We start from the raw sequence: 57,671 nt of genomic DNA, 5'->3' as shown, positions 1-57,671 counted from the left end.
CCTGATCCCGGTATATTCACCGGGCGCACGCCCAAAGTGACTTTCAGCCCGACACCGCCAATCCGTTCGTGCGGCGTGACGACAGTTCTTCGGCCCCCGCAAGTTCGTCGATGGTGATCTCACGCGGTTCGAAACCATCAGAAAAGGCATGCTTGTCCTCGAGAGACCGCTCGTCTCGAAAGCTCTCGTTGATTTATAGATTGGCTGCTCTTCAATCGGGGCCGATACACCAACGTCGAGCTCAGAGGTCTTTCTAGCCGAGAACCTTACGTCTCATATTCTTTTCGAGGATGCGAGCCAGCATCAGGTAGGCGATTACTTCGAAACCACCAAATATCATTACCTCAACCAGACCACGACCGTAGCCTGTCCAGAGATACGTAGAGACGTCCATCATTTCATCGCTCGGTGTATCAACTCAATTGCTCTCGGAACGCACGAGGGCCACGCGTCGGCATGCTCAGGTCGGCCAAGGAGCCTATCCCATCCGGACGCAGTTAAAAAACGCCTCACCGTGCTGGTTTCGGCTCGGTCTGCTTTCAGCTCTTCAAGACCGATCGTAACATAACCGGAAGTGACATTGGGATTAGGCTGCGAGGGCAGACAAGGGCTTGCTGCGCTTTGCAAACAGCTGGACGACAGGCCGACACTCGGTCTGCAATTCTTCCGCCAGGCGACGGAAACGCGCTTCGATAATGTCGTTGGTCCGGTCTGTAGTTTTGAACTTAAGGGTCATGTCGGTAACTCGTGATCTGTTTGTGTCAGCGTGTGTGGCAATGAGCATCGGATTGGATCTGGACCAAAAAGAGGCAGGCCCCGGTGAAACTCGAGGAATCTGTCACGTGGAAGAGTGAACTAGATCTCATTCAGCCAAGTATGCGGCGAAAATCATGAAAGATCGAAGACCCATCCACAGAGTGTGACGGGTAAAGCAGACGAGAATGTCGCCCTAAGCCCATAAGAAATCGGCGCCTCGGATCGACCTCGGGAAAGAGCCGATCCAAGACGCCGTTGCTTCGGACCAGTGGGAGCATTCGGTCCAGAATTCGTCGGTGAGGCCCAAATACACACACGCGGGCATCAACTCGTTACGACACACACAATATCAACTCGTCACGCAAATTACATTAGCAGACCTAATGGCGCATAAGTGTGATGCACTTCACGTTCACGGATGATTTCCGAACTGGATCGCAGAACAGACTGTTTCCGTCTTGCCGAATGATTGGCATCGCCCGACCAGGTTTGGCGGCAATCTTGCGATTTGAACCGAGATGCATCTGGCTCGGAAACGTAGGACTCGGTGATTGAGCGGGTGACCGCTCCGGGCTGATTGTGTTGAAAAACTCGGTGTCCCGTCTCGGAAGGTCGGATTGGCAGAACATCTTCCCGCGAATTTTCCTAATGGCAAACCAAGTTTTCTATGAGGATATATGCGAGAACAGAGTTCCAGATTCTCAACGCGAATTTCGAGTTGCAGAGTTTTTAAACACAATCAGCCCGGAGCGAACACACTTTTGCAAATTTGCTACTGGCTGTCTGTCGCCATTTGGAGGCAGCGTTGAGAGATGCACACGTGGGCGAAAGTTACATCCTTAACGTCCAACTCCCATTCCCAAAGCTAAGACTATCCCCAAATATAAATAAGGGCGAGTGTTATAGAAAATATGAAAATAATTCGCGATATCTTTGCAAATCTTATTGCCCGCATCTCCGACCGCCTCGCAGAAAGAACTGACATAAGAACAAGTGAAAAAATAGAGGCAGAGGCTAGAGTGCTTTGCCAAAGCCAAGGATGAACAGGCGCTCCTGGTCTTGAAACCGACCAGAGCTTTGTAGCAAAGTATAAATATATTGAAATCCCAAGAAAAATGCCGCCACCAATTATGCCCACAAGCCAAAGATTGCGTAGCATCTGTCTTTCTTTGCGTGGTGAATTTCTCATAAACGGTTGAGCTCCCTATTGGCGATGATGCATTTCTCATAGCTTCTGGACAAAGCGATTTAATACCTACGTATGGCACATGCCGCAGGCAGAGGTTTCTGGATATGCGCTAAGTCAAATCATACCTCGGGGACAGAGGCTGGTCGGCATAGCGGTCATTCAACGCCGCCCCAAGTGGCGCTCTGCAGCAAACGGCCGCCTCGTCCGCACTCCATACATCAGCCCAATCTCGGACCGTGTCCGCTTTGCGGCGCTTAGCAGTCGTTTATCCGTATGGGCCTACGGCAGCACAACCAGTCGTTCGCGGTCAGAATCCGTCAGCTGTCACCCAAATTGTTACCCAAGGCACTAGGTGACCCCCAGGCACAAAGCTAGAGTTGATCTATATATCTGACATCATTGGGAAATCTTGGTAGCGGAGGAGGGACTTGAACCCCCGACACGCGGATTATGATTTAGCCCGGGTTTCCCCACACTCCGCCACATATCGCCACGAACCGCCACAACAACTCTTTGGCCACGTTGGGAATTTGGCGTGCAACTCGCCACATGCCGCCACATACGACCACTCTCAACCACACGGGTGTCTGTCACCCATATGCTACCCAAACCCAGAAGCGGACATTCGTCACAACCGCAGCGAACGACGGTTCCGAGTCCGAAGCAGACGGCCCAAACAGAAATCAAGCCCTGTCTTCTTCCATGGCACGCTCGGAGACGGTTTCTGCTTTTGACCGAAGCCACTTCACAAATGTTCTGACCTCGGGGCGTAGATGTCCTGCTGGCGTTTCGATGTGGTACACACCGAACAGCGGCTCGGAAAACAGTTCGACAACTTGGTTCGACGCGAGGTCCTCGACGAAGAAGGCGCGGGCCGTGTACGTGATTCCGGCACCACGCCGAACTGCTGACATGATTAGATTTCCCGGCATGTGGTTCACGGTAAGCGGATGTTCCGGAACAACACCGTGATACGTGAACCACTCAGCGGCTTCGTTTGTACCGAGTTCCTGTAGCCATGGGAGGTCGATCAACGATGCGGGATCTGAAAGATCACGGTCGCCAACAAGTGACGGAGCGGCAATCACCACCATGTCCGTGATTAGCACTGCGTCGACATCCGGTTTTGAACGACGTCTATCACGATAGCGGATGGCCACATCTATGCCGCCTGGCTTCATCTCCACAAGTTCCGAGGTCGGATTGAGCATCAAGGTGATTTCCGGATGATCGCGCTGGAACTCGGCCACTCTTGGAAGCAGCCATTCTACGGCGAATGCAGGTGACATGGTAATCTGAACCGGGCGATTGACCGCTTGCTCTGTCAGGCGTTCAACACCTCGACCGATTATGTCGAAGCCGATGGCAAGTTCACGGGCTAAGTCTTTTCCTTGGGACGTTAGATCGATCCCGCGACCCAGCCTTTCCACGAGAGCAACGCCCAAGCGTTCTTCCAGAGCCTTGACCTGCTGGCTAACGGCCGCCTGTGTCACGTTCAACCGCTCGGCAGCAGACCTATAGCTTCCGGCGTCAGCGACAGCTGCAAAGGCTCGCAAGCTGTTCAGTGGAGGCAACCCAAGCCAATCCATGTGATAGTTTTTCTAAAGTTTACTCACGATAATTGAGTCGCATCTTTTGGTGGGTTTGACAATATTTGAGTGCAAATGATGAGCAAGTTGCCGCTGGAGCGGCAACGCCGAACGAAAGAACATCTTATCGGAGCTTGAGAGCCAATGAAGAAACTAAACGGTGGTTGCTACTGCGGCGCCGTCCGCTTTCAGATCCTCGGGCCCCCTGTTTGGTCAGGGCATTGCCATTGCCGCTCTTGCCAACTCGCATTGGGTGGAGCCTTCGTCACATGGGCAAAGGTTGCCGCAAGCGATTTTGCCATAACCAAGGGCAAATTGAAGACGATCGAAAAATCTCCGGGCATCCGTCGCGGGTTCTGTGGGGATTGCGGGACGACGCTGACTTACTCAGCGCAAGGTGAAGTGGATGGGCAGGACTGGAGCGCCGACGCCTGGTTTTCTGCTGTGGCCCTCGATGACCCGTCAATCGTAGAGCCGTCAACCCATGTCTACGTCTCCCACCAGCAGCCCTGGATCAAGCTCGCGGATGGACTGCCCGTATTTCAGGAGTTCTGAAACGCCAATCAATGAACTCCAACCAGAAAGGAAACTGCGATGAGCGCCGCCTTTACGTACGCGTGTTGTGATTGTGAGGGGATGGAATCTTGCCCCGGGAAGGTCACAGCGGCAACCGAGGATGAAGTCTGGAAGCTGATGGAACTACACGCAGTAGTAGCGCATGGTGAGGACCCCAGTTCTTGGGACAACGATACAAGGGAATACCTCGGGACGCTGATCCGGCAAGAATAACCCCGATACTTGCGACCTACATTGTCGGCGGACTGTCATATTGGCAGACATCTTGGACTTACCGGCCTGACGTGGCACTGCCATCTTTCCGCTTCTCAAAAAGGCTGAATTGAAAGCGCTGCTCAGATCCCCAAGGCGTCACATGGATGTCAAAGCGATACTCCAAAAGCTTGTACGCCTCACCAAGCGTCACAGAAAGACTTTCGGGACTGTAGCGCTCTACCGGTAAACCGCTGCACTTCTCAGGTCCGTCCGGGACGAAAGTTGCAATTATCGCGTGCCCGCCGGCTTTCACGGCTTTGTTGAGACAATCCAGATAGGCCGCACGGTCCTTTTCTTTGACAAGGAAGTGAAAGACGGCACGATCGTGCCACAGATCGTATTGCCTCTCTGACTTCCAGGTTGTGATGTCGGCTACCAGCCATGTCACATCCTTGCCGCGTAGGCCGAGGCGACTTCGGTTTGCGTCGAGCGCGCTTCGGGAAAGGTCGAGGACGGAAACGTCTCTAACCCCTCTATCGATCAGACACTCTGCAAAGCGTGACGTTCCGCCCCCGATGTCGATCACCACTGAAGCTGAGTTGATCCCAGCGTGCTCGGCCAGTTCGAGAGAAGCGGACGGTACCTCTTCATACCCGCTTAGGTGGAAGTCGCTCTTGTCGACGTAAACTTTCTCCCAATGATCCCTGCGATCGTTTTCGTTCATTCGGGCCACCTCCGGTGATCATGCATAACACCAGAGCATGCATTTGGACGACCGTTCAGTCCGCTTCTCGGACATCGAGCGCAATCTGAGGAAGGTCCGTTGTCGGCAGAAGCTGTCGTTCCCACCCGAAACCGCGTTTCAACGGCCGCGGATGACCGGTCAGCGCGGCATAGCAGTCACCTGACAAAATGACTCAGATGACGGCAACGAGCCCGTAGCGGACTCTTAGCAACTGTATTTCTCAGGCGACTTGATTGGTCCATTTCAGACGAGATTTGCAGAGCGCGTTTGCGATCGTGACGAGCTTGCGCGCGACTGCCGTGATGACAACCTTGTGTGGCTTTCCCTCGGCTCGCAGGCGGCCAGCGAAGGTTTTCAGAATCGGGTTTTGATGGCTGTCGACGAGGGCCGCCTGGAACATGACGTGTCGCAGCTGACGCCTCCTTCCGCCAATGGCGCGCTTGCCGCGCATGGCGCCACTATCATGTGCGATCGGAGCTATGCCCGCGAGCGCGGCGGCCTGTTCGCCCGAGAGTTGGCCGAGCTCTGGCATTTCGGCGATCAGCATGGAGCTGGCGACTGGACCGATCCCGGGAACGGAACGCAAGATACCGGCAATCGTAGCCAGGTCATCATCCGAGGCCATGGTCTGCTCGATCCGCACCTCCAGCTCTGCAATCTGGCGATCGAGAAGGCCTTTCAACTCGGCGTCCATGGCGTCAAACATATCCGCCGATCCCAGCTTCCCGTGCGCCTTGATCTGCGCCAGGAGCCGTTTGCGGGTCTCGACCACCTGCCCACGCTTTGAGGTCAAAGCCCTCAGAAGGCGCAGCTTTTCATGTGGCAACACGCGTCCTGCATCCGGTCGAAACAGCATGAACCGCGCGATGAGTTCCGCGTCGATCCGATCCGTCTTGGCCCGTGTGCCTCGGCTCGCGGCGAATGCTTTGATCTGCGCAGGTGGCAATTGCCGGGTCGCAATCCCGGCACCGTCGAGGGTGGACCACGACCGCCATTCCTGCCCGCCAGTAGCCTCGAAGCAAACCAGCGCGCCCAGTTCAAGAGCGAGTTGAGCGACCTGCTCGTGACCTTCAAGCTTGTTCGCCAGTCGCGCGCGCTTGCCTTCTGGCAGACAGTGAATATCCAACCAATCGCGGCTGACATCTATCCCGATGATCCTTGTCTGTGATATTTTACCCATGCTCTCTTCCTTCTGCTCCGCGGTCCAGATCGGCCGCATTCAACTGTTCGAGACGATGAAGAGAGACGGTGCTGGCTCGCTAACAAACGTGGTCAACGTCACAAGGCTCAGACGCCAAACACCGTCCCGTCACCGGCCTCGGCTAAGGTCGGTGAAGGGGTCAGATTAGCAAACCGGAGATACAGAAGGCTCAGGATGCATTGATTGTCACTGCTCGGCGTGATTCACGGCTCGCAAAATGGAGCGGTGACATGAACGACCTTTACTGGCTGACCGACGAGCAGATGGCCAAGCTTGCCCCCTTCTTCCCGAAGTCGCACGGCAAGCTTCGGGTCAATGACAGGTGGGAGCTGAGTGGGATAATCTTCATCAACCGCAATGGGTTGCGCTGGTGGGACGCGCCGGAAGCCTACGGACCGCATAAGACGCTCTACAGTCGGTGTAAACGGTGGAGCGAGAAAGGCATCTTCGCACGGATGATGGTCGGCCTGGCTGCCGAACACGGCGAGGAAAAGACCGTGATGATCGATGCAACCTACCTGAAGGCACACCGCACCGCGACCAGCATGGCCGCGAAAAAAGGGGGCGCGGTCGTCTGATTGGTCGAACCAAAGGCGGGATGAACACCAAACTCCATGCTATCTGCGATAGCCAGGGGCGGCCGCTCGACCTGTTTGTCACCGCCGGTCAGGTCAGCGACTACATCGGCGCTCGGGCATTGCTCGGCAGCCTGCCGGATTTCGATTGGCTACTCGGAGACCGCGGCTATGACGCCGACTGGTTCAGGGAAGCATTGAAAGACCAAGGGATCCGGGCCTGTATCCCTGGCCGCAAGCAACGCAAGACCGCTGTGCGCTATGACAAGCGTCGATACAAGCGGCGCAAGCGGATCGAGATCATGTTCGGCAGGCTCAAGGACTGGCGGCGTGTCGCGACACGGTATGATCGGTGCCCAAAGGTCTTCCTCTCGGCAGTCGCACTCGCCGCAACCGTCATCTATTGGCTATGAGCCCTGACCCTAAGGCGACACAGATCCCCGCCCGTCGCGCGTCAGTCTTTGAAGCGCCACTCGGCGGCTGGTTTGCTGCCGTTCAGCCGATACGCAATGGCCTGAAGGATCACACCGTTCGTGTTCACGTCACTATACGCCTGATCCGCATTTCCGGTAACAAAGAAAACTCCGGGGCTAACCCCCAGCGAACTCGCCATCGCTTTGGCTCGCACCTCGGCGAGGAGAAGATCGCTGTAGTCGCACGGTCGGCAAACGGACCAGAGGAAAGCAGCCTTGCTGTTGAGCATGTCGATGGCCCGGAGAAAGCCCCTCGTCTTGAATCGCGGCGATGGGTCGAGCGTCTCAGCGGTCCAGCTCCCTCCGTCTTCCTCGATCTGGTAACCTTGGTACACGAACCATGGCTCGCGGGCGATGGGCCCTTCAGAAACGCAGGCCAGTCTGCCACTGGCCAGATACTCTTCGATTTGTGCTGCGAAGAGCGCTTCCGACGCGGCCTCTGCAAGCCCGGACGCCCCCAGTTCTACTGTCTCGAGGAGGTGAGGCTCCGTACCGATAGGGCCGAAATCAGCAACTTCTTGAAGGACATGGACGCCTCGGTCGAAGGCTGACCCGGGCTCAGGTTCCGTGTAGGGTGGCCTGACTGGATAGCCCCAGAGGGCAAATGCCCTCGCAATGTATCCTGCATAGTTCGACCGATAGGAAGACACGAGGCTGCTGCCGCTCGCGGTCAAGGGTACGCCGTCCTTGATTGTCTCTATCAGATCCCAGCCGTCGAGGATCTTGCGGATACCGAGGTCCTGCTGAGTGTAGCTTTGGAGCAGATGCAGCGATACCAGAAGTCTTCCCGTATCGCTGGCATTGTATTTGTCATCACCAGCGGCCCTTCGGGTGGTGGAGGAAAGCCCCTTCGGAAGACGCAATCCATTTAAGACTCCCGTCGCTAGCCCGCCAAGAACTGCGCCTATCCGCGCGGAAAATGTGTCATCAGTCAGCAGGCCAATGCTGTGAGCGCTAATGATCGCAAGGATTAGCGAGCCGGTGTCCCACATTGTGCTGAAATCATATGTCTCGAGCTTGTCGCCTTCGATCCAAGCCGTTGCAGGCACCAGCCCGGTATCGGAGTCCGTCAGTTGCTCGAAATACGACCATGCAACTCTGGCATCATTCAAAAGGCGGTCGCGTTCTGCGGCGGGAATGTCGCGCGCTGTTTGTCGCGCGGGCCATCGCTGCGCTACCCGCAGGAGCCTCGCCGGCTCACTATGGACGGAAACCGCCTCGAGATACTCGTCGATGCTCCGCAAGCTGAACCGATCGGATGCCCCAAACCGATAAAGCGTCTCTGTCAGCGAGTCTGCTTCCTCTGCCGCACGGAAGTCGTTCTGTTTGATAAGAAGCACGACGTCCTCATTGGGTGCGGCGGTTTCTTCGATGCGCTGCAGGAGCCTGTCTGCCGTCAAGTCCGACTGGGGTCCGTCCAGTGTAAGTGTCGCGTTCAGGCGTAGCGCACCGTGCGCATCGAAGCCCGAAAACCGCGCACTGCCGTCCGACATGGTAATGAGGACGTCGAACCCGGCGTGCCGGCCATTGGTGGTGTCAGTGGGGACTTCCACGCCGGAGACAGCGCATTTTGTGGCATTAATCGATTTACGGTCGCCCTTCGGTAGGACGCCTCCGAAGGCGTGCCGCCGCGCGTCTTCCCAAGTCTGACCGTCGGCACCTGACACCAGAATGCACTTTTCCGGCGCAACTGTGCTGGATCCTGTGTCCGATGCAACACCTGCTACGCTCGACGCACCAGTGATTTCGGTGAAGGGCACGCTGGCGGCAGTCATCTTCTCGGCGAGCGGATAAGGTGCGGCACCCGATCCGTCGAATTGAAGGCACAGTACGACGTTGCGTGAGAAGACAGCACCAGACCTGATCCTCAGCTCCGATGGCAGGATGAGGTAGTTGCGGCTTGCGGACAGATTGCGCCGAAACCCGTCGCCGATGACGGTACCCCGGTTGAACAAAGCGTCCGTGCCAAGCGCAGGATCGTCCGGGAAGCGGGCCACGAAAACGACCGGGCTGTCGCGGGAAGTCGCCTCGGAAAGTGCTTGGGTGATGTCTTCTGCCGTTGGGGACGTCGGCAATCGCCACCCCCCGTTGATCTGTTGGGTGCCATCTTCGTTTCGCCAGATGTCGGGAGACGCTCCCTTCGCCGGCAAGAGGATGGTGGTAAGGATCCCCGCCGATCGTACTCCGCGGAGCACCGGGGTATCGCCTTTAGGAAGCGCCGCAGTGATCGTTTCAGGCACCGCATGTAGCGCATCGTGGCCTGCGGCCGCCACCATTGCTTGCTTGAACCGGTTTCGCGCCACGCTCGCGGCCCGCATCCGCAGGTAAGGCCGTAGAGAGGCAAGCTCCGGGATCTCGAGGGCCAGATCGATCAAGCCAGGATAATCGGCGGTGAGCGTGGACAAGAGCCCCATTAGTTCCGGGTTCGGTTGTCGTTTGTTCCATTCCGCAGGGTCGGACCTAATCGTGAGGCCGACGGGAATATTCTGCGAGACGATCGGGTCCAGGAATGAAAAGAGCCCGCCCGCCGGGGTGTCCAGCGTCACTCCCTCAATCAGCAGAATGGCGGGAAACGAACTGGCTGCCTCGGCCGACCGCCAGGCGGGAGAGACCGACACCGCGCCGCTCAGGACAGCGTGAGAAAGAAATGTCCGGCGATCCATCGCTTCCCTCTATTTGATCAGCTTGGGTGCACAATTGCAGGCTTGTTCGCTGCCGCCAAGATCACATTGTGTCACCGTCTTGCAGATGCGACAGAATATTCGTTTTGTCGAAACCCGGCCTGTGCCACGGTACAGAAAATACGGAGCGGTACGGGTACACCAATTTGAAAAACCCACGAAAGACCGAAGGCAAGTCGTCGACCTGGCAGGTTTTTTACGACCCTACATCCCACCGTCTCGTCTATTTCACTATTTTTTCAATTCTTTTCATTGTCCTCGCGGTGGCGTGGCTAGTCTTCTTCATTGCGCATCTATATAATTCTCACCTTCCGCCGCATGCTGCGGGAGAAACCTCAGTAGGCACTGGAAACGGTTCCATTACCGCGCCCCGCTATCCTTCGGGCCGCGAATTCGACCCAACGATTTTCGCCCCCGCGGCACCAGAGACAAGCAAACGAAAGAAACGGACAGATGCCGGTCTTCCGGCAGCGCCGCCAAGTGGTGTTCCGAAACCCGCCGTCCACGCCTTTATTCCCCACTGGTCCTTGGCAGGATCGGTCGAAGCGCGAGCGAAAATCGCGACGATTGACGTACTTATGCCTGAGTGGTTCTCAGTCGGTCGCGAAACCGGTGAAATCGTCGACCTTCGGGCCACCGGGCGTGACGATCTTTTAGAGCTATGGTTCCAGAATCGTCAGCGTGTCAGACTGCTTCCCGTCGCAAGGACAGGGCTCAATGACCGCAAGACTGGCGCTGAATGGCTGGCCTCTGCGAGCAAACGCGCGGAGCTTGCAAGGCAAGCCTCCTCGATTGTGGTGGACAAGAACCTCGACGGCCTATGCTTCGACGTCTCGCGCGCGCCTACCGCATCGGCCGATGCCATCGCCGCCTTTGCCCAGGCGCTGAAGAGCGAATTCGTCCAGGCCGCAAAGGAAAGCTGCATTATCGTTGCAATCGACGATCCGCTCACCCGGCGTCCGGATGCGGCCGATCTCGCTGACCGGCTCATCGTGTTGGCCTTTCAGGAGCCCGGACCGTACAGCGGGCCCGCGCCGCTTGCCGCGCAGCGCTGGTACGAAGATCAACTCCTTTCACTCCTGAACCGACTGCCGGCCGAAGAGCTTGTCGTCGCCTTTGGCAACTTTGGCATGGACTGGATAAGCGGAGAGCCCAATCCCGACTATCTGAATTTCTTCGACATCACCGAGGCCGTCTCTCGCCATGGCGGTGAGATCGTAATGGACAGCCAAAGCCTGAACGCAACGGCGTCATTCACTGACAGCCAAAAGAGGAGGCATCGAGTCTGGTTTCTGGAGGCGCTGAGCGCGCATAATCAACTGGTGCAGTTGCCGCTCGACCGACTTGGCGGGGTGGCGATATGGCCGGTGTCGGGGGGAGATCCCGGAGTGTGGGATATTCTGTCTCCGGGCTTTCAAATCCCAATATCCGCCCCGTTCCTCCTACAGGATATTCATCCTCCCTCTCAAATCAGATACATAGGGAAGGGCCCGCTGCTTACAGTGCGGAACTCGGCCGCACCTGGTCAGCGGATATTGTCGACAGACCCGGAAAGTGGCTTGATCACTGACGCGCATTACGTCGCTTTGCCACGCGAGTTTACCGTCGCACTTAGCGGCACTCTACCCGACAACTCGGTCATTCTGACCTTTGATGACGGACCAAGCCGGACGTATACGCCGAAGATTCTGGACATTTTGAAAGATTACAGGGTTCCCGCGGTATTTTTCGTAGTTGGATCGCGCGTCCAGAACTCCCCTGACATTGCGCGCCGAATCGTCGAGGAAGGCCATGAACTCGGCGTACATACCTATTCGCATCCCAATATTGCGGGCGTTTCTGATCTGCGTTTGACGCTGGAGCTTCATGCTACCCAGGAGCTCATCGAAAGCGTTTCCGGGCAAAGTACCAATCTTTTCCGTGCTCCTTACGGCTTCGACGAAAATCCGAAAACGCCGGAAGAGGCGCGGGTGCTCAGTCTACTTTCGAAGGAACGCTATGTTGTAGTGGGCATCGAGATTGACTCGAGTGACTGGATGCGTCCCGGCACCAACAAGATCGTTGAGACGGTTACGACTCTGGTCGAGGCGAAGCAAGGCAATGTGATCCTATTCCACGATGCAGGCGGCAATCGGGAGCAGACCGTTCAGGCTCTGCCTAAAATTATTGAAGCACTACAAGACATGGGCGTTTCCATCGTCCCGCTCTCCAGCATCACCGGGCCGCACACCCTTATCGCGCCAGCTGGCGTGACGGATAATCCGGATCAGATCAGTAAACTTTCCTTCTGGCTGATCCGCACCCTGAAGACAGCCATCACGGTGATCTTCGTTTTCGTGATCACCGTCGGCATCGTTCGTTCGCTAACTATTTTGGCGCTCGCGCTCATCAAGGAACGGCGCGTTCACAAAAGTGGCGACGCAGCACTACCAGTGACGGTGATCATTCCGGCCTACTGTGAGGAAACCGTTATAGCAAAGTCGGTGAAATCGGTGCTGCAGTCGACCTATCCGGTCGATCAAGTCGTCGTTGTCGATGACGGGTCCACCGACGGGACGGCGCATGTAGTAAGCGAGACTTTCGCATCGGACCCGCGCGTCCGCCTTGTCCGGCAGGACAACAAAGGCAAGTCCGAGGCGTTGAACCACGCGATCGGGCTGGTCGAAACGCCGATCGTAGTCGCCATTGACGCCGATACGATCATATCGCCCGATGCAATTGGCCTTCTGGTCCGTCATTTCAACGACGAGAGGGTCGGCGCCGTCGCCGGGAACGTCAAAGTCGGGAACCGAGTGAACCTGCTCACGCGGCTTCAGGCGATTGAGTATATCACGGCCCAAAATCTGGACCGCCGCGCCTTTGAGGTGCTTAACGGCATTATGGTCGTCCCCGGCTCGATCGGCGGCTGGCGGACCGAGGCGATAATTAGCGCCGGTGGATATAGTTCGGAAACCATTGTGGAGGACGCCGATCTGACAGTTTCGATCATGCGCGAGGACTACAAGGTCGTCTACGAACCCGCCGCGCATGCCTTCACGGAAGCTCCACAGACAATCCGGCAATGGATGCGGCAGCGGCTGCGCTGGCACTTCGGGATGCTTCAGATCGCATGGAAGCACAAATCCGCCGCTCTGGAGCGGCGCGCCGTCGGTTTGGTTTCGATTCCTGACTTGGTCCTTTTCGGCGCTGTTTTCTCGCTATTCGCGCCGATCGCGGATCTCGTGATGTTCATCAATCTGTTCAAGCTTGCAGCTCAGCTCACAGACCCGCCGATCCTGTTTCTGGAGAACACTTCTTTTCTCGTCGCAATCGCCTACGCCGCATACCTGATGTCTGATCTCGTTCTGGCGACCATCGCCTTCGGCCTTGAGCCCGATGAAGACAAGCGGCTCTTGCCGTGGGTGCTGACCCAGAGATTCTTCTATCGCCAGATCTACTGGATGGTGGCGCTGCGCTCGATCGCGCGGGCGGTGACCGGTCAGTTTACTGGCTGGCGCAAGATTACCCGGATGTCGTCGATCGACCCAGCGCACACGCTCGGTCGGTCACGAGCTCACGGGCGGACCGTGTCGACCGGCAAGATTGCGCAGCCGGGGTGCAATCTAGCGTGGCGGGCGAGATCCCGAGCCCCTTGACTCATTAGCTGCAGACCTGGAACTTAACCATTCCCGAACCGGACCCGAAGCGCTCCATGGTGTATTTCTCAATATCGATTAGATAGCCGTCACCGCCGAGATTGTTCGTGCAGCAGCCATTGCAGTCGGAGTCTGCGCAGAGATCGAGCACCTTGACGAAGATCTCGCGATCGCTCTGGCGCAGCCGCAGGGTTTTTCCGCCGTAGCGGCGCCAGTGCTTCTGATGAACTGCCGCGATATTGTTACGTGCGACCCATTTCTCGGACTTCTTGCCCTGTACGCCATAGAACTGGCCGGACCACTTACAGCCATTGTATTTTACGCATTCCACGCTGCCGGGGTTGGGGTAGCTTTCGTAATTGGTCAGTGCCGCGCTCTGCCAATCACCCTTGCAGATCATCTTAGCCGATGCCGTCTGCGCAATAAACACGAGTACCAGGGTTAGAAACGTCTTAGAAGCCCGATACATCATCATGTCGATTTCCTTTGCTCACACAAGACTAGGGCTTGCCGCAGCTCTGTTGCAGTCTCCGCAAAATCGGGTGATCCCACTCGGGGACCTCCGCCGATGCCAAGTAGACAATGCATCGCGTAACATGCGGATGGGATTTGTCGATACTGTGTTCAAATTAAGAATTCCATATGGAATTGCTGGATGAGCGAATACCTGCCTCAATCGGTTGCTCCGCTTCAATCTTGGCGCATGACTGGGCTGCCCTCTGAAAAGTGGACATCCCAGACATGAAGCTCTCGCACCAGACGGAGGATGAAGGATTGCCGGCAGAGAAGCATTAGCCGGAAGAGATCGTCGCGAAGCTCGGTTAACTGGACGTCGTGGTCCCTCAGGCCAGCCTATTTCCGCAAAGGTTCGTTTGGTCTGCGAGACACGATCACCTAATGTCGTCGGCGCAAGGAGCACGGCTCCGCAACCGAGCTCTGCACTTTATCATTAACTTTCCGAAAGGATGTCGTTCCCTAGGCGGGTGCTCTAGCGGCTGCGGCCGTTTTGCTCACATACACTTTTCCCGCGGACAGATGGTGCCCCTCAGACCATAAAGGCGCATTCTGAGGAAGCCGCAGAAATAGAGTCCAGTATCTTCAGGCTGAATGCCTGTTTCTCTGACAACGGACCCATTCTGGCGGAGGCCTGCTAACCTTGTAGACGGACGCTCCAACTCGAAACCGTTTTTCAGCGGCAGCGAACGACTGGTTATGGCAGGCAAACAACCGCCAGGCGGAAAAACTCGGTGCTGTTTCTTATCTAGCGAAGAGGGCTTAGTAGATCACACCATAGCCAGACAAGCGTCCTGCCTAGCTCAAGTAAGGCGTAATCTGACAGTCCCTCGAGTAGATCTGACACAGGTCTCTCGCCGCCTGCCTAATCGAGTACAGTCGCGCGCAGATTGTCGATCGCACAATTCGCTCCTTCTCATTCCGTTCATTATCGAGAATCCGCTTCAACGCATCTGACATCGCAATGACGTCGTGTTTCTCGATTAACTCCCCCGCCAAACCCTTTGGAAACTTCTCAAAGATACCGGGCAGCGCCCCCACTGAATACGCGACTACTGGAGCTCCACAGGCCAGTGCTTCGACCGCTACGAGGCCAAAAGCCTCATTGATGGAGGGCATGCAGACAACCGAAGCTTCGTTGTAGAGTGCAGCCAGTTTGGCGCGGTCAGCAACGAACCCCCTGAATGAAACTGCTGCTCCCATCTGATCAGCAAAATACTCGACTTCAGATCTGAGCGCGCCATCCCCGCATATAATAAGATGCGCGTTACGGGTTTCTTGGACCAGAGTGAAGGCCTCGAGTAAATCGAGCACCCCCTTTTCCGGGGTGAGACGACCTACAAATAGGCACGACTTTACGGTGCGAGCCCCGGTGTTTGCACGGACCTGGTGGAAGAAATTCGATAGGTTGACTCCTCCATAAAGAATCTCCGCACGCTTTCTGGCTCCAACTAACTCGAGAATTTGGTTAACTTCAGTTTTTTGTTCTTCGGAAGCACACAGCACCTTGGTAGATGCACGAAGCCCATCTCCAATTTTGGATATTATCTCAGTTTTCCAGTCTTTTGCTGAGGCGAACTGTGCGAGCGTTTCAATTTCTGTTCCGTGAAAGTGGACGATGAAGGGTATTCCAAACTCATCGAGAATTCGTTTTGCGACGATTACGCCAATCCACCCATGATGAACATGAAGGAGACTGACGCCATTACTTACCACGACCTTCTTCGTCAATTCCGCAAGTTCATCGACAAGGCTCTCCAAAGTGTGCCGATCACAGTCAACAAACCTGACCCCCGAACTTGACTTAGGGTGGCTCTGAAAGACGAGGATGTCTTCACGAATTAACGTTCCATGCATAGCGGAAGACGTCTTTGGTTCTTCAGTGTCTATGAAGATGTTCGCGGTCCGGTAACCCTGGCCTTCGAGTTCCGGCACAAGATCTGCTATCAACGAAGCGCTGCCATTACCTCGTTGTGGGAAGAGCGTAAGCATCAGGATGGTCTGATTTGGACGCCGCCCGATAGCTGATGAAGCAATTGGTTCCAGAATCGTATGCTCTGAACGTCTAATACTCTCGCACTCCTCTGCAGAAACCTGCCCAATCTGAGACGGTCCGGCCTTGTCTTCCCGGTATTTCGAATTCTTACCGTTTTCCGCTGGCATTGCGTCTTGGCCGTCTCTTCTTAGGTACCTCCGGTTGTTGTGATTCTGGTCAATGTGCCGTTTTACGCCAGTGTTTGAGGTGACATGGATCAAATACGCGGCGAATTCTTCATCCAACGCGGGCCGCCACGGCTCTTCGGATCCGATACCCATATTCGGAGCAATGGGGCTTGGGGCGCTTAACGAAATGATCGAGTCTTCTGCTGTGCTGGACAGAGCCTAAGAGGAGCCATCAGGTCGGGTTGAGCTTAGCTGCGATGCTGGCAATCGCACCACCAGCGCGGCCGCTTCAGAAGTCCAAAAAGTCCAGCCAATCCGCCCTGTGAGGTTTGCTGCACGCGGCGGGAAGAATCTCTAGGGTCAGGATGCATTGATTGTCACTGCTCGGCGTGATTCACGGCTCGCAAAATGGAGCGGTGACATGAACGACCTTTACTGGCTGACCGACGAGCAGATGGCGAAGCTTGCCCCCTTCTTCCCGAAGTCGCACGGTAAGCCTCGGGTCGATGACAGGCGGGAGCTGAGTGGGATAATCTTCATCAACCGCAATGGGTTGCGCTGGCGGGACGCGCCGGAAGCCTACGGACCGCATAAGACGCTCTACAGCCGGTGTAAACGGTGGAGCGAGAAAGGCATCTTCGCACGGATGATGGTTGGCCTGGCTGCCCGAGAGGTAGGCTGCAGTGAGCGGCTGAAGAGGGTTTATGACTTGATCATCTGGATCGTCGAACGTCTGGCTCAAGCCGTAAGCCATTCATCCGACGAAAAGACTCAGATGACCGCGTTGAGCCCGGAGCGGAAGCTTGAATCCCTGGGGAAAAGAACCAAGCCGAGCCGTGGCAAGGGACAACGAGAAACGGGCGTCTCGTGGGCTACCGCCAGTGCGTATCAGGATTGGGGTTCACTCCGGCCAACTAATTGTCGGAGACATCGGGTCACCCGACCGGATTAACTACACGGTGATCGGCGATGTCGTGAACACGGCCCAGCGACTAGAGGGACTTGGCAAGACGGTCGATGGCGATGCCGAGTCGATCGTATTGGTCAGCCGTGCGGTTAAAGACAGCGTGGGCGAGCAGTTTCAGTTGCAGCGGATTGGGCCAATGAACCTCAAGGGCAAGAGCGATGCGATTGACGTCTACCGATTGATCGAAAAGAGATAGGTCGAAAGGCTCGCCTCAAACGGATTTTCAAGCTGACCGACGTGAGATGCAGAACGGCCGCTCCGTCCCGCAACTCGGTCACTCAACTGCGCTGCAGCGAATGTCCGCTTCCGGGGTTCGTGAGGCAACTTGGAAACGCCAAAAAGTCCAGCCAACTCTCCCTACAGGCTTCTCTGTAGGCGCTAAGAGGAACTCCACCATCTGAGAATCGAGGCAATGAGCTGATCTTGCAGAGGCCTTCCTTCGGAGTGTCTGCGCTCTATCTCTCCGGACATGCCGATTGTCATTCTCACACTTGCCACCGGGATCATCTTCCTCGTCGCCGACGCGATCATGCTCTCCAGGGTCATGGGACCGCTCTTCCGCGAGCATCTTGGCGACAGTCTGCTGGAAGGAATCCGAATGCCGGCCGCACTTGGCTTCTACCTGGTCTATCTGTTCGGGATGGTTTGGTTCGCCGGTTTGCCGGGGCTGCGGGAAGGTGTCGGCGTCGCCGCCCTGAACGGTGCGATCCTCGGCCTCGTCGCCTACGGAACCTACGAGCTCACGTCTTGGGCGGTGATGCGCGATTGGCACCCGTCGATGGTCGCGGCTGATATGATCTGGGGTGCTACGGTCACTGCGGTGTCCGTGACGGTTGGAGTGCTCATTGCTCGCGCGCTGACCTGAGGTGTCAGCGACTGCCCGCCGGTTCTGGCGTCCTCGAGTTTCCGGGAAAAGCATCGGGCCTGTTTCGCGCGCTCGATGTCGAACGGCATCCGAAAACACAGGCCTGCGCCGTCGACCTCAGGGAACGTAAGACTCCGGTCGGGGAGATTGTATGGCCTCAAGATACTCCACCAGCGCAACGAGACGCGCGGGGACAGGCGTCACGATTCCATTACCGGTGTCGAAATCTATCATCCTTCCGCCAGAGAGTTCAGGAATGACCGGCATGTCCTCGCGTGGATTGAACTGCTTCGTGTAGCCATCAATGATCGACATCACTTCAAGCATCGGCCAAACGCCACCTCGGCGGGCGGCTATTCGCGTCAAATCCGTAGGCTTGGTTTCCAGAGATCGCGCCGCCCTGCCTTCGCCTTTTGCATCGTCGCCGTGGCAGACGGCACAGTACTGACCAAACAGTTTCTTGCCTTCTGCGATCGTCACGTCCGCCGCACTTCCGTTTGCACTGATCAGCACGCACATGGCCGTCACGAGGGATAGACATCTCATGGCTCGCCAACTCCTTGTCAGCCCAAGCCCATGATGGGCACCGTGCACACCTTCCAGGGGGTCCCTCCGTTATCCGGCGCTGCTCGCTCGGGCGCCTTGATCGAAATCAGGGCCGACGAAGGTGACGGCTTCGGAAATGCTGATTGGCCGGCACGATCCAATACCGGAAGGAATGGGCGCCCTGCCTTGAAGAGGCGCTGGTGGCTTGGCGGAATTCGTGTGCTGCCAGCGAAAAGGGAAAAACGAAAACGCAACTCACCTTCGAACGCCTCGGGGATGAGGAGGGCTGGCAGCACAACCGTGACGGTACTTACCCTACATAAACTGCGCAACAGGAATGTGCGTTGCCCTGCCGGCCGGAGAACGCGGATATCGAGGGGCGCCCGCGCTTTCCGGCCCTCGCTATGCTCCTATCGTCGGGCGCTTAGTCGTAAATCTGACCATTGGCTACTTGGACGATACTTTGATCTTTCGGCTGGGATCCTGGGGCTCAGTCTTTGGCATGCTGATACGCAAGACACCTTTGTCGAACTCGGCCGTGATCTTCTCGATATCGACCGTATCAGGCAGCGACATCGTCCGAGCGAAGCTGCCATAGCTTCGTTCGCTGACCCGTAGATCACCCGTGTCATCATGCGTGACGTTCTTTTGACCGCGAAGAGTTAAGCGACGATCCCTAAGTTCGATCTCGACGTCGTCTTCGCTGAGCCCTGGCAGTTCCGCCGTCAGTTCGATTGCCGTGTCAGTCTCATTTATATCGATCGCAGGAGATATCGCTCCCGTCATGTCAAGCGAGGGGAAACCTGTTCGTTGCGCCGCTGTTTCCATTGGCATGAATGACGAGGCGCCCCCGAAGAAGCGCGACATCATGGATTCCATCTCGCGTCGAAAATGATCAGAAAGCGGATTTGCTCCGGTGATCAGCTGCGGCGTCTTCTTGTCTTCGAGCATCTTCGGAACCTCCTCCATTTATGTGCTCAGGCTGCACCGAGCAGTTTGCAAACAACGGGCTTTGTAGGCTTTGATCTTACTCAAACCGGAGACGATCTGACCAGCCGTAGACGGATGGGATGTCCAACGAATTGTCGCAGGGCTCATGCTTCAAAAAGCAATATTGCAAGCCTAAATCGCCATTGCTGGGATTTCAAAAGGAGGAGGATCATGAAGGCTTGCCGTTTTGTTTTGGCTATCGCCCTCTTCTTGGTTTCGTTCGGCTCGTTCGCGGAAGAAAGGGTGCCGACTAGCAGGCAAAAGATAACGTTGTCCTTCGCGTCAGTGGTCAGGGAGACTGCACCGGCGGTCGTGAATATCTACGCAACGCGGGTGCTGGCCGAGCGGATCAGTCCATTTGCGGGTGACCCGTTCTTTTCGCAATTCTTTCGTGGGTTCGACCGAGCTGTCCCAAGGGTCCAGAACTCACTCGGCTCCGGCGTTATTCTCGATGAGACAGGGATCGTGGTATCGAACTATCACGTGGTTGGTGAAGCTTCAGACATTCGCGTAGTCCTGAATGATCGGAGGGAATTCAACGGTCGTGTACTACTCGCGGACCAGGAAGCGGACATCGCCATCATAGGCCTTGAAGACGCCGCGGATTTACCGGCTCTCCAACTTGGCAATTCCGATGCCGTCGAAGTTGGCGATCTCGTACTCGCGATCGGAAACCCGTTTGGCGTCGGTCAAACGGTTTCCAGTGGGATCGTTTCTGGACTGGCCCGTAGCGGAGGAAATCTTGGCGCGAGGGCAGGTTACTATCTGCAGACGGACGCGCCCATCAACCCAGGAAACTCCGGCGGAGCCCTGGTGGACATGGATGGCAGGCTTATTGGAGTCAACACCTCGATCCTGACGCGCTCTGGTGGATCAAATGGTATCGGGTTTGCAATCCCGTCGAACCTGGTACGCCAATACATTGAACAAGCATTGGAAGGCAGAGATCAGTTTGCGAAGCCTTGGTCTGGTGTTCGGGTCCAGGAGATCGACAGCTCCCTAGCCTTGGCGCTTGGAATGACCGTTCCCTCAGGCGTTCTGATCACAGAGCTTCACCCCTCAAGCCCTTTTGCGGCGATCGGTGTACAATCCGGTGACGTGCTCTTGGAGATCGACGGTTTGCCTGTGAACGCGCCGGCCGAACTAGATTATCGGCTAGCGACGCGTGGGCTAGCCTCTCATGTGAGTGTCACGTTCAAGGGCAAAAGCGAGATTCAGACTGCTGGGATAGACCTTTCCGAAGCGCCGAATGACCCACCTGCAAACCCTAAAACCGTGGAGAGCGCCTCTCCCCTGAACGGGCTGGTAGTCTCAAACGTTAATCCGCTCGTGATCGAGGAGATGGGGCTACCCTTCGACGCGGACGGTGTTGTTGTGCGTGCCGCCCAAGGGTACTCGGCGCGAGTTGGGTTGAGACCTGGCGATATGCTTATCGCAATCAATGGATCGAGGGTGCTCGACACAGGTGATGTCCTACAATTCGCGACTGCCCAAACCCGAAACTGGAACATCGAGCTAGTTCGCGACGGTCGGCGGTTCAGTCTGCGCTTTGCAATTTGATATCATCCGAATTGCCGAGCCTACATGTGCAGGCACCTTTGAAGCAGGGTCCTCCTACAGCACTCGTTTTATTGCTGAAGTTAACCGCCAAACGAACGCTGTTCTGTAAGCCTGTAAAGTACTTCGGGCTGGAAGGGTTTGGACGCAGGTGAAATGGCTCAAACCACCATCGCCAGTCGGTGATTGATGCACTTTGCGCGTCTGGCTAGTCTGTCACAACGGCAAAGGAGGCGCACATGGACGACCCAGAATACCCCCGCGCCGAGATTGTGGACGATGATCGTCTCGAGGCCCGCGAAGCGCTCAGCGACAGGCTTGGAAGTCTTTGGTGGTCGTTTTTCCTTCGTGGGCTCTTTGCCGCGGGCCTCGGCATTGCTGCCCTGTTTTGGCCGACGGGGAGCATATCGATGCTGTTGCGGCTCGTGGGCGTCCTTCTCATTCTCGACGGAGGACTGACGCTGGTTGGTTTTGGGCGGAGAGGTGCTGCCGGTGGTATGGGCGTAGGCGCCATCGTGATCGGCCTGATATTGCTGATTTGGCCCGAAGGAACCGCTCGCTTCACCTTTTTCCTCTTAGGGGCATTTGGCCTGATCACCGGGATAGGCGCGTTACTGACTTGGCGCCAAATGCCGGCGTGGGATCCAGAGCGCTCGACCGCACGCAATGCTGGCTTCGCAGCTTTGTTCATCGCCTTGCTTCTTATCTTTTGGCCCGGCTCCGGCTTGGTCGCACTGGGATGGGCGATCGCTTTCGTGGCGCTTGCAGTATCTGCGATCATGTTCCTGCTCGCGTCTCGCTTTAAGAGCGCCAATGCCCGCCTCAAGACCCGTGTGATCAACCCGCGTTAAACCGGACCAACCGAGAAATTTTTCTCGTCACCCTTAGGTTCGCTGTGGCTTTCGCGCGATGAAGCACGCCCACGTAATGTGCCTGCCCGCCAACGCCGTTCGCCACCGCTGGATGCTGGCCTTCAGCGTTTCAACTGTGTCGTCGCTGAGACCGGCTGGAGGCGTTTCGAGCTGCTCTGCCAGCTTTGCGTAGTGCGTCTTGATATCTCCGGGTCGTTCCTCAGCGTGTTCAATCTCAAAACCCGCTTCCTCGGCCATACGCCTGTAGTCAGCCGGTGTAGCCCCACCTTGAACCCCCAGCCTTTCGAAGGCGGCATTTACCAAGGCCAGATCTGCGTTCTCAGCAGTCAGGATGTCTGAAAACGCAAACACTCCGCCTGACTTCAGGACGCGAAGCACCTCGGCAAAAACTCTCGGACGGTTCGTCGAATGGATAATTGATTCCTGGCACACGCAAGCGTCATAGACCGCATCAGGACTTTGGATATCGTGGAAATCTCCAACTTCCACCGAGACCTTTTTGCTTAGGCCAGCCTCGTCATTGGCACGGCGCGCCTCATCCACACAGACCTGCGAGATGTCGATGCCACTGGCGTTGCACCCGAGCCGGGCAAGTTCCCTCAAGGTGCCGCCGTACCCGCAAGCGATGTCGAGCACGCGATCCCTCTCGCGCAGCTTGGCAAGAGACAGCAGATAGCGCGTCATGGCTAACGAGGCTTCGGCAACCGTTTCACAGCCTGTGTCATAGCGACCAATGTGAATGTCAGCCCCACCCCAGCAGAGCCGGTAGAATGCCGCAACTTCGTCGGCATCGTAGTAAGCTGCGGCCTCTGATGCGTTGGTTGCAGACTGGGTCACTTGAGGTGCTTTCTTTCTATAATGCGCACTGAGCGTTCCTGGCCAACTCCGCAACGGCAAGTACTTCCTACAGCTTAGCCATACGATGACCCAACTGGGGCAGGATAAAGCCCTCCGTGCTTATTCCTCTGCTCCATCTCAAGCATCGGGGTTTACGGTTTTGCGTTACGAATCAAGTAGCGGGCAGAAGTGAGTAGGACGCATCGAAAACCTACATCTGATCTCGACAAACCGCCACATCCCGCCACGAAGCGCCACATCTGGCCTGCAGACAAGCTTCTGTTTTCTTGAGATAATTCCGTCTGTCACCCATGAGATCAGCCGACTGTCAGATTATATATCTTGTATGAAAAAGAAGCTTACATCCCGCTACATCGATACCGTGACTGCGCCTGGTCCAAAACGCCTCGATGTCTACGATCAGGCTCTCACTGGGTTCGGTGTTCGCGTTTCAACATCTGGTCGTAAAACGTGGTTTTGCTCGACTCGCGTGAACGGCCGCATGAAGCGCATGAAGATCGGCACCTACCCTGCCCTCTCCTTGGCCGATGCCCGTGAGCATGCAAAAGCAACACTTCGCGACATCCAGCTGGGGGTCGAACCGACGGCGACAACGCCGGCGCTTGGTGATGTCGTTCCTCAGTTCATCGAACTCTATGCGCGCCCTAGAAACCGCGGTTGGCGCGAACAGCAACGCTTGCTTGAACAGAAATGGTGCGGGTTGTTCACGACCCCGATAGATCAAATTCAACGCGGAGCCGTTGTGCGTATTCTGGACCAGATGATCGCCGACGGTGCTCCTGGACGCGCAAACAATGCCCTCGCGACGCTCAAGAAGCTCCTGAACTGGTGCTTGGATCGCGGCATGATCGACATCAACCCGATCGCCGGACTGAAGCCTCCGACCAAGCCTAAGGCACGAGATCGCGTGCTCACCGATCCTGAGATTTCACGGTTTCTTCTGGCAGCCGAAGACGAAGGATACCCGTTCGGAACACTGGCAAAGCTGCTTCTCCTGACGGGGCAGCGACGCGGCGAAGTGAGCGAAATGCGCTGGTCGCAAGTCGATTTCGAAACCGCGACATGGACCATTCCGTCCGAGCGCGCGAAGAACGGCATCGCGCATGACGTACCGCTGTCACAGCCGGTGATCGACATTCTTCAGGGGCTCCCCCGTTTCGCCGGTTCTGACTTCGTGTTTACGACGACGGGGAAGACACCGGTGTCGGGCTTCGGGCGAGCGAAGGATCGACTAAATGATGCGATGGGCGCCAGCGATTGGCGTTTACATGACCTGCGCCGGACAGCTGCATCCGGCATGGCGCGGATCGGCGTCGCACCTCACATCATCGAGAAAGTGCTCAATCATAAATCAGGGGTCATATCTGGCGTCGCTGCCGTCTATAATCGCTACTCGTATGCAGACGAGAAGTGCGAGGCACTCCGACTATGGTCGAAAGAGATTCAAGCGTTGACCTGTTCAATGTCGAAAGGATGCGGGAGATCGCTCGGATCCTTAACATCGAACGAGACATCGATCGAGTCATTGGGCTTCACGCGGATCTCATCAGGTTAGGGTTAAGGTGGCGGCATACCATCACAAACTCTCCAGTCGATTTCCCGATCTCTTCTATACGACCTGCACCGTCAAAACGGATTCGCTGGCTCGAAAACAAAGTCGAAAAGATCGCCAAAGAGCTACTCAAGAACCTGGATGAGGAGCACGATCCCTACTTTTCGATTTGGGGCACACTAGATCCCGACCTTGTCGCTTTCGACCGAGAACCCGCACGACGCGCGCTGACAGAGCTCCTTGAACATCTCGATCATTTAATCGGAGATCTCTACGCACTGCAAAACGAGAAGGCGCCACACACCGGCGAGATGCGCATTGATCTCGTTTGCGACCTCGTTGAACTCTTCAAGGTGCACTGTCCGGACTTGGGTACTACGCGCGGTACATATGATTCACAAACAAAACGTTGGATCGGGCATCTGCCCGAGTTCGTCGAGGCCGCATTTTCTGAAATTACCGGTGGCGCGGTGATGCCAGGCAAGAAACTCGACAACCTCATTAGCCTTGCTTTGAAAGACTAATTTCTGGGTCTGCCAGATGCTGGCAGAGATCTACAACCGATCCCCTTTGAACAACTGAGAAGCCGCGCAATTATTCCTGCATGGCAATCACGCCATTCAATCGAAAGGAAGAAAGTACAATGCCTCTCAAACAACCAAGTTCGACAACTGTCGACCCTCCTGACATTCTTTTTGCACCGACAGTAGCGCTCAATATACCCATTCTCATTGGCTTCGATCAGCTGGTTGAGCTCGGCGTCACATACAGTCGCGAGCATCTTCGCCGCATGGAGGCAGCGGGACAATTCCCCGGCCGCGTGCGTTTGAGCCCGGCGCGGGTCGCCTGGATGTCCAGCGAAGTAATCGCATGGCTCAATGAGCGTGCTGAAGAACGGCCTATCGCCTAGAGCCGTCTAATATCGAGCTCAGCGCTCGAGAACTCAACGAAATCTTAAAGGAGAACTACCATGCAAGATTGCATGCACGATGAAGCTCGTCCTGAAGACTGGATTGAAGCGTCCATAGATTTTTTACAGACGCTTTGGGAGGCGCACGAAAGCCAGGGCTACGTCTTTTTAGGCACGAAATCTGTGAAGGATACTCGCTGGAGCGATCACTCGTTTGAACTACCTGTATTCGACCAAGAACTTCGAGACTTTTTCGAAGAACACCCGCGCGAGAAATACGACATATATTTCTGCGCAAACGCGTTCGCGACGACACGTCGTTTGAAGTCCACGGCGCTACCTACACGCTTCGCTTGTGTTGACGTGGATGAGGCGCCACTCCATGAGTTCCGGCCTGAGCCGACTCTCGCGTGGAGGACATCCCCAGGACGAACTCAGGGGATTTGGGTCTTCAAGGATAGCCTTCCGGTTAGGCACGCGGAACAGATCGCCCGCAACCTAGCGTACAACTATGGTGCCGATCGTGGCGGATGGAGCGTCACAAAGTATTTGCGCCTGCCCTACACCTACAACCACAAACCCGCATATGACCGACCCGAAGTTGAGATTTGCTACTTCTGTGACGATCCATTGGGATATGCAAACATTGCTCCCATTTTTGTTCCTGAAGATCGGAGGAAATCTCCAATCAATAAGAGGCGCAGTGGCAAACGGAGGAATTATTCTGGCCGAAAGCTTCCTACCGGCCGAAAGCATGCTAAGAGAATTCTCGCCAAGTATGGACACCAGTTACCGCTCATGCCGCGCTCTTTCCTCGGCCATGATGCTCTCCTCTTCCCGGATCGAAGCAAGGCCATCTATTCCATAGTGGCAGGTCTTTATCAGGTCGGCGCAAAGCGGCGACATATAGAGATAGCCACCTGGAACAGCGTCTACTTCCAGCACAAGTACGGTCTTGATCGCAAAGCTCTCGATGCAGAAGTGACCCGGATTATTGAAAAGCTGGAGGGGGGTTCCAATGCCTCGTGAATTCACCCTTCTAAGCAACGTGGAACGGAAAGAAGTTGAGTGGCTCTGGGAGCCACTCATACCACGCGGCATGATGACTATTCTTGAAGGCGATCCTGACGTCGGAAAATCCTATTTGGCCATGCATATCGCCAGTGTTGTGTCTCAAGGCGGCACGCTGCCGAACGGAGCGAAGCTGAAACCTGGCAAGGTTTTGTACTTCAGCCAAGAGGACGACCCGGCTTATACGATCCGACCGCGCGTCGAAGACATGGGCGGCGACCTCAAGCGTGTCAAAGTGCACACCGGAGACTCCATATTCGATGAAGCCGGTATTTCAGTTCTGAGGCGTGAGGTACGGCGTTGGAACCCAGACCTTATCATTGTAGACCCGCTTGTGGCCTATATCGACGCTTCGACGGATTTCTATAAGTCCAACGAAGTACGGCCCATCTTGCGCGCACTGACGCAAATAGCAGAGCAAGGAAACTGTGCGCTTTTGCCGATCCGACATTTGGTAAAGACGAAAACGACGAAGGCCCTTTACCAGGGCGGGGGGTCGATGGACTTTATTGCCTTCGTGCGGTCGGCGTTGAGAGTTGCACAACACCCCGACGATCTCGACCGGCGTGTCCTCGCGCACTTTAAGCACAATCTCTCACAGCGTGGCGAAAGTCTTATGTATGAGATTGTCAAACAGGGTCCAGGGAAGCGTCCGCGTGTCGAATGGAAAGGCACCACCGGCATTTCGATCGAAGATTTGCACGATGGACCTGGCAAGCAACCCAGTGAACTGGATCGCGCCATGTCATTCCTTCGCCAATACCTGGCTAACGGGCCCGTGGCGGCAAAAGACGTTGAGCTGCAAGCGGAAGCGAAGAGTTTGTCCAAGCGTACACTCGATCGCGCAAAAGAAGCTCTTTCCGTGAAGTCCGAAAAGAAGAAGAACGCATGGTTCTGGTCTTTGGACGAAGCCAGTCACGAATGAACGCCAGAGTTGCATACGGGAAATGATGGCTGTCTTGGCGTTCTTCATGTGAAGTTCGCCAAGATTGCCATTTTTTTTCGATATCGTTTTTGGCAAACGAAAAGATGGCATTCGGCGAATTGACGCCAATTGCACCATTTAGATATGAAGGCGATTTTCTTAATATCCCTTCGAAATCCTTCTGTGACCACAAGCCAGGGATATGCAGGACATGGCTATGCCGGCGCACATACCGACCGACGAGCAACGACACATTGTCGAAGTGCTGGTCGCGGGCGGCACTCCGAAAACGACGATCGCAAAAGCCATGGGCATTGGAATGAATACGCTGCGACGGCATTACAAGAACGAGCTGGAAAGCGGTCTCGAGCTCGCCAACGCCAAAGTGGTGCGCCGGTTGTTTCGATTGATTGAACAGGGGTCGACACCGGCGACGATCTTCTGGCTGAAGACACGCGCAGGTTGGAAGGAGGGACAGACGGTGGAGATCGAACAGAAACAAGACCAACAGCCGTATGACTTCTCGAAGCTGTCAGACCAGGAACGCGCAGACCTACGCATCAAGCTAGAAACTGTCGTCGGACGGAGGCACTGACATGATGGCACATCCTCCAATCAGTAGTTACGACATGAAGCTTCAGTGCTATGTCCGCGAGATCAGCTATTGCTCCGAAACAGGCACCGGCATGCTCGTGACATATGCAGATACCTGCCCTGATATGTCCGCCTGTATCCAGATGTTCGAAGAGCTGATGCCCACAGTAGCGGAGATTTGGGTCTCTCACTGGATTTCTGGCGTAACCGTGATGAACACAGTGTATCGGCGCCTTGACGGCAAGTGGCGGGTATTCGTGCCGAAGTTTCGCTCCGGGAAGCGACGCTAGACGCGCTGAGATCGCCTGTGAGGGCCCTTTCAGCGATTTCGCGATACGACCCTCATCAAAACGCATTTCTGGCGATCCTGCCGCGCCTCATGGCCATCGCAATTGCACTCCAGCTGCAGACGTTTGACCGCGACATTGGGACAAATGGTCCGCGTGTCATGATCCAGACTCGCAGAAAATCAGTCACTTGCTAAGTATTGCCCGAAGCGACACGCGAACCTCATATCAGTCCGTCGTCACCCAAGGCGCGGGTGATCTCTGAGTCTGACCAAGCAGTTATGCGCAGGTCGAAGGTCTCAGGGTAACGGGCTGGGTTGGATATGGGTGACACTCTCCGAACTTCGTCCGAATGGGTCATTCGCGAAGACTGCCACGGCTGCGGGTGAGAGAGCCCAAGAGGAGCCAACAGGCCGGGTTGAGCTTAGCTGCGATGCTGGCATTCGCGCCACCGGCGCGGCCGCTTCAGAAGTCCAAAAAGTCCAGCCGGATCTCCCCGCGAGGTCTTCCACAGGCGCCGGGAGGAATTTCCAAAATTTGAGATTCGGGTCTGCACCCATTCAACCGATCGATGCGACCATACGACCAATGCAATGTTTCACAGGCAAAGGTCGAAGCCTCACCTCCTCTACGACCAGGAGTCTCTGAAGTGACCTTTGAGCGGTGCTACCGCTTCCGGAACATCTCGCGCAAAGGTCACGCCCAAGTAAGTCGCAGCGCGTGTTGCGCCGACATAAAGATACTTTGAGAACAGGTCAGGCAGCTTCGCGATTGTCTCGTCGAGACCCACGAAGAAGACTCCTTCAAACTCGAGCCCTTTGATGTGCCGGATGTCGAACACCCGGACATCCCGATCATTGCCCACATCACGGCCATCGCGACACGCGACCGCAGCGAGTGAGATTTCCTCTAAGCGCTTGTTCAACGCCTCTGCGAGTGGTTGCACTTGGTCCTCGCTGTTCACCAGGACCGCAATCGTGGTGGCCTGGCGCACCATGCCATCGATCTCAGATATTCTTTGAAATAGCCAATCAGCGATGCGCTCGTAATCACCTAACTCTGTCGCCCAGACAGGGGCGACGCCTTCGATATCCACCCTATCCGGCAATACGGTCTCATCGGCAGATGCACCGCCGATTGCAGCGATGGATTTTGCCAACTCAACCAGCTTTGCACTTTGCCTGTAGGAGACGGTTATCGTTTTGGTCTGAATGTCACGATCTACCCAAGACAAGAGCTTCGCGCTTTTGATCCCCCAAGCTGTCAGGCGCTGGTTCATGTCGCCGCATAGAAAGAACGAACGCATGGCCGGATGCGCGAGTTCATACATGCAGGCAAGCTGTACCGGTGAGAAATCGGTCGCTTCATCCACAAGGATCTGGGCCCGAAAAAGATCTCGTACAGCGCCCAGCAGACCGCTGTCAGGGAGATCAAGATCTGGTGTGTTCCGATAACCCTCAATAAGGCGACCCGCGATCCGCAACGATGCAAGCGTCAACAGGTCGAGTTCTTGCCAATGGAGATCTGCTGATTTCTCGGGAAGACCGTTATACCACTTACCGGCGTCAGAGCGCTCTCGCCTAAAGGCCTTGTACGCTCTCGGAATCGCTCTGAGGACAAGCCGCTCGATTGACGCAAAACGTTGAAGCACGCGCTGCTCGAGGACCAATGTTCCCAGCGCAATAATATCCTCTTCGGGGGGGACGCGATCAGGTCCGAGCCAACTAAGCAAGATTCCATTACGTGAGTTCTTGGGGACGCTGCGCCGACGCGCTCGTGCGAGCGCAAGCGCTTGAATTGCCGCGCGATAGCGCTTTGCGGCCTGAGTTCGGCTGACCGATCGTCCGGTCGGAAGCTCGCTCTCCTCATCCTCGTCAATCGCGAGATCAGGGTCTTCGTCGTCGACCTCCTGCTGTGCCAATTCGCGATCGATACGGGTTAGTTCTTCTTGAAGTCTCGTGATGAAATCCCGGTCATCATGCGCCAGCTTGTTCTGTGCCCTTGTAAAGATGCGCCCAACCGCATCGCGTCGCGTTTCAACAAGCGCACGGATGGTGTCCTGTGCGTTCCGAAAATTGAGAACATCAGCGCCCTCAATACCGCTGCGCAGCGGCTCCACGAGCGCCTCGAAATCCTGCGCGATCCGGGACAACTCCGGGTCTTTGGAGCTGCGAAGATCACCTAGGCTTTCGGACAGATCACTAACGATGGAGGCAGTTAAGTAGTTCTCGAAGTCGTCGTACCAGGAGGCACTGTCGATCGTATCAGGCGCCATGTGATCATCGCTGACGCGCTCGACGAAAGGGCCGGCGCCCGTGCTTGTTCTAAGAATCTGCAAATGATCGCGAGCGATCTCACGCCGATATTCGCCCCAGGTGCGTATATGATCGTCTGAGGCGGCCTGACCCTCGCGCGCGAATGCCTCTTTGACGTACTGTCGAAGCAGTTCGGTCGGCGAAAACATGATCCAGTTTGAGGCATGGGGACGAGTGGCCTCGCGCTCGACCCTCTGAATACTAGCTAGTTCTTCCGGCACTTCTTGGAGGGCGGCGAGATCTGTTTTTTGTCCCAGCCGGCGGATAAGCGTCGTCGTCTTTCCTGTTCCTGGCGGGCCAGACAAGAAGCACCGGCTATTGATCGGCAACCGGAAAATCTCGTCTTGGTGTTTGTCCAGAATAGGCTGATCGCGCAGCCCCATCTGACTGAGAATTGCGCGACGGAGCCCTTCGATAATCGTAGCGTCGTCGGCATCATCGAGCCATGCCGCGTCAAGCTCAGCGTCATCGAAATCAGGGGCCTTCTCGAGCAGTGCCCGCAATGACAGCACCGTGAGATTGCCGAACTCTTGGCTCGCGATTTCTGCATCTTCCGCGTCCCACAGCCCGTCTGATTGTTTCGGAAGGACCCGAGCAGTCGCATCAACAAGCAGATCGTGTTCGCCGCCACCGATGGAGAAAGTTTCTTCATCTCCCGGCTCGAGCGTCGCCAACCTACCAAGGCGCGTTCGAGAGCTCGCTATCTTGAAGCCTTCAACAGGCCGTGGTTGCCCCCGGGTTATGTAGAGAACACCCGGTTCATCGTTTTCGTCCAAGTACTGGACGCGCGCAATGATGGGCTGCTTCAGAAGCGCGTGCAGGGCTTCTCTTTCAGCTGAGTTGATCGCGCCAAGATTTTTGACCTGGTTAGCGCTCGTGAACGTATTCACAGCAGCGAAAGCCTGAGGCCCAGACTTCCAGGGCCGTTTCAACTGATCCGAGGCATCCTTAGCGACGGCTTCGATGCAGTTGAGGGTGTCTCTCGATGTCTCCCGAAGGAAGCTTTCTCGGTTCAAATCGGTCATTTCTCTAGGCATTTATCAATAAGTGTTTGGTCGAGTTAGCGCCCAAATATAGCGAAAGTTTGACCCATGGGTTAGGGCGTACGCCGCACCCTTCGGCTAAACGCCCAACTTTCCAGCTAGCGCTCGGGACCGAAGCCTTCCAGCTAGTAGGAAGGATTTTCCAAGTTCGCAGTTCGGGCGCTATGCACCCCAAAAACCGCGCAAGACACGGTCCTGAAAATGCCACAAATGATTGAAAAGTGGAGGCTTACTTCGAGCTCGGATTGGAAAACGATGAACAATGAAGTCAACTTCTGAAGGCGCGTGCCAATAGAGCCTGGCAATCTAGAGCTAGGGAGAGAGTATAAAACGAAGAGACCTGCAAGTGGTCTGCCGGTTTGCGAACTTCTGGATGTTCGATACGCCGGATAGCGAGTTTCGGAGGCTGCTTGAGTGCGTTCGAAAAGGTCAGGAGTAACTCCGAGAACACGATTAAAGCCCCGCTCTAAGTCAAACTTGACCGAGTACGCCGCAGCCAAGATAGCTCAGGTCATGGACTAGGTGACGACCACAATCCGGCGACGAGGAAAGTTTTGAACTGCAACGCTGCTATCAACAAGAAATGTGATGAAAATAATTGACAATTCGACATCTTTGCTCGGTGATGAGCTTAAAGAGAATATAGGACGAGGATCAAAGCTCAAGATTGCTGCGTCTTGTTTTTCTATTTATGCCTATGAGGAGCTTAAATCAGAGCTTTCAAAGATTGATAGCCTCCAATTTATTTTTACCACTCCGACTTTCGTGCCCAGCGAAGTGACTGACAAAATTAGAAAGGAGCGCCGCGAATTCTTCATTCCGAAGGGGGTGCAGGAAAGCACGATCTACGGAACCGAGTTCGAGATTCAACTCCGCAACAAATTGAACCAAAAGGCCATTGCAAAAGAGTGCGCCGCTTGGGTTCGCAAGAAAGCAAGGTTCAAGTCCAATACGACCAAGTCGGCTATGCAGCAGTTCATTCATCTGGATGGGGTGCAAGACAGCAGGGCCTATATGCCGATAAGTGGGTTTACGGCGCCTGACTTGGGCTACCAGCAAGGCAATGCTGTATCCAATTTCGTGACAGAATTCGATGAGGCTTCACACACGGACATGTATCTTCAGCTCTTCAACGAAATTTGGAGGGATGCGGAAAAGGTCCAAGATGTCACAGAAGAAATCTGTTCGTATATTGAAAATGTGTACCAGGAGAATTCTCCGGAGCGCATTTACTTCTTAATGCTCTACAATATCTTCCACGACTTCCTGGATGAAGTTGATGAGGATGTACTTCCGAATGATCTGACAGGATACAAGGAAAGTCTCGTTTGGCACAAATTGTTCAATTACCAGAGAGATGCCGCAACAGGCATTATAAATAAGCTTGAAACCCATAATGGATGTATCTTGGCCGACAGTGTCGGGCTCGGAAAGACCTTCACGGCTTTGGCGGTCATTAGGTACTATGAATTGCGCAACCGCGCAGTCCTGGTCCTGTGTCCGAAGAAGCTGGCCGACAATTGGCGTAACTATAACACGAACCTGAAGACTAACATCTTCGCTCGCGATAGGTTCAATTACGATGTGCTTTGCCACACGGACTTGTCTCGGACAAGTGGCGAGAGCTTTGGGATTCCACTAAACCGGGTTAATTGGGGCAACTATGATCTCGTCGTGATCGATGAGAGCCACAACTTCCGCAATAACGACATCTATAAAGATCGGGAGACCCGCTATCAAAAACTGATGAACAAGGTCATTCGGGACGGCGTAAAGACGAAAGTTCTCATGTTGTCTGCAACGCCTGTAAACAACAGGTTCAATGATCTGCGGAACCAGCTGGCCTTGGCTTACGAAGGAGAGTCCGAGAACCTCAGCCGCAATCTCAAGAGCAAAAACAGCATAGAAGAAATCTTTCGCCGCGCTCAAAAGGCCTTCAATGCCTGGGCCGAGCTGCCGCCGGATCAACGCACGGCCGCTTCAATTCTAAAGACACTCGACTTCGACTTCTTTGAGTTGCTCGACGCTGTGACCATCGCGCGGTCCCGCAAACACATCCAGTCGTTCTACGACACCACGGATATTGGCCACTTCCCGACCCGCCTTAAGCCGAAGTCTTTCCATTGCCCGATTACACGTCGCGAGGACGTTCTTGGGCTCAATGAAATTTTCGCTCAGCTTTCCGTGCTAAAACTCGCTGTTTATGCACCGATCAGCTACATCCTTCCGAGCCGTTTGGCCAAGTACGAAGAGATGTACGACACAACGACAGAAGGCGGGCGTGGCAAGCTGAGGCAGCTGGATCGGGAGCGCAGTCTGCAAGCGCTCATGACCACAAACCTTCTAAAGCGCCTTGAGAGCTCTGTTGAGGCGTTCCGTCTGACGCTCAAATCTCTCGCTGGCAACATTGGGCGGACACTTGATGCTATCAATGAGTTTGAGCAGTCCGGTGGGGATGCCGCTGTGTCGGACCTTACTGCGGGCCTGGATGACTTCGCCAGTGAAGATGACGATCTTGAAGGCTTCGATGAGTTTACCGTCGGCAAGAAGGTCAAGATCAGCCTGGCGGATATGGACCTTCCTTCCTGGAAGCATGAGTTGGAGTCGGACAAGTATCTGATCGACGACCTGATCTCCTCTATGAAACGTGTCAAACCAGAGGATGACGCCAAGCTCCAACATTTGAAGGAGTTGATAGAAGCCAAGATCGATAGTCCGCTCAACTCAGGCAACAAGAAGGTCATTATCTTCACCGCCTTCGCGGATACTGCGAACTACCTGTATGAAAACCTTGCCCCAGCGATCTTGGCAGAGCGGGGGCTCCATTCCGGCAAGGTGACTGGCTCAGGCTCGCCACAGACCACACTCAAGAAGCATTTTGACTTCCAATTGGTGCTCACGCTCTTCTCACCTCGGTCAAAAGAGAAATCGTTGGTGATGCCGAATGAAGATGCCGAGCTGGACATACTGATCGGCACAGACTGCATTTCTGAAGGCCAGAACCTTCAGGACTGCGATTTCTTGGTTAACTATGACATCCACTGGAACCCAGTTCGGGTGATCCAGCGGTTCGGACGCATTGATCGCATCGGCTCCCCAAATACCCAAATCCAGCTCGTGAACTACTGGCCCGACATCACGTTGGACCAGTACATCAACCTGAAAGAGCGGGTCGAAAACCGCATGGTGATCACAGACATCACGGCCACGGGTGATGATAATGTGCTGACGGCGAAGAGTACTGACATCGCCTACCGCAAGGACCAGCTGAAGCGCCTTCAGGAAGAGGTCATTGAGCTCGAAGACGTAAAGACCGGCGTCTCAATCACAGACCTCGGTCTGAACGATTTCCGGATGGACCTCCTCAACTACGTCAAGGAGAACGGCGATCTTTCCAAGACGCCCAACGGGCTTCATGCGGTTGTTCCTGCACAACCCGATCGTGGCCTGCTGCCTGGTGTGATCTTTGCGCTGAAGAACATCCACGACACCGTGAACGTCAATCAGCAGAACCGTCTCCACCCCTACTATCTCACCTACATCAACCGGGAAGGTGAGGTTATTGCAGACCACACCGAGGTGAAGCGCCTACTCGACCTGATCCGCACCAGCTGCAAAGGCCAATCGGAGCCAATTAACGAAGTCTGCCGCCTGTTCAACGACGAGACGCACGACGGGAAGCACATGGAGCGGTACTCGGAGCTGCTGAGTTCGGCTATCCGATCCATGATCGAGGTGAAGGAAGAGCGGGACATTGACAGCCTTTTCGGCGGTGGCAAGACGTCCGCGCTTGTCCACACAATAGCTGGTCTCGACGACTTCGAGTTGATTGCCTTCCTCGTCGTTCAAGACGTCGGAGGCTGATTGTGCTGTTTGCCTATCCAAGGTCGGCCCAGTTTGGCCGAGTGATCCCGAAGTCAAAGATCTACGAACACGCCGATGCAAAGACGGCGCTGAAGGACAAGTTTGTCTCCGAGGTTGACCAGATCGTCTGGGCCTACAAGCTCGCACCTGAAACGATCAACCTCAGCGCAGCGAAGCACGTCAACGAAATTCAGGTGTTCAATGTGCGCCTGCGAGAACAAAGGGTCAGCGAAGACGTGCTGCGAGCTATGGATCGGGCGATCCCGTTTCCGATCATCTTCGAGCTTGCCCACCAAGCCAAGCGCCGCACGGTTGCAGCCTTCAAGCGTCCAAACGAGGCCGACAAATCGAAGTGGGTTGTCAGCGACTATTTCTCGTCAGAATGGGTGGCTGAAGATGTCGAGCGTACTGCCTTGCCTGTATCGCTCGATCTTGCTGGGTTGTATGACAAACTCATCACGGCGCTCATGCCTGTTGCTCCCAAGGAAGAGGAGGACATTCAGGCCCGCGTTGATCGTGTTGAAGCGATCGGAGCCAAAGAGCATGAAGTCGCCAAAATCCAAGCCAAGTTGGCGAAAGAAAAACAGTTCAATCGCAAGGTGGAAATAAACAAAGCCTTGCGCACCGCAAAACAAGAGCTGGCGCTGCTAAAGGCTGCCGACAGCCTTTTCGAGTAGGAGGAAGATTATGGACAAGCTGAAGATGCATAGTGCCGACGTTAGCCAAGCAAACATTGCAGCCATTGCAGAGCTCTTTCCCAACTGTGTTACGGAATCCTGGGATAAAGACTTGGGCAAGAATCGTCTCGCCATAGATTTTCAATTACTACAACAGGAACTTAGTGATTACTTGGTAGAGGCGGCATCCGAGCGATACTCGCTTAACTGGCCAGGCAAACGAGAGGCCCTTATCGTTTCCAATGCCCCAATTGGAAAGACTCTGAGGCCAGCGCCAAGTGAAAGCATGTTGTTCGAAAATACAGGAAACCTCTTCATTGAGGGTGATAATGCTGATGCATTAAAACTACTCCTTCAAGGGTATATTGGATCTGTGAAGCTGATCTATATCGATCCTCCATATAACACTGGCAATGATTTCGTTTACGATGATCAGTTTGCGCAAGGTTCAAGGGAGTACCTAGAGAGCTCACTTCAAAAGGATACTCAAGGAAATCGACTTGTAGCAAATACAAGCTCGAATGGTAGATTCCATTCGGACTGGTTGTCGATGATGTATCCAAGGCTGCGCCTAGCAAAAACCCTTCTAAGGGAAGATGGCGTCATAGCCATAAGTATTGACGATGAAGAAGTAAGCAACCTCCGTACAATTTGTGATGAGGTGTTCGGTCGAGAAAACTTCATCGCACAATTTGTTTGGAAATCTCGCGTCAGCGAAGACACTAGAGCGACGACCGGGGTCTCAACAGATCATGAGTACATTGTTTGCTATGCCAGAAGTGATGCGGCACGTTTTCGTGGTGCAGAAAAGGACTTTGATAAATTTTCCAATCCCGACAGTGATCCACGTGGACCTTGGCGTTCCGCGGACTTAACGGGGCTCGCTACGAAAGCAGCACGACCAAATCTTCACTATGACCTTATCGATCCAGAGACCGGTACCAACTACGGCTGCCCACCAAAAGGTTGGCGGTATGAACCTGCTACAATGAAGCAAAAGATTGAAGAGGGGCGCATCCTATTTCCAACAAGTAAAGATGGTAGGCCGAGACACAAGCTGTTCCTCCATGAGATGAAGAGTTTATTCAAGAATATATCATCTGTAATTACTGAATTCAGCACGGCTGATGGGACCCGTGAGCTAAATGCGTTGATGGGCGGCGTGGCATTCACTTTCCCAAAGCCAACTGCGTTAATACAGCTTTTTGTTGAACAGCTGACCGAAAAGAACGATATCATTGTTGACTTTTTCGCTGGATCAGGAACCACCGCTGAGGCTGTTTTTAGACAATGTGCCTTCGACGGTATGTCGCGCCAATTTGTATTAATTCAGTTGCCTGAAGAACTTGATAGTAAGAATTCTTCACAAGGTGCGGCTGCAGAACTCTGCGACAAGCTGGGCGTACCACGAAACATCGCGGAGCTCTCTAAAGAGCGTATTCGCCGCGCTGGAAAGAATGTACTCACTGGCGAGTGCCATACTGATTGGAACCGTGACGTCGGATTTAGGGTGCTGAAGGTCGACACATCCAACATGCAGGACGTCTACTACACTCCCGACCAGACCGACCAAAAGAGCCTGCTGGGCGCCGTAGACAACATCAAACCAGACCGCACATCCGAAGACCTTCTCTTCCAAGTTCTCGTCGACTGGGGCGTAGACCTGACGCTGCCCATCAGAAGGGAGACGATCCATGACAAGAAGGTCTACTTCGTCGATGAAAACGCTTTGGCTGCTTGTTTCGAAACCGGTGTGACCGAAGAGCTCGTCAAAAAACTCGCTACCCGAGAACCGCTTCGCGTGGTGTTCCGGGACAACGGCTTTGTCAACGACGCCGTGAAGATCAACGTGGAGCAAATCTTCAAGCAGCTCTCGCCCATGACTGACGTTAAAGCAATCTGAGGGCGCTGGCATGAAACTGAAGTTCAAGGTCCAAGCCTATCAGACGGATGCTGTCGAGGCGGTTGTCGACTGCTTTGCGGGCCAACCGCGCAGCGATCGCATCACCTACCGCATTGACCCAGGTCGCTCAAAACAGATCAGAGCAGAAGAAGAAGGCTTCAAGAACGCCGACCTACAGCTACCGAAAACTGAGGTTCTGCAAAACATCCAAGCTGTTCAGCGCCGCCAGAACCTGCCGATATCGGACAAGCTGATTTCGAGCGCTGGCTGTGACTACAACCTCGACACGGAGATGGAGACCGGGACCGGCAAGACGTACTGCTACATCAAGACAATCTTCGAGATGAACAAGCGGTACGGCTGGTCGAAGTTCATCGTCATGGTGCCCAGCATCGCAATCCGCGAGGGTGTCCATAAGTCCCTTCAGATTACCGCCGAGCACTTTGCCGAGACCTATCAGAAGAAAGCGCGGTTCTTCGTCTACAACTCCAAGCGCCTGCACGAGCTTGAAAGCTTTTCGAGCGACGCTGGTATCAACATCATGGTGATCAACACCCAGGCCTTTGCTGCGAAGGGCAAGGATCAGCGTCGTATCTACATGGAGCTGGACGACTTCCAGTCGCGTCGCCCCATCGACGTGATTTCGCGAAACCGGCCCATACTGATCCTCGACGAGCCGCAAAAGATGGAGGGGAAGGCGACAACCAAGTCGTTGGAAGAGTTCAACCCTCTGATGATCCTGCGCTATTCGGCCACCCATAAGACGCAGCACAACAATGTGCATCGTTTGGATGCGCTGGACGCTTTCAACCAAAAACTCGTGAAGAAGATCGCGGTACGTGGCATTCAGACACGCGGCCTCGCTGGCACGGCACCATACTTGTATCTCGAAGGCATCGAGGTTTCGAAGAAGGCGCCAGTCGCCAGGATCGAAATGGAAGTCAAGCTCGCGACAGGAGAGATCAAACGTCAGCTGAAGCGCTTGGAGTTTGGCCGTGACCTGCTGACCTTATCAAATGGCCTTCAAGCTTACAGCGGCTTCACGATCTCACAGATCGACGCGAACAAAGACGCTGTTGAGTTCTCGAATGGTTTTGAACTGCGAGCTGGTGAGGCGACGCAGGACATTTCTGAAGAGCACATGCGGCGCATTCAAATCCGCGAAACCATCCGTGCGCATTTCGAGCGGGAACAGCAACTGTACTCGCAGGGTATCAAGGTACTCTCGCTCTTCTTCATCGACACTGTGGCCAGGTATCGTGACTACGATGTTGAAGATACCAAGGGCGACTATGCTCGTGTTTTTGAGGAAGAGTACGAGCAACTCCGAAAGGAGTACTTGGAGACTCTTGCCCTAGAGCATCAAGAATACCGAGAGTTCCTGGAGCGCGACCCCGTCGACAAAGTGCATGAGGGGTATTTTTCCATCGACAAAAACAAGCGCCTTGTCGACCCAAGCGTAAAGAAGACAGGGGAAGAGAAGGGCCTGTCCGATGACGAAGATGCCTATGACCTTATCCTGCGGGACAAGGAGCGGCTGCTGTCTCAGGACGAGCCCGTTCGCTTCATCTTCTCTCACTCGGCTCTGCGTGAGGGATGGGACAACCCGAACGTTTTTACAATGTGCATGCTGAAGCACAGCGACAACACGATTTCACGCCGCCAGGAAGTGGGGCGAGGGTTGCGGCTAAGCGTAGACCAGTCCGGTGAGCGCATCGATAACCCCGCACTTGTACATGACGTCAACGTTCTCACCGTTGTTGCCAGCGAGAGCTACAAGGACTTCGTTTCGAACCTTCAGAAAGAGATTTCCGAGGCTCTGGCATCCCGTCCACGCAAAGCCAACGAGGCATATTTCAAAGGGAAGGTGCTGCGTACACAGCATGGCGATGTGACCGTAACGCCGGACATGGCCGCCCAAATCGAGTTCTATCTGATCCAGAACGGATATGTGGATCACCAGCGCCAGGTCGTCGAAAAGTACCACCAGGCAAAGACAGAAGAGACGCTCGCTCCTTTGCCTGCAGATCTCGACGGTTTTGCTCCACAGGTTTTCCAGCTTGTTGATAGCGTCTTTAGCGCCGACGCTTTGGCACGCATCGTAGACGATGGCCGCAAACCGAAGACCAATCCGCTGAATGACAACTTCGAGAAGAAGGCCTTCAAGGAGCTCTGGGAGCGGATCAATCAGAAGGCCGTTTATCGGGTAGACTTCGATAGTGATGAGCTGGTCGAAAAGTGCATCCGAGCACTGAACAAAGAGCTCAATGTCACCCCCCTACAGTACACCGTCCAGACCGGTGCGCAGGGTGACAGCCTAACGGCTGAGCAGCTCACGGACGGCAAGAGTTTCAAGGTTAAGGAAACCCGCACGGAGTATGGGCAGTCTGCATTCTCAAGCGTGAAGTACGACTTGTTACTTGAGATTTCTGAGGACGCTCAGCTAACGCGGCAAACGGTTGCTCGCATCTTGGCCGGGATGGAGAAGGTCGTCTTTGATCAGTTTAAGAAGAACCCCGAGCAGTTCATTTCCGAAGCAACGCGGCTGATCAAAGAGCAAAAGGCAACCGTCATAATTGAGCGGCTGACATACGACGCCATTGATGATCGCTATGACACTGGAATCTTCACAGCAGCGCAGACAGGAAACGATTTCTCCAAGGCCACCGAGCAACTGAAGAAGCATGTCTTCGACTACGCTATCGTGGACAGTGACGTTGAGCGCCGCTTCGTTGCCGACCTAGATACGAGTGCAGAAGTTGTCGTGTATGCTAAGTTGCCTCGTGGTTTTCTAATCCCGACCCCCGTCGGCGACTATAATCCAGACTGGGCGATCTCTTTCGAAGAAGGCGCCATCAGGCACATCTACTTCGTGGCCGAAACCAAGGGCAGCATGTCCTCGATGAAGCTGCGTCCGAAGGAGCAAACCAAGATCGAATGTGCGCGGAAGTTCTTTGCAGAGATTAGCAAAGCAGGCCAGCCCAACAATGTCCGCTACGACGTTGTCGACAGTTACGGCAAGCTGATGGACTTGGTGGCGAGGCAGTGATGGCAATAGAAAGACCCTCTAGATTACAGGCGCTTGCCAGCAATCTCTCGAAGAACGAAAAGGCCCAAGTCTCATTCATGCAGGTCTTTGGCGAAGAGTACTTCGCTCGCCCGTTTGGTACGACGCCGAAAAGTGAGCTCGACTTGTTGATCTTCCGAGCCCTCGCTGCCGCGAAGCAGATCGACCCGAACGGACCAATTTTCTCGATAGCATCGGCCCTACAAATCACTCCCGCCAAGGCACGCAGCTTGCAGATGCAGTACTTTTTACGGGCCAACATCTCAGACGGTGAACTATCCGAGATGTTAGCGGAGGCCTTCGAGAAGACACGTCCCACTGTCGACAAGAACGATGTTCGTTTCGGTATAGAACAAACCTACCTCAGAGCTGCTCTCGAAGCGAAGATCAAAGAGCAGCAAATCTATGCTGACATCTCAGGGGAAGTTCTCCGCATACCTAAGGATCACTTCGGCGAGGCTATGGCGGCCCTACTTGACCCTGAACGCAAGGCAGCCTTTGAGAGAGCTCTGCGAGCCAGCGGAGTGAAAGTGAACGACGCTGTTGGGTTCTTCTCTCAGCTTCAGAAAGAATTCCTGGACGGCGTGAAAGGCAAGGCCATCGGGGAAGCTACCGATAAATTCTGGGAAACCCTTCGCGATGTTTTCTCAGGCGAAACGGACTATGGAACTCTGATCGAAGGTCTTGCTCAGGTCCTTGGCAGTTAGAACCTGGTTTCTCAAACTGACGAATTCGAAGCTACAAAAGGTTGCGCAAGATAACAGATCGTCAGCTGTCACCCAAATTGTCACCCACGGCATTCGATGATGCGCACGCTCGCACTTCGATCGGGTCTATGCGACTGATATAATTGGGAAGTTTTGGTAGCGGAGGAGGGACTTGAACCCCCGACACGCGGATTATGATTCCGCTGCTCTAACCAACTGAGCTACTCCGCCACGAGCGTTGGGGTTCCTAGTGTCTCGGCCCTGACCCGTCAAGCGGAAATCGGTGCCGCCCCGCGCCCTATTCGCGGGCGCGCAGGACGCGCGCGGGGCGGGTGGCGAGCGGGCGCCAGGCGAAGGCGAGGCCCGCGCCGAGCGTCAAAAGGATCCCGCCCAGGATGACGAGGACGGCAGAGACCGGTTCGAACACGTAATCGGTGTTCATCACGTAGCGCGAGATGCCCCACCCGGCGGCGGCGCCCGAGACGATCGCCACACACCCCGCCGCGCCGCCCAGCACCACGGAGCGAAGCGCGAAATTCAGAAGGATCGCGCGGCGTTCGGCCCCGAGCGTCTTCAGAAGCGCGGCCTCGTAGGTGCGCGCCCGCTCGCCCGCCGCCGCCGCGCCGATCAGAACGATGCCGCCCGTGATCAGCGTCGCGAGCGCGCCGTAGGTGACGGCCGCCGCGATGCCCTGCAGCACCTCGGTCACCCGGTCGATCGCATCGCGTACGCGGATCGCGGTGATGTTCGGGAAGGCGCCGGCCAGATCGCGCAGGATCGCGGCCTCGGCCTCCTCCTCGGCATAGACGGTGGCGATGTGGGTGTGGGGCGCGCCCGCCAGCGCGCCGGGGTTCAGGGACAGGATGAAGCCAATCCCGGCGGTGGAGAAATCGACCTCGCGGAAACTCGCGATTTCCGCCGTGATGTCGCGCCCGAGAATGTTGATGGTCAGGCTGTCGCCGAGGTTCAGCCCCATCTCTTCGGCTTCCTCGGCGGCGAAACTCACAAGCGGCGGGCCCGCGTAATCGGCGGGCCACCATTCGCCCGCCGTCAGCACCGCGTTGTCGGGGATTTCGGCGGAATAGGTGATGCCCCGGTCGCCCGACAGCACCCAGTGATCGCCCGCCACCTCTGCCGCCGGGCGGCCGTTGATCCCGGTGATGATCCCGCGCAGCATCGGCGCGCTTTCCATGCTTTCGAAGCCGGGAAGCGCACCCAGCCGGGAGCGGAACGCCTCCATCTGGTCGTTCTGGATATCGACCATGAAATAGGAGGGCGCGACCTCGGGCAGGTCGCGGGCGATGGCACCGCGGAGGTTCGCGTCGATCTGGCCGATGGCGGCCAGCACGGTGAGGCCAAGCCCGAGGGAGAGCACGACGGAGCGCGTTTCGGCCGCCGGCCCGCCCACCGCGCCAAGCGCGAGGCGCAGGGTGGAGCGGCCCCTGAGTGCGCGGCTGCGGGCAAGGCGGCGGGCGAGGTGGCGCGTGACCTCGGCGATCAGAAACAGGACGACGAAGGCCCCACCCAGCCCCGCCGCCGCCCAGAGCGTGAGTTTCCAGAGCCCCGAAAGCGATGCGGCAAAGCCCACGAGGGCCAGAAGAAGGACGCCGGTCGTGGCCAGCCAGATCGGCCGGGGCCAGCCGCGCGCGCGGGAAACGACATCGCGGAACAGCGCGGCGGCGCGGATCTCCTCCGTCCGGGCCAGCGGCCAGAGGGTGAAGATGAGCGCCGCGAGCGTGCCGTAAAGCGCCGCCTCCGCCAGCGGCCCGGGATAGAGCGCGAAGGCCGCGGGCACCGGCAGCCGCGCCTCGATCACCGGCGCGAAGGCGAGCGGCACGAGGCTGCCGAGGGCCAGACCGAGGAGGAGGCCCAGCGCCGTCAGCACGCCGATCTGAAGGAGGTAGGTGAGAAAGACGGTACTGCGATCGGCCCCCAGCGTCTTCAGCGTGGCGATCGTGGCCGTTTTGCGTTCGAGATAGCTGCGCACCGCCGCACTGACGCCGACGCCCCCCACCGCAAGCCCCGCGAGGCCGACGAGGACGAGGAAGGCCCCCAGCCGGTCGATGAATTCGTTGATCCCCGGCGCGCCGTTCCGCCTGTCCTGCCAGCGCAGCCCGGCGCCTTCGAGCGCGCTGCGGGCGGCGGCCTCGGTCGCCGAAAGATCGGCCAGGGGATCGAGGCGCAGGCGGTATTCGGTTTCGTAAAGCGTGCCGGGCGCGAGCAGGCCGGAGCCGTCGAGCGCTTCGGTCAGAACGAGGGTGCGGGGGCCGAGGGCGAAGCCGCCGGCGGCCGCGTCGGGTTCCCGCGTCAGGATCGCGCGGAGCGTGAAGTCTGCGGTGCCGAGGCGGAAGGTATCGCCCGGCACGAGGCCCAGCCGGTCGGCCAGCACCCTGTCCATCGCCGCGCCGCGATCCGCAAGCGCCTCGGCCAGCGGGATATCGGGGGCGAGGCCGACCGAGCCGTACAGCGGATAGGCCCCGTCGATGCCCTTGACCTGGGTGAGCGCGCGGTCCGCGTCCTGCCCGCGGGGGACGACGGCCATGGAGCGGAAATCGACGATTTCGGACACCTGCTCTGCCGCCTCTTCCATCCAGGCGCGTTCCGCGTCGGTCGCGAAGCGGTAGGTGAGTTCGATCGCCGCATCACCGCCGAGGATCACCGCGCCTTCGCGTTCGAGCCCCGCGGTGATGCTTTCGCGGACCGTGCCGACGGCGGCGATGGCCGCGACGCCGAGGGCGAGGCAGGCGAGGAAGACGCGGAAGCCCGAAAGCCCGCCCCTGAGTTCGCGCAGCGCGATGCGCCAGGCGAGGGATGCGTTCATTCGGCGGCCTCGCTCAGGCTGCCCGGTTCGAGCTGCCCGTCACGGAGCGCGATCACCCGGTCGCAGCGGTCGGCAAGCTCGGGCGCGTGGGTGACGAGGACGAGCGTCGCGCCGTGGCGTTCGCGCAGACCGAAGAGAAGATCCATGATCGCGGCCCCCGTGGCCCCGTCGAGGTTGCCGGTCGGTTCATCGGCCAGCAGGATATCGGGCCGGGGCGCGGCGGCGCGGGCCAGCGCCACGCGCTGTTGTTCCCCCCCCGACATCTGGGCGGGGTAGTGCCCCGCGCGGCCCGCGAGCCCGACCTGGGCCAGTTCCTCGCCCGCGCGATCGAACGCGTCGTCGATCCCTGCAAGTTCGAGCGGCAGGGCCACGTTTTCCAAGGCCGTCATCGTCGGAATAAGGTGGAAGGATTGGAACACCACGCCCATATGATCGCGACGGAGGCGTGCGAGCGCGTCTTCGCCGAGGCGGCCGAGATCATGGCCCAGCGCCGTGACGGTGCCGCCGGTGGCGCGTTCGAGACCGCCCAGAAGCATGAGGAGCGACGATTTGCCAGAGCCCGACGGCCCCGTGAGCCCCACCGTTTCGCCCCGGCGGATATCGAGGGTGATGCCCTTCAGGATATCGACCGGCCCCGCATTGCCCTCAAGCGAGAGATCGGCGTCTTTCAGGGAGAGGACGGTGTCGGTCATCGGCAAGGTCTTTGGCGGCTTCGGTTCATGGGCATATGGGGCGATCCGGGCGGGCCGCAACCTTGCGGCGGTTCTCGTTCTCGTGGCGGCGCCGGTTTCGGCGGATGTGACGGTGGCGGCTTTGGGGGACAGTCTGACACAAGGGTATGGGCTGAGCCCTAATGCGGGGTTCGTGCCGGTGCTGGAGGGGTGGCTGCGCGACAACGGGGCGGAGGTGACGGTGATCAACGCGGGCGTTTCGGGGGATACGACGCGGGGCGGGCTGTCGCGGATCGGGTGGACGCTGGGTGACGAGGTGGATGCGCTGATCGTGGCGCTGGGGGGAAACGACGTGCTTCGCGGGATCGACCCGGGCGAGGCGCGGGCCAACCTGAGCGGGATTCTAGAGGCGGCGGCAGAGCGACAAGTACCTGTTTTACTTGTTGGAATCGCGGTTCCCGGGAATTATGGGCCAGAGTACAAGGCCGCGTTCGAGGCGATCTATCCGGATCTGGCGGCGGAATACGGGGCGCTTCACCACGCCGATTTCCTGGCCCCGATCACCGGAGCCGGGGACCGCGCGGCGGCGGTGGCCGAGCTGATGCAGGGGGATGCGATTCACCCGAATGCAAAGGGGGTTCGGCTGATCGTGGAGGCGATGGGGCCCCGCGTGCTGGAGCTTCTGGAGCGGGTGCGACCCCCGGGTTAACGGCCGAAATCGGGGGGCACAGGGCGTACACAGCGCGTACACAGCGCGTACACAGGCGCGTATGACATTTCGGTGGTAACGGAGCGTACGGTGCCGGGAGATGATAGCGAAACGCTATCATCCGGCGAGATAGTAGCGAGTCGCTATCAGTTTCGGCCGGGAGCCGGGACGGCGCATGCCCGTGGGCGGGCGCTGCTGACGACTGAACGGAGCGCTTTATCCCGCAACCCCGCCCACCCCCAAGCGGTGAGGTGCCCGCGCAGGAAGCGCCTGCCCGTGGGAGCTGACGCCCTTGTTCCGGGACAATCCCCCGCCGGTCCCTCGCGATTAGCCGGGCCGGCGTCCGACCGCCGGGGGGACGCAGCAACCTCCCCACGGCGCGCTTTATCTCTCAAAACCGACTGATACCAAGCAGCGCGCCACCGTCGCAATAGCGTCCGCCCGGTGGGGCGGTCGGACGCTGGCCCGGCGGCCCTGCGGGCCTTGATTCCGGGCCGGGTGGCGCCCCGGCGACCCCGGGCGCAAAGCCGGGACAGGGCATGCCCGTGGGCAGGCGCTGCCGACGCCTGTGCGACACGCTTTATCTCTCAAGCCCGCACGACCCAGAGCGGTGAGGCTCCCGCGCAATAGCGCCTGCCCGTGGGGACGGGCATGCGCTGGCCCGGCGGGGCTGCGCCCCTTGTTCCGGGCCGGGTGGCGCCCCCGGCGACCCCGCGCGCTTGGCCGGGCCGGGTCTACGGCTTCGGGCGGTCGTCGAAATCCGTGGTCAGGATGCGTTGGCTGTCGCCCTCGGGGTCTTCGAACTGCTTCGAGCGGAGCGCCCAGAAGAAGGCCAGAAGGCCCAGCGCACCGAGGCCGAGGGAGACCGGGATCAGGTAGACAAGAACAGTCATCGTTTCACCCGCATGGCATTGAGGGAAACAGACAGCGACGACGCCGACATTGCAAGGGCGGCGGCCAGGGGCGTGGCGAGGCCCACGAGCGCGATCGGCACGGCGATCACGTTATAGACGGTCGAGATCGCGAAATTCTCGCGAATGCGGCGCCGGGCGCTGATCGCCACGTCGAGGATGCGGGGCAGATCGGCGAGGCTTTCGCCCGTCAGCACGATGTCGGAGGCCGCGCGCGCCGCTTCGAGGGCCGAGGCGGGCGAGGCGGAGACATGGGCGGCGGCGAGCGCCGCGGTGTCGTTGAGCCCGTCGCCCACCATCAGGACGGTGCGGCCCTCGCCTGCGAGACCCGCGAGGAAGGCTGCCTTGTCCTCGGGCGACATGCCGGCGTGGTGTTCGGGGAGGCCGAGCCGCGCGGCGAAACCCGCGACCGGCGTTTCGGCATCCCCCGAGAGGAGGATCACGCGAAGGCCGCGGGACAGCAGCCCCTCCACCGCCTCGACGGCGCCGGGGCGGGGGGCGTCGCGGAAGGCGAAGGCAACGGGCATCCCGTCGCCGACCTTCAGGTAGGTGCCGGTTTCGGCAAGGGGCGTCGCCCCCACCCAGGCCGCGCGCCCGAGGCGGAGGGGCGTGTCGCCGATCCGGCCTTCGATGCCCTGGCCCGGGATTTCGCGCAGCTCGGTCACGCGGGCCGCGCGGATGCCCTGTGCGGCGATCCCGGCCGTCAGCGCCCGCGCGAGCGGATGATCGGAGCCCGCGGCGAGGGCGAGGGCGAGGCCCAGCGTCTCGCCGTCATGGGCGTCGAGCCCGGTCGCGGCGGGCGTGCCGAGGGTGAGCGTGCCGGTCTTGTCGAACACGACGGTATCGACCTCGGCCAGCCGTTCGAGCGCGGTGCCCGATTTGATCAGCGTGCCGCGTTTGAAGAGCCGGCCCGAGGCCACCGCCGTCACCGCGGGCACCGCAAGCCCCATCGCACAGGGGCAGGTGATGATGAGGGTCGCGACCGCGATGTTGAGGGCAAGGCGCGTGTCGCCGCCCGAGATCCACATCCAGACGAGGAAGGCGCCGAGCGCCATCAGGTGCACCACCGGCGCATAGGCGCGGGCCGCCCGGTCGGCGAGGCCGGTGTAATTGGCGCGCCCCGCTTCCGCCGCCGCCACGAGATCGGCGATGCGGGCAAGCGCGGTGTCGTGGCCCGCCGCCATGACGGTCAGTTCGATCGGGCCGGTGAGGTTCACCTCGCCCGCATGCACCGCGTCGCCCGGGGCCGCACGGGCAGGCAGGGTTTCCCCGGTCATCACCGAGCGGTCGATCTCGGTTTCGCCCTTCGCGAGGGTGCCATCGGCCGGGATGCGCCCGCCGGGGCGGACGCGGACGGTATCGCCGATGGCCAGCGCGGCGGCGCGCACCGTTTCCTCCGCCCCGTTCCGGAGCCGGATCGCGGTGGGCACGTCGAGTGCCGCAAGCTCGCTGGCCGCCGAGCGCGCCGAGGCGCGGGTGCGGTGATCGAGGTAGCGCCCGAGAAGAAGGAAGAAGACGAGGGAAAGGGCCGCGTCGAAATAGGCGTGGTGCCCCGAGAGCGCGGTTTCCCAGAGCGAGAGGCCGACCGCGAGGATGATCGCAAGCGAGATCGGCACATCCATGTTGAGCCGCCGGGCCGAAAGCGCCGACCAGGCGCTGACATAGAAGGGCCTTCCTGAGAAGATCACCGTGGGAATCGCGATGGCCCCCGAGATCCAGTGGAAGAGATCGCGGGTGGCATCCTCGGCCCCCGACCAGATCGCCACCGACAGAAGCATGACGTTCATGTTGGCGAAGAACGCCACCGCGAGGCGCATCAGGAGGTCGCGGCCCTGGGGATCGGTTTCGGATGCGGTGAGGGCCTCGGCGTCAAGCTCATGCGCCTCGAAGCCCGCAGCCTTCAGCGTGTCGATCAGCGCCTCTGCCGTGACCCCTGCCCCGGCCTCGACCTGCGCGCGTTTCAGCGTGAGGTTCACCCGTGCGCCCGAGACGCCCGGCACGGCGGCAAGGGCGTGTTCGACCGACGAGATGCAGCCCGCGCAATGGATCGTGGGCAGCGAGAGGCGCAAGGTCTGGTCGGCCGTGGCCGCGGGGCGGCGCACCGCCTCTGCCGGGGCGGCGAGGCAGCCGGGGCAGGCCGCGGCGCCCGGGGCCTCGGCCATCGTCATCCCTGGCGGGGCACGTGAACGATCACGCGCTGCCGGAAGATCGTGCCGTCGGGGGCCGTCGCCTCGAGCCGGAGGTTCCAGTTGCCCGGCCGCGCCGCGACCGGGGCGGACCAGGCCGTGCCGTCGAAGGTGAAGTCGGGCGTCACGTCGTCGGCCACATGGGTGGCGCGGCCGAAGGTGCCGGTGAGGGTTTCGGGATGCGCCGGGGCGCCGGTGGCATCGGTGAGCGACAGGACGAGGCGGCCTTCTGTCACGCGGGCCTCGGCCTCCCACCCAAGGGCAAGCTGGGCCGTGCGGTCGCGATCGAAGCTTTGGCTGGCGACGTAGGAGTTCTTCACCTCGAGCCCGGGGAAGGTTCTGACCGCGCTGACCGCCAGGGTCACGTTGACCGCGATGATGATCGAAAAGGCGCCTGCGGTGATCAGGAAGACGTCGCGGCCGGTGAGTTCTCTGCCTTTCATGAGGCGCCTCCGTTGAAGATGGTATCCTTGTGGACGCGTTCGCCGTTGACGAGATCCTCGACCCAGAAGCGGAACTCGATACGATCGGCCTGGGCCGGGTCGGAGCCCGGCGGGGCGAGGACATAGACCCGCTGCAGCAGCGTTTCGTTGGCCGGCACCTCGACGCTTTCATAGGGCGAGCCTTCGAGGCGGACATGGAGGGCCGGGTCGCCCTTCAGGGTGATGCGGAAGGTGCGGGCCTCGCCATGTTTGTTCCTGAGCCGGAGGTCGTAGGCGTTGCGGATCGAGCCGTCGGACAGGGTGACGAAGGTGGGGTTGCGGATCGGGGCCACGGTGACGTCGATCTCGGCCCGGATGAAGAGGGCGACGACGAGGCCGATGCCCACGAGCGACCAGAGCACGGTGTAGAGGATCGTGCGGGGGCGGAAGATATGCTTCCAGATCGGGCGGGGGGGCTTGCCGTCGCGTTCGCGGTATTCGTCGGTGAGCGCGAGGTAATCGATCAGGCCGCGGGGCTTGCCGATCTTGGCCATCACGTCGTCGCAGGCATCGATGCAGAGCGCGCAGGTGATGCATTCGAGCTGCTGGCCGTTGCGGATGTCGATGCCCATGGGGCAGACGTTCACGCAGGCCATGCAGTCGATGCAGTCGCCGGGGCCCTCGCGGGTGAGGGTGGGGGCCTCGGCCGCTTCGGGTTTGGCCTTGCCGGGAAAGGGGGTGGATCTGTACTTGGGCGCGCCGGGGCCGGCGGCGGCGGTGACCTGTTCGGCGGCCAGCGCCTCGGCCTGGGCCTTGCGGCGGATGTTGCCCTTGCCGCGGGGTTCGCCGCGCCATTCGCGATAGGCCACGGTGATCGTGTCTTCATCCATCATCGCGGCCTGGATGCGGGGCCAGGGGCACATGTAGATGCAGACCTGTTCGCGCGCGATGCCGCCGAAGAGGAAGGTGGTGCCGGTGAGGATCGCGACGGTGATATAGGCGACCGCGGGGGCGTTCAGGGTGACGAGATCGACGAGAAGCGTGGGCGCGTCGGCGAAATAGAACACCCAGGCGCCGCCCGTCGCCAGCGCGATCAGAAGCCAGGCGACCCATTTCGTGACGCGGAGGCGGATCTTGCGGGCATCCCACTTCGCGTTCCAGAGCCGGACGCGGGCGTTGCGATCGCCCTCGATCCAGCGCTCGACGAGGATGAAAAGATCGGTCCAGACGGTTTGCGGGCAGGTATAGCCGCACCAGACCCGGCCCAAGGCCGAGGTGAAGAGGAAGAGGCCCAGACCGGCCATGATCAGAAGGCCCGCGACGAAGTAGAATTCGTGGGGCCAGATCTCGATCCAGAAGAAGAAGAAGCGGCGGTTCGCGAGATCGACGAGCACGGCCTGATCGGGAAGCTCGGGCCCCCTGTCCCAGCGGATCCAGGGGGTGAGGTAGTAGATCCCGAGGGTGACGATCATGATGGCCCATTTCAGGGTCCGGAACCGGCCGGTGACACGGCGCGGGAAGACGGGCTCTCGGGCCGCGTAGAGAGACGGGGGTTCGCTGGTGCTCATCGAGACGGAATCCGGGTTACTGTTCGCGGGCCCGTTCTGGCAGAGGTTGGGGGTGCGGGGCTTTGATGTGGGTCAAATGGGGGGGGTGGGGGGGTGCAGGGGCAGACGGGCGGGAAGCGGAAGTTCGCTGCCTGCGCGAGAAAACTCGCTGCAGTTCGCCAAAGCGGACCTCTAAAGGTCCGCAGCATGCGTCGCGATGCTATTACCTAGTTACAATGGAAGAGTGGATGTACCCTCGACCGACTGGAGCTTCGTGCCTAGAGGATTCTTGCTAACCGGCAATCGGGTTCGGCGCGGCCGCACCCAACTCGTTGATGAAACGGCTCGCAATCAAAACAGCGGTTCCGTAGGCCTGTTGTGCTGGTTGAATTCCAGCCTGCATCGCGTCAGCGAACGGCATCTCTTGTGCGTAGGTCAAAACCAAGGTGCCTGGCTTGCCTTCGTCAGGTGCCGCCTTGACCCTTGTGATGCCGACGTAGAACAGTCTTCGTTGTTCCTCTAGTTGGTCCGCTGCTTGCTGGGCGGTCATGTCCTGATCGGGACGCCGGGGGAGAAGTCTCTCGACACACCCAGAAACGATAGTCACAGGGGCGCTGAGTCCTTTGCTTTTGTGCAAACTCATAATCCGAACATAGTCGACATTGTTTGGGATTTCCGGTTGCGTCACGGCTGTCAGCAATTCGGCTACAAATTCGGTTCGATTGCAATCCGGGTTGTCATCAAGCACTTGGAGTGACAGCGATCTGATTTCCCGTGTTTCCGGCTGCCCGTCAGGGAAAAGTTGGTCAACAAGTCCAGCGAGATCGGGAACAGCGTCTAGCGCATCTAGATCGGCACAAATTTCACAGAACGCCTGAACGATATTGCCGGTGTAAGGCAATGTGAGAACTCCGTCACGCAATTGTTCCAGCACCGCCCAAGGCGCGTCGCCCGAAGCCTCACAGCGATCCCGCACACGGCGATACCCTGCGGAGTTCCAAGTGTTACTGTCGACCCCAACGAGCCATCTGAGCGCCACCCGGTCGTCGCGGTTGTCGAGCAATTTCAAGAGGGCAAAAGCACGTTGGGCATTCAGGCTGCTTAACTCCGACTCCGTGTACTCGGATCGTACTGCAACTCCGGCCTCTGCAATTGCCTCGAAGATCGGCGTGCCGACCGCCTTGCTTTGGGCAAGCACGAGTATGTCGCCCGGTGGAACACCGTCTGCGACGAACTGCGACACCAGTTGGGTGACACCAGCGACTTCGCCGTTCAACGTGCCATATTGAATGATGCTGACATCGCCCACCCCGTTTGCTGGTATCAAGTTTAGGGGGCGCGGAACTGGTCGATTGACATTGTTGGCAATCAGCGAGCCGGCCATTTCAACAACCCTTGTTGGGCATCGGCGACATTCGTCTAGGCCAATATCGGCGGCGTGGGCGTTGTCAGCCATCCAGTCGCGAATCCCATCGGGATGCGCATGTTTGAAACTGTAAATCGACTGGTCGTCGTCGCCGACAATGCAGACGTCGGCTGCGTCCGACATCAGACGGACGACCCCTTGCTCGGCCTTGTTCAGGTCTTGGTACTCGTCAACAAGGATGTGGGAGAACTCGGACCTTTCTGCGGCTGCGGGATTGGCGGAAAGGAAATTGTAAAACAGCGGCACGACCTCGCCAATTAGCATCGCCTCATGGAAGCGCATCCAAGCCAGCAACTCGGCTTGGAACTCTGCGTCGTCCGCCGCCACTGCGTGCCCGGGGTCTTCATGCTGAAGTCGCGCCCATGCTGCTTCATAAGCGGCCTGGAGTTTCCGAATTGCACGTTTGCCGCGACCATCTCGCATCAGGTCCGCAATCATCGGTTCCAACTCAAATTGATTGAGAGGGCGCGCGTTCCGCCCCGTTGCCGCGAGAACTGCGTTGCGCGATAGGCGGCGGAGACAAAGACGATGGAGTGTTGTACCCTCCAATTCATCACAACCGGGAACGGCCATGCCCACCAATTCGCGATGTAGGTCTTCGGCTGCGACCCGAGTGAAGGTGACTGGCAATATTTGAGCGGGGTCGACACCTTCCTCAAGCAAACGCCCAACGCGGCGCTTCATGGCAAACGATTTGCCTGTTCCCGGTCCAGCGACCACCCGGACGCGAGTGTTTGTTTCAGATGCAATTTGGTATGCGGGGGAGCCTGGAATGAGGCCGTCGTTCCAGGCCATTTCTTTTCCTCAATACTTGAATGAACCCAATTGAATCTGACGCATGCGCGACGTTGCTACAACCCGCAACCTGTGGGTGAGTTAAGAATCAAGCCCGGTTTTCGCGTTCTATGCAAAAGCAACTCTGTTCAGAGTCAGCGTTCCCATGAATGGCGGCTTTGTGGAATGCGATTGCAGCATCGCGACCCCGTGCTGATTGTCCGGAACGGGCCGTTCATGATCCTCACCAAACGCCGAAGGTCCGCCCCCACCCCCCTCCCCCCAACCCGCTTGCGCGGGTCTTCCGTTGATCCCGATGATCCAAGCATCGACGACAACATCGCTTGCGCCATGGCGCTGCTCGGTGAAACGGATGCCGCACTCGATACGCTCGAAACCTGCCTGCCGCGGGTCGACCCCGTCACCTTCTCTGTCTGGGTTGAACAGGATAACGGCCCTCAGCGGACACCGATTTGTTGCCAAGCGAACGGCAGCTTCGAGTTGAAGACGGATTTCTAATGGATTCAAAACCGGCGCTATTACTATGGGCCTGATACTCTATTGAAGCTCGCCAAGGGCGATCCGGTCCCGCAGGTAGGGAAGCCTGCTCTGCGCTGCACTGACTCGAGCCCGATCTATGTCGGCGAACAGGATTTCCACCTCATTCCCTGCACGGGCCAGTTCGATGCCATCCGGCGCGGCGATGAAGCTTTGCCCCAAGAACTCCATGCCGTTTTCAGTGCCTGCGCTGTTGGCGTATGCAAGGAAGATGCCGTTCTCGTAGGCTCGAGCCGGGATAAGTGTTGTGGCTACCCAGGCCCACCGGGCACCAAGCGCGGTCGGGACAAGCAGAAGCTCTGCGCCTTTGCCGGCCACAGCGCGTCCAGTCTCGGGGAATTCCGCGTCGTAACAGATCAGCGTCGCGATCCGGAGCCCGTGATACTCGAACAGTTCGCAGCCCGACCCCTGTTGGAAATACTGTCGTTCGGGGCCAGGCGGGATGGCGAGCTTTCGCTGGTGTACGAGATGTCGCCCTTCCGGCGAAACACAGGTTGCGGCATTGAAGAGGTGCCCGTCGGCCTGTTCGGCGAAGCCGTAGTGGATTGCGACGCCATGCTGGCGGGCCAGCTCGGCGATCTTTCTTGAGGTCGGCCCGGCCAGGGGTTCGGCGCGATCCCTCACAGCATCACCGATGTTGTAGCCACAGACAAAGAGCTCCGGCAGAAGGACGAGATCGGCTCCGCCGCCCGCGACTTCGGGCATAACGCCGTGGAGCCATTCAAGCCTGTCTTCGGGCGTTTGAAGCGCCGCCGGCGCCTGGGCGACCGCCAGACGGAACATGGCGCAAGACTACCTGTCGGTCACGAGAACCTGCCGTGGATAATCGGTCAGGTACTCGCATCCGTCTTCGGTCACCACGATGCTGTCACCGATCCGGCCCGCTGTCCGGCCCTCCAGGGATATTCCACCGTCCACGGCAAACGTCATTCCAGGCCTGAGCACCGTATGGTCTCCCGCTTTCAGTTCCGGGGCCTCGAGGTAGGCGACACCGATCGACCGCCCCGTTCTGTAGCCCGTTTCGTAGCCACGCTCGGCATAGACCGCGTTGGCAGCCGCGGCAACATCCTCGGCCCGCACACCCGGCCTGATGGCTGCAATGGCCGCCTGTTGTGCGTCAATCGCGGCCTCCTGCACCCGGGCCATCTCGTCGGTGACGTCACCGATGTGGAACATCCGGTCGAAACCAAGCTTGTACTGCTTGAACTGCGCCATGTTGCAGAAGCAGAAGTAGACCGGATCGAAGCGCGCATAGCGTTTGACCGAGGCCCGGCGGTGCACCATTGCCGTGTCCTTGCCGCTTTGCAGGATCTGAAGGTTGTGGATCAAGGGCGAGACGAACCGCTCCCATCCCGCATCGGTCAGGAAACCGGCTGCTGCCCGTGTGCCTGCGTCGATGACCGCCAGTGCGCTTTCGTACTCGGTCGCACCTTCTTCTAGCGAGCCATGTGCGGCTTTCATCATGGCGGAGGCGACTTCACCCGCCTGGCGCATTACCGAGATCTCAAGCGGAGACTTGATCATGCGCATTTCGCCCAGGATCGGACCGATATCCCTTAGCACCGTGTCCGGAAAGCGGTCATCCAGGAAATTGCGGACGATGGCCGGCGCGTCCGACCTTTCGATCCATAGCTCACCCGGAATTTCGGGAAGCGTGCCGGAAAGTGCACGGCCCCACGTATTCTGCCCGCTGTCTTCCCAGGTGCGCACCTGGTTCACCCAGGTCATCTCGGACACCATTTCGGATTCCATCAGAGGCGTGATCACCGTCGGCAGCGCGTCGGCAGGCACGACGAGAAGCGTCGGCCTGCCGAATTCTATCCCGAGGTATCCCCAGAAGCCCGCCAGATAGGCAATCGAGCTTTCGCTGGTGAACAGGGCATGGCTGATGCCCGCCCCGGCCATTCTCTCCTGGAGTTTCTCGGTTCTTGCCCGTGCTTCATCGATAAGGCTCATGCCCATCCCTCTTCATCTGCACCGGTGGGGCGCGCGAGATTGAGCCCCGCGCACCTTTAGCCGAAGGCGTACCTCAGGCCGCCGAACACCAGCGCTCGAAGATGTGATGCCCGTCGGTCGGCCTATCACTGGCCAGTTCGTCATGGGCGACGCTGTCGTTGCGGGCGAGGATGTTATCGGGGAAAGCCCAGATCAGCTGGCCTGCCTCATCGCGAACGATCGCCTGCATCTCGTGCAGCATTTCAGTGCGGAGGCCCGTGTCGAGTTCCCCGTTGGAGGCCTCCAGCAGTTCCATGAAGCGTTCGCTGACGAAGTGGCTTTCGTTCCAGGCGGCACCCGGCACGTACCCGGTCGAGAACATCTCGCTCGCGGTGGTGAAGCCGCCCCAATAGTTCGCGAACATGGGCTTCTTCATGTAAACGTCGCTCCAGTACCCGTCAGCGGGTTCGCGGACGATGTTCACCTTGATCCCGGCAGGCTCCGCCGTTCCCAGAACCAGCGTCGCCGCGTCCACGGCACCGCTATAGGCCGCGTTCGATGCCGACAGGTTGATTTCCAGCGCATCGAGGCCGGCCTCGCGCAGGTGGAGTCGCATAAATCAGTGGAACGGAGACTTCGGGCCAGCTCCAAATCATGGTCGCGATACCAAGGTTTTCGGCATAATCGAACAGAGCGCTACCAACCGAAAGGGCAATGCCATATCGGACAAGTTTTCTGTTTGGCATGCGTTGCCCAAACCAGCAAATCGTGGCGATCAAAGTCAACGTGAGCATGGCTGGGTAAAGTGTATCTAAAGCGATCTGGTGAGTGAGATAATACGCGCGCCCTTCCACTCCTAACGCTTCAAGAAGCATCGCCGCCTCTATGGAGCCATAGCCAAAAGGACGCATGTCGAAGGGGACATGCCCTGAGACCTCTTCGATGTGGGCGAGCGTGACATTTATCATCATCAAATAGATTGATGCACCGATCAGTCCTGAGCCAACCGCAATAATTCCAATATGCTTTGACAGAATTCGGTTCGTCATTTTGTAAACCCCTTGATCTGTGCCACACATGCCCTCAGGCGAAGTCACCCGCATTATCATTTGATAAGGCACGCGAAGATGGATTTACGGACGTTTCTGATGCAGTCACCTGACTTGTCAGATTTGGCTTGCGCGGACGATTTTGCATCTGATTGGAAACGCAAGCGCTTGAACAAGGGGGCGCACCTTACTCGGCAGGAACAACCCGAAACAGACGAATTCGTTCTTTTGGAAGGGTGCTTGGTGAGCAGTATTTGTGACCAAGACGGCAAAGAAGTTAGCGTCGGGTTTTATGTGGGTCCCTGCGTTATCACGCCAAATATTGCTCGAACCCGCAATGGTGTGTCGCTCGTGTCCATTGCGGCAACGACCGATGCCCTGCTTGCAAGGGTCGACAGTGATCTGCTTTCAAATCGCATGATTTCATCTGAACCCATTCGAAATTGGGCCAATGGAGTTCTGCGGGACGCGCTAAGCCGGAAGGTAGATCGAGAGTGGTGCCTCGCCGCTCTTAAAGGGGCTGAGCGGCTCACTTGGTTTCGTAAAGAGTTCCCCGGCTATGAAGACATCTTTCCCCATACATTGATTGCATCCTTTCTGGGGATCACACCTGTCACAATGAGTCGCTTACGCAGCGGCGACAAACACTGACAGGAAGCGGCCATTATGCATGTTGCAGCATAGGTCTTTTTGGGCTGATTGTGTTGAAAAACTCGGCTTGAGCGAGGCTTTAGCTCCTGATTCACTTCTCCCGAGGCAAGGGAGGTCTGGCGATGATGGGGCCGCGGCAGGTGGCGCAAG

Annotated in this window: 46 protein-coding genes, 2 tRNA genes and 1 pseudogene (1 of these 49 running past the window's edge); 25 read left to right on the top strand and 24 right to left on the bottom strand. The window is 57.7% G+C overall.

Annotated features, from left to right (window positions below):
- The coding region annotated (locus RXV90_RS21530) for an FHA domain-containing protein (protein ID WP_316651671.1) crosses the window boundary (this coding region is incomplete at its 5' end): on the top strand, positions 1-5 show 5 of its 203 nt. 198 nt of the annotated region lie to the left of the window's left edge.
- 581 nt (positions 6-586) lie between these two features.
- Here the strand turns inward: RXV90_RS21530 and RXV90_RS21525 are convergent.
- From RXV90_RS21525 to RXV90_RS21515, 3 genes are all read right to left on the bottom strand, one after another.
- On the bottom strand, positions 587-736 hold the full coding sequence (locus RXV90_RS21525; RefSeq protein WP_316651669.1) for a hypothetical protein: 150 nt from the start codon (positions 734-736) through the stop codon (positions 587-589).
- A gap of 1,619 nt (positions 737-2,355) precedes the next feature.
- Positions 2,356-2,427: transfer RNA gene (locus tag RXV90_RS21520), tRNA-OTHER, on the bottom strand.
- A gap of 201 nt (positions 2,428-2,628) precedes the next feature.
- Positions 2,629-3,534, bottom strand: a complete 906-nt coding sequence (locus tag RXV90_RS21515) for a LysR family transcriptional regulator (protein WP_316651667.1) — start codon at positions 3,532-3,534, stop codon at positions 2,629-2,631.
- Positions 3,535-3,678: 144 nt separating this feature from the next.
- Between RXV90_RS21515 and RXV90_RS21510 the strand changes: the two genes are divergently transcribed.
- Complete coding sequence (locus RXV90_RS21510; protein ID WP_316651665.1) at positions 3,679-4,089, top strand: GFA family protein; 411 nt, start codon at positions 3,679-3,681, stop codon at positions 4,087-4,089.
- A gap of 39 nt (positions 4,090-4,128) precedes the next feature.
- Positions 4,129-4,323 carry a DUF1059 domain-containing protein gene (locus tag RXV90_RS21505; protein WP_316651663.1) on the top strand — a complete coding sequence of 65 codons (195 nt, stop codon included), beginning with the start codon at positions 4,129-4,131 and terminating at the stop codon, positions 4,321-4,323.
- Between the two features lie 58 nt (positions 4,324-4,381).
- Here the strand turns inward: RXV90_RS21505 and RXV90_RS21500 are convergent, their stop codons facing one another.
- Together RXV90_RS21500 and RXV90_RS21495 are read right to left on the bottom strand one after the other, a co-directional pair.
- A complete protein-coding gene (locus RXV90_RS21500) occupies positions 4,382-5,029 on the bottom strand; it encodes a class I SAM-dependent methyltransferase (protein ID WP_316651661.1) in 648 nt (215 codons plus the stop codon).
- Positions 5,030-5,270: 241 nt separating this feature from the next.
- Entirely contained in the window at positions 5,271-6,269 is a 999-nt protein-coding gene (locus RXV90_RS21495; protein WP_316651660.1) for an IS110 family RNA-guided transposase, read from the bottom strand.
- Between the two features lie 212 nt (positions 6,270-6,481).
- Between RXV90_RS21495 and RXV90_RS21490 the strand changes: the two genes are divergently transcribed.
- Positions 6,482-7,239, top strand: a protein-coding gene (locus tag RXV90_RS21490) for an IS5 family transposase (protein WP_316651658.1) whose coding sequence is annotated in 2 segments (ribosomal slippage) — positions 6,482-6,818 and positions 6,818-7,239 — 759 coding nt in all. Because the reading frame shifts where the segments join, the coding sequence is not laid out codon by codon here.
- A 41-nt stretch (positions 7,240-7,280) separates the two neighbouring features.
- Here the strand turns inward: RXV90_RS21490 and RXV90_RS21485 are convergent.
- A complete protein-coding gene (locus tag RXV90_RS21485) occupies positions 7,281-9,962 on the bottom strand; it encodes a DUF3131 domain-containing protein (protein WP_316651655.1) in 2,682 nt (893 codons plus the stop codon).
- Positions 9,963-10,066: 104 nt separating this feature from the next.
- Here RXV90_RS21485 and RXV90_RS21480 point away from each other — a divergent pair, with 104 nt between their 5' ends.
- Positions 10,067-13,615, top strand: a complete 3,549-nt coding sequence (locus RXV90_RS21480; protein ID WP_316651653.1) for a polysaccharide deacetylase family protein — start codon at positions 10,067-10,069, stop codon at positions 13,613-13,615.
- A gap of 4 nt (positions 13,616-13,619) precedes the next feature.
- On the opposite strand, the gene RXV90_RS21475 is transcribed toward RXV90_RS21480, so the two are convergent.
- The gene (locus RXV90_RS21475) at positions 13,620-14,090 is read right to left on the bottom strand and encodes a hypothetical protein (RefSeq protein WP_316651651.1); all 471 of its coding nucleotides are present in this window, start codon (positions 14,088-14,090) and stop codon (positions 13,620-13,622) included.
- A gap of 836 nt (positions 14,091-14,926) precedes the next feature.
- A complete protein-coding gene (locus RXV90_RS21470) occupies positions 14,927-16,408 on the bottom strand; it encodes a glycosyltransferase family 4 protein (protein ID WP_316651648.1) in 1,482 nt (493 codons plus the stop codon).
- 304 nt (positions 16,409-16,712) lie between these two features.
- On the opposite strand from RXV90_RS21470, the pseudogene RXV90_RS21465 reads away from it, so the two are divergent.
- The 3 genes and pseudogenes from RXV90_RS21465 to RXV90_RS21455 form a co-directional block, all read left to right on the top strand.
- Positions 16,713-16,958, top strand: a pseudogene (locus RXV90_RS21465) (transposase); the annotation flags it as partial.
- A gap of 169 nt (positions 16,959-17,127) precedes the next feature.
- On the top strand, positions 17,128-17,454 hold the full coding sequence (locus tag RXV90_RS21460; RefSeq protein WP_316651646.1) for an adenylate/guanylate cyclase domain-containing protein: 327 nt from the start codon (positions 17,128-17,130) through the stop codon (positions 17,452-17,454).
- Positions 17,455-17,727: 273 nt separating this feature from the next.
- On the top strand, positions 17,728-18,123 hold the full coding sequence (locus RXV90_RS21455; RefSeq protein ID WP_316651645.1) for a DUF2177 family protein: 396 nt from the start codon (positions 17,728-17,730) through the stop codon (positions 18,121-18,123).
- Positions 18,124-18,240: 117 nt separating this feature from the next.
- Here the strand turns inward: RXV90_RS21455 and RXV90_RS21450 are convergent, their stop codons facing one another.
- Together RXV90_RS21450 and RXV90_RS21445 are read right to left on the bottom strand one after the other, a co-directional pair.
- Positions 18,241-18,642, bottom strand: a complete 402-nt coding sequence (locus RXV90_RS21450) for a c-type cytochrome (RefSeq protein ID WP_316651643.1) — start codon at positions 18,640-18,642, stop codon at positions 18,241-18,243.
- A gap of 474 nt (positions 18,643-19,116) precedes the next feature.
- On the bottom strand, positions 19,117-19,620 hold the full coding sequence (locus tag RXV90_RS21445) for an Hsp20/alpha crystallin family protein (RefSeq protein WP_316651641.1): 504 nt from the start codon (positions 19,618-19,620) through the stop codon (positions 19,117-19,119).
- A gap of 210 nt (positions 19,621-19,830) precedes the next feature.
- On the opposite strand from RXV90_RS21445, the gene RXV90_RS21440 reads away from it, so the two are divergent.
- Positions 19,831-21,219, top strand: a complete 1,389-nt coding sequence (locus RXV90_RS21440; RefSeq protein ID WP_316651639.1) for a trypsin-like peptidase domain-containing protein — start codon at positions 19,831-19,833, stop codon at positions 21,217-21,219.
- 236 nt (positions 21,220-21,455) lie between these two features.
- Entirely contained in the window at positions 21,456-22,067 is a 612-nt protein-coding gene (locus RXV90_RS21435; protein WP_316651637.1) for an HdeD family acid-resistance protein, read from the top strand.
- A 33-nt stretch (positions 22,068-22,100) separates the two neighbouring features.
- Here RXV90_RS21435 and RXV90_RS21430 read toward each other — a convergent pair whose 3' ends face one another.
- A complete protein-coding gene (locus RXV90_RS21430; protein ID WP_316651636.1) occupies positions 22,101-22,925 on the bottom strand; it encodes an SAM-dependent methyltransferase in 825 nt (274 codons plus the stop codon).
- Positions 22,926-23,271: 346 nt separating this feature from the next.
- Between RXV90_RS21430 and RXV90_RS21425 the strand changes: the two genes are divergently transcribed.
- The 7 genes from RXV90_RS21425 to RXV90_RS21395 all read left to right on the top strand — a co-directional run bounded on the left by RXV90_RS21425 (position 23,272) and on the right by RXV90_RS21395 (position 28,288).
- Positions 23,272-24,501, top strand: a complete 1,230-nt coding sequence (locus tag RXV90_RS21425; RefSeq protein ID WP_316651634.1) for a tyrosine-type recombinase/integrase — start codon at positions 23,272-23,274, stop codon at positions 24,499-24,501.
- Entirely contained in the window at positions 24,420-25,022 is a 603-nt protein-coding gene (locus RXV90_RS21420; protein ID WP_316651632.1) for a hypothetical protein, read from the top strand. Before RXV90_RS21425 ends, RXV90_RS21420 begins: the two co-directional genes overlap by 82 nt.
- Before the next feature lie 80 nt (positions 25,023-25,102).
- Positions 25,103-25,408 carry a helix-turn-helix transcriptional regulator gene (locus RXV90_RS21415; RefSeq protein WP_316651631.1) on the top strand — a complete coding sequence of 102 codons (306 nt, stop codon included), beginning with the start codon at positions 25,103-25,105 and terminating at the stop codon, positions 25,406-25,408.
- Between the two features lie 60 nt (positions 25,409-25,468).
- The gene (locus tag RXV90_RS21410) at positions 25,469-26,437 is read left to right on the top strand and encodes a DNA-primase RepB domain-containing protein (RefSeq protein ID WP_316651629.1); all 969 of its coding nucleotides are present in this window, start codon (positions 25,469-25,471) and stop codon (positions 26,435-26,437) included.
- On the top strand, positions 26,427-27,404 hold the full coding sequence (locus RXV90_RS21405) for an AAA family ATPase (RefSeq protein ID WP_316651627.1): 978 nt from the start codon (positions 26,427-26,429) through the stop codon (positions 27,402-27,404). The genes RXV90_RS21410 and RXV90_RS21405 overlap by 11 nt, the downstream gene beginning before the upstream one ends.
- A 211-nt stretch (positions 27,405-27,615) precedes the next feature.
- Complete coding sequence (locus RXV90_RS21400) at positions 27,616-27,999, top strand: hypothetical protein (RefSeq protein WP_316651625.1); 384 nt, start codon at positions 27,616-27,618, stop codon at positions 27,997-27,999.
- 1 nt (position 28,000) lies between these two features.
- Positions 28,001-28,288, top strand: coding sequence for a hypothetical protein (locus tag RXV90_RS21395; RefSeq protein WP_316651623.1), 288 nt, complete (start codon positions 28,001-28,003; stop codon positions 28,286-28,288).
- 625 nt (positions 28,289-28,913) lie between these two features.
- Here RXV90_RS21395 and RXV90_RS21390 read toward each other — a convergent pair.
- A complete protein-coding gene (locus tag RXV90_RS21390) occupies positions 28,914-31,625 on the bottom strand; it encodes an ATP-binding domain-containing protein (protein WP_316651621.1) in 2,712 nt (903 codons plus the stop codon).
- A 606-nt stretch (positions 31,626-32,231) separates the two neighbouring features.
- On the opposite strand from RXV90_RS21390, the gene RXV90_RS21385 reads away from it, so the two are divergent.
- Genes RXV90_RS21385 through RXV90_RS21365 form a run of 5 tightly spaced genes read left to right on the top strand, consistent with a single transcriptional unit; the run spans position 32,232 to position 41,861 of the window.
- Entirely contained in the window at positions 32,232-35,507 is a 3,276-nt protein-coding gene (locus RXV90_RS21385; RefSeq protein WP_316651619.1) for a helicase-related protein, read from the top strand.
- Between the two features lie 2 nt (positions 35,508-35,509).
- Complete coding sequence (locus RXV90_RS21380) at positions 35,510-36,184, top strand: DUF4391 domain-containing protein (RefSeq protein ID WP_316651617.1); 675 nt, start codon at positions 35,510-35,512, stop codon at positions 36,182-36,184.
- A 10-nt stretch (positions 36,185-36,194) separates the two neighbouring features.
- The gene (locus tag RXV90_RS21375; protein ID WP_316651615.1) at positions 36,195-38,087 is read left to right on the top strand and encodes a site-specific DNA-methyltransferase; all 1,893 of its coding nucleotides are present in this window, start codon (positions 36,195-36,197) and stop codon (positions 38,085-38,087) included.
- A gap of 10 nt (positions 38,088-38,097) precedes the next feature.
- Positions 38,098-41,136 carry a type III restriction-modification system endonuclease gene (locus tag RXV90_RS21370; RefSeq protein WP_316651614.1) on the top strand — a complete coding sequence of 1,013 codons (3,039 nt, stop codon included), beginning with the start codon at positions 38,098-38,100 and terminating at the stop codon, positions 41,134-41,136.
- The gene (locus RXV90_RS21365) at positions 41,136-41,861 is read left to right on the top strand and encodes a hypothetical protein (protein WP_316651611.1); all 726 of its coding nucleotides are present in this window, start codon (positions 41,136-41,138) and stop codon (positions 41,859-41,861) included. Before RXV90_RS21370 ends, RXV90_RS21365 begins: the two co-directional genes overlap by 1 nt.
- 154 nt (positions 41,862-42,015) lie before the next feature.
- Here RXV90_RS21365 and RXV90_RS21360 read toward each other — a convergent pair.
- The 3 genes from RXV90_RS21360 to RXV90_RS21350 form a co-directional block, all read right to left on the bottom strand.
- A tRNA-Met gene (locus RXV90_RS21360) sits at positions 42,016-42,092 on the bottom strand.
- Between the two features lie 67 nt (positions 42,093-42,159).
- Positions 42,160-44,682: an ABC transporter permease gene (locus RXV90_RS21355; RefSeq protein WP_316651608.1), complete on the bottom strand. Its 2,523-nt coding sequence runs from the start codon at positions 44,680-44,682 to the stop codon at positions 42,160-42,162.
- Positions 44,679-45,374 (bottom strand): ABC transporter ATP-binding protein, encoded by a 696-nt coding sequence (locus RXV90_RS21350; RefSeq protein ID WP_316651606.1) that lies wholly within the window; start codon positions 45,372-45,374, stop codon positions 44,679-44,681. The genes RXV90_RS21355 and RXV90_RS21350 overlap by 4 nt, the downstream gene beginning before the upstream one ends.
- Between RXV90_RS21350 and RXV90_RS21345 the strand changes: the two genes are divergently transcribed.
- Positions 45,373-46,062 carry an arylesterase gene (locus RXV90_RS21345; RefSeq protein ID WP_410482393.1) on the top strand — a complete coding sequence of 230 codons (690 nt, stop codon included), beginning with the start codon at positions 45,373-45,375 and terminating at the stop codon, positions 46,060-46,062. The two genes, RXV90_RS21350 and RXV90_RS21345, sit on opposite strands and share 2 nt — an antisense overlap.
- Positions 46,063-46,796: 734 nt before the next feature.
- Here RXV90_RS21345 and ccoS read toward each other — a convergent pair.
- From ccoS to RXV90_RS21320, 5 genes are all read right to left on the bottom strand, one after another.
- A complete protein-coding gene (gene ccoS, locus RXV90_RS21340; protein WP_316651602.1) occupies positions 46,797-46,955 on the bottom strand; it encodes a cbb3-type cytochrome oxidase assembly protein CcoS in 159 nt (52 codons plus the stop codon).
- The gene (locus RXV90_RS21335; protein WP_316651600.1) at positions 46,952-49,141 is read right to left on the bottom strand and encodes a heavy metal translocating P-type ATPase; all 2,190 of its coding nucleotides are present in this window, start codon (positions 49,139-49,141) and stop codon (positions 46,952-46,954) included. The genes ccoS and RXV90_RS21335 overlap by 4 nt, the downstream gene beginning before the upstream one ends.
- Positions 49,138-49,602 carry a FixH family protein gene (locus RXV90_RS21330; protein WP_316651598.1) on the bottom strand — a complete coding sequence of 155 codons (465 nt, stop codon included), beginning with the start codon at positions 49,600-49,602 and terminating at the stop codon, positions 49,138-49,140. Before RXV90_RS21330 ends, RXV90_RS21335 begins: the two co-directional genes overlap by 4 nt.
- Positions 49,599-51,149 carry a cytochrome c oxidase accessory protein CcoG gene (gene ccoG / locus RXV90_RS21325; protein ID WP_316651596.1) on the bottom strand — a complete coding sequence of 517 codons (1,551 nt, stop codon included), beginning with the start codon at positions 51,147-51,149 and terminating at the stop codon, positions 49,599-49,601. The genes RXV90_RS21330 and ccoG overlap by 4 nt, the downstream gene beginning before the upstream one ends.
- Before the next feature lie 271 nt (positions 51,150-51,420).
- Positions 51,421-53,349, bottom strand: a complete 1,929-nt coding sequence (locus RXV90_RS21320; RefSeq protein WP_316651594.1) for an ATP-dependent helicase — start codon at positions 53,347-53,349, stop codon at positions 51,421-51,423.
- 270 nt (positions 53,350-53,619) lie between these two features.
- On the opposite strand from RXV90_RS21320, the gene RXV90_RS21315 reads away from it, so the two are divergent.
- The gene (locus tag RXV90_RS21315; protein WP_316651592.1) at positions 53,620-53,847 is read left to right on the top strand and encodes a hypothetical protein; all 228 of its coding nucleotides are present in this window, start codon (positions 53,620-53,622) and stop codon (positions 53,845-53,847) included.
- Between the two features lie 39 nt (positions 53,848-53,886).
- Here the strand turns inward: RXV90_RS21315 and RXV90_RS21310 are convergent, their stop codons facing one another.
- The 4 genes from RXV90_RS21310 to RXV90_RS21295 form a co-directional block, all read right to left on the bottom strand.
- Positions 53,887-54,669 carry a carbon-nitrogen hydrolase family protein gene (locus tag RXV90_RS21310; protein WP_316651590.1) on the bottom strand — a complete coding sequence of 261 codons (783 nt, stop codon included), beginning with the start codon at positions 54,667-54,669 and terminating at the stop codon, positions 53,887-53,889.
- Between the two features lie 9 nt (positions 54,670-54,678).
- Positions 54,679-55,842, bottom strand: a complete 1,164-nt coding sequence (locus tag RXV90_RS21305; protein ID WP_316651589.1) for a M24 family metallopeptidase — start codon at positions 55,840-55,842, stop codon at positions 54,679-54,681.
- A 73-nt stretch (positions 55,843-55,915) separates the two neighbouring features.
- Positions 55,916-56,437: a periplasmic substrate-binding domain-containing protein gene (locus RXV90_RS21300; protein ID WP_316651588.1), complete on the bottom strand. Its 522-nt coding sequence runs from the start codon at positions 56,435-56,437 to the stop codon at positions 55,916-55,918.
- Positions 56,364-56,870, bottom strand: a complete 507-nt coding sequence (locus tag RXV90_RS21295; RefSeq protein WP_316651585.1) for a hypothetical protein — start codon at positions 56,868-56,870, stop codon at positions 56,364-56,366. The genes RXV90_RS21300 and RXV90_RS21295 overlap by 74 nt, the downstream gene beginning before the upstream one ends.
- A 78-nt stretch (positions 56,871-56,948) precedes the next feature.
- Here RXV90_RS21295 and RXV90_RS21290 point away from each other — a divergent pair, with 78 nt between their 5' ends.
- Positions 56,949-57,521 (top strand): Crp/Fnr family transcriptional regulator, encoded by a 573-nt coding sequence (locus RXV90_RS21290; protein WP_316651583.1) that lies wholly within the window; start codon positions 56,949-56,951, stop codon positions 57,519-57,521.
- Positions 57,522-57,671: the final 150 nt, after the last annotated feature.

It is taken from the genome of Ovoidimarina sediminis, assembly GCF_032586175.1.
GTDB classification, from domain to species: domain Bacteria; phylum Pseudomonadota; class Alphaproteobacteria; order Rhodobacterales; family Rhodobacteraceae; genus Ovoidimarina; species Ovoidimarina sediminis.
The sequence above is the reverse complement of the archived record's forward strand: the minus strand, read 5'-3'. Positions and strand labels throughout refer to the sequence as shown.

Excerpts from the sequence above, each read along its gene's own strand:
- RXV90_RS21505 (WP_316651663.1), top strand. The coding sequence starts at position 4,129 with ATGAGCGCCGCCTTTACGTACGCGTGTTGTGATTGTGAGGGGATGGAA.
- RXV90_RS21525 (WP_316651669.1), bottom strand. The coding sequence starts at position 736 with ATGACCCTTAAGTTCAAAACTACAGACCGGACCAACGACATTATCGAA.
- RXV90_RS21335 (WP_316651600.1), bottom strand. The coding sequence starts at position 49,141 with ATGACGATGGCCGAGGCCCCGGGCGCCGCGGCCTGCCCCGGCTGCCTC.
- RXV90_RS21410 (WP_316651629.1), top strand. The coding sequence starts at position 25,469 with ATGCAAGATTGCATGCACGATGAAGCTCGTCCTGAAGACTGGATTGAA.
- RXV90_RS21310 (WP_316651590.1), bottom strand. The coding sequence starts at position 54,669 with ATGTTCCGTCTGGCGGTCGCCCAGGCGCCGGCGGCGCTTCAAACGCCC.
- RXV90_RS21390 (WP_316651621.1), bottom strand. The coding sequence starts at position 31,625 with ATGACCGATTTGAACCGAGAAAGCTTCCTTCGGGAGACATCGAGAGAC.
- RXV90_RS21290 (WP_316651583.1), top strand. The coding sequence starts at position 56,949 with ATGGATTTACGGACGTTTCTGATGCAGTCACCTGACTTGTCAGATTTG.
- RXV90_RS21385 (WP_316651619.1), top strand. The coding sequence starts at position 32,232 with ATGAAAATAATTGACAATTCGACATCTTTGCTCGGTGATGAGCTTAAA.
- RXV90_RS21475 (WP_316651651.1), bottom strand. The coding sequence starts at position 14,090 with ATGATGATGTATCGGGCTTCTAAGACGTTTCTAACCCTGGTACTCGTG.
- RXV90_RS21450 (WP_316651643.1), bottom strand. The coding sequence starts at position 18,642 with ATGTGCGTGCTGATCAGTGCAAACGGAAGTGCGGCGGACGTGACGATC.
- RXV90_RS21405 (WP_316651627.1), top strand. The coding sequence starts at position 26,427 with ATGCCTCGTGAATTCACCCTTCTAAGCAACGTGGAACGGAAAGAAGTT.
- RXV90_RS21500 (WP_316651661.1), bottom strand. The coding sequence starts at position 5,029 with ATGAACGAAAACGATCGCAGGGATCATTGGGAGAAAGTTTACGTCGAC.
- RXV90_RS21485 (WP_316651655.1), bottom strand. The coding sequence starts at position 9,962 with ATGGATCGCCGGACATTTCTTTCTCACGCTGTCCTGAGCGGCGCGGTG.
- RXV90_RS21375 (WP_316651615.1), top strand. The coding sequence starts at position 36,195 with ATGGACAAGCTGAAGATGCATAGTGCCGACGTTAGCCAAGCAAACATT.
- RXV90_RS21320 (WP_316651594.1), bottom strand. The coding sequence starts at position 53,349 with ATGGCCTGGAACGACGGCCTCATTCCAGGCTCCCCCGCATACCAAATT.
- RXV90_RS21305 (WP_316651589.1), bottom strand. The coding sequence starts at position 55,842 with ATGAGCCTTATCGATGAAGCACGGGCAAGAACCGAGAAACTCCAGGAG.
- RXV90_RS21365 (WP_316651611.1), top strand. The coding sequence starts at position 41,136 with ATGGCAATAGAAAGACCCTCTAGATTACAGGCGCTTGCCAGCAATCTC.
- RXV90_RS21420 (WP_316651632.1), top strand. The coding sequence starts at position 24,420 with ATGCGGGAGATCGCTCGGATCCTTAACATCGAACGAGACATCGATCGA.
- RXV90_RS21435 (WP_316651637.1), top strand. The coding sequence starts at position 21,456 with ATGGACGACCCAGAATACCCCCGCGCCGAGATTGTGGACGATGATCGT.
- RXV90_RS21370 (WP_316651614.1), top strand. The coding sequence starts at position 38,098 with ATGAAACTGAAGTTCAAGGTCCAAGCCTATCAGACGGATGCTGTCGAG.
- RXV90_RS21295 (WP_316651585.1), bottom strand. The coding sequence starts at position 56,870 with ATGACGAACCGAATTCTGTCAAAGCATATTGGAATTATTGCGGTTGGC.
- RXV90_RS21415 (WP_316651631.1), top strand. The coding sequence starts at position 25,103 with ATGGCAATCACGCCATTCAATCGAAAGGAAGAAAGTACAATGCCTCTC.
- RXV90_RS21400 (WP_316651625.1), top strand. The coding sequence starts at position 27,616 with ATGGCTATGCCGGCGCACATACCGACCGACGAGCAACGACACATTGTC.
- ccoS (WP_316651602.1), bottom strand. The coding sequence starts at position 46,955 with ATGACTGTTCTTGTCTACCTGATCCCGGTCTCCCTCGGCCTCGGTGCG.
- RXV90_RS21440 (WP_316651639.1), top strand. The coding sequence starts at position 19,831 with ATGAAGGCTTGCCGTTTTGTTTTGGCTATCGCCCTCTTCTTGGTTTCG.
- RXV90_RS21350 (WP_316651606.1), bottom strand. The coding sequence starts at position 45,374 with ATGACCGACACCGTCCTCTCCCTGAAAGACGCCGATCTCTCGCTTGAG.
- RXV90_RS21355 (WP_316651608.1), bottom strand. The coding sequence starts at position 44,682 with ATGAACGCATCCCTCGCCTGGCGCATCGCGCTGCGCGAACTCAGGGGC.
- ccoG (WP_316651596.1), bottom strand. The coding sequence starts at position 51,149 with ATGAGCACCAGCGAACCCCCGTCTCTCTACGCGGCCCGAGAGCCCGTC.
- RXV90_RS21515 (WP_316651667.1), bottom strand. The coding sequence starts at position 3,534 with ATGGATTGGCTTGGGTTGCCTCCACTGAACAGCTTGCGAGCCTTTGCA.
- RXV90_RS21330 (WP_316651598.1), bottom strand. The coding sequence starts at position 49,602 with ATGAAAGGCAGAGAACTCACCGGCCGCGACGTCTTCCTGATCACCGCA.
- RXV90_RS21300 (WP_316651588.1), bottom strand. The coding sequence starts at position 56,437 with ATGCGACTCCACCTGCGCGAGGCCGGCCTCGATGCGCTGGAAATCAAC.
- RXV90_RS21395 (WP_316651623.1), top strand. The coding sequence starts at position 28,001 with ATGATGGCACATCCTCCAATCAGTAGTTACGACATGAAGCTTCAGTGC.
- RXV90_RS21495 (WP_316651660.1), bottom strand. The coding sequence starts at position 6,269 with ATGCGGCCGATCTGGACCGCGGAGCAGAAGGAAGAGAGCATGGGTAAA.
- RXV90_RS21425 (WP_316651634.1), top strand. The coding sequence starts at position 23,272 with ATGAAAAAGAAGCTTACATCCCGCTACATCGATACCGTGACTGCGCCT.
- RXV90_RS21510 (WP_316651665.1), top strand. The coding sequence starts at position 3,679 with ATGAAGAAACTAAACGGTGGTTGCTACTGCGGCGCCGTCCGCTTTCAG.
- RXV90_RS21455 (WP_316651645.1), top strand. The coding sequence starts at position 17,728 with ATGCCGATTGTCATTCTCACACTTGCCACCGGGATCATCTTCCTCGTC.
- RXV90_RS21445 (WP_316651641.1), bottom strand. The coding sequence starts at position 19,620 with ATGCTCGAAGACAAGAAGACGCCGCAGCTGATCACCGGAGCAAATCCG.